Below are 57671 nucleotides of genomic sequence, written 5' to 3' on the forward strand. Positions count from 1 at the left end.
TGACCACGGTTAGCCAGTAAGGCTCCAGTTCGGGCATGGCGCGCGGCAACGAAGCCAACGCGTCAGCGAAGGGCGCCGTCTCAGGCGTCTGATTTCTTCTCTGGGAGTTGCCCGCGGCCCAAACTTGTAACAAACCACCGCCCAAAGACATGTTGCCCAACACCGTGCCGACAGATGAACGCTGCACGTGCAAAGCGGCATCCAGTTGCTCAACAGTGTCGAGCTTTTCAGGAATGCCCCAGCTGTGGTTAATGACACGCACGTTCTGTTCTTGCATTTGCTGATACGCATTTGCGTAAGCCTCGTTACTCGCGTTAACCGTCACGGTTCGATCAAGTGAGTAGGGCGCATCGTTATAGATGTGACTGAAAAGTCGGAGCGGGCTCAAGTTTGCTCCGTAAGCCACGCCGTGCATGCCATTGCCGTCGCGGTTGGCCAGCATGGTGCCCGCCACATGGGTGCCATGAGGGTCGTAAGACGCTCCCAGCATGCCTTTGTATCGATCGAACTCCAGGTTGGACAGGGTTCCGTTTGCGACCATGTCTTGCAACATGGCCAACGTTTTTGGGGGCAAATCGTTGTATTCAATACTGGCCCGATCGCCTTCGGAATAGAAGCAACCGGGCTGGGTGGCGCCAGGCATGGTTTCTCTTTCGCAGCCTTCATCTGCCAAGCGAATCGGACGATGATCTTTTTCGCCAAACTCACTGTGACGCAGGTCAGTCCCTGAATCAGCAAGGCTCAGGCGAACACCATCGCCGCTTAATCCTCGGGCATAGGCTGCATCCGCCCCGATGGCCGCTAACCCCCAATTTGATGTGAACTCATCGCTGCGCCAAGTGGCCGTGTCGTGCAGACGCCCTTGCTCGGAATACGCCAGCGCGTTCGACGCAAAGGCCCACAAACCTGCCACCAGGCTCAAGGTAAAGGGTGTCTGGGGAGGGATTTTCAAATTCGGCATCTGTAACGCTCCGTTGGGATAATGTCCTCTGAAGAGCGTGGGGAAGTTGCAACAGAATGCGTATCGGACGCAGTTGGATAGCGCGGCAGACGCCTCTGGTTCCTTTGTAAGGGAATACATTTTTTCCTACGTTTACTGCCGTGAACGAGGCTAGGGACGTAGCGGGGAGGGCTGCTGGGCGGGTCTGATCGTCGTACGTGATCGTACAACCGCCTTGAGCTATCATGTGTGCACGTTTCACCCCCGATGCCTCTGAATTCGAGAAAGATTCACCATGGAAAACCCAAACGACGTACCGCGCCTTCCTCGCAAACGCCGCAGCCTCGCGCAGGAATTGGTGACGGTACTGTCCGATCAGATTCGCGACGGTTTGCTCAAGCGTGGCGATAAGCTGCCCACCGAGTCCGCGATCATGGAAGCGCATGGCGTTAGCCGAACGGTGGTGCGCGAAGCAATATCCCGGCTGCAGGCAGCCGGGCAGGTCGAAACCCGGCACGGCATCGGCACGTTTGTGCTGGACACGCCGAGCCCGAGTGGCTTTCGCATTGACCCTGCCACCATTGTCACTTTGCGCGATGTGCTGGCGATTCTTGAGTTGCGCATCAGCCTCGAAGTGGAGTCAGCGGGCTTGGCCGCACAACGTCGCAGCCCTGAGCAACTGGCGGCGATGCGTGCCGCACTCGATGCCTTGAACGAAAGTACCGCCCGCGACGGTGATGCAGTGGCTTCGGATTTTCAGTTCCATTTGCAGATTGCGCTGTCGACGGGCAACCGTTACTTCACAGACATCATGACCCACCTGGGCACCAGCATCATTCCACGCACGCGGCTTAATTCGGCGAGCCTGGCCCATGATGACCAGCAGCGTTACATGAATCGCCTGAGCCGTGAGCACGAAGAAATCTACACCGCGATTGCCCGTCAGGATTCCGATGCGGCACGTGCAGCCATGCGATTGCACTTGACCAACAGCCGCGAGCGTTTGCGTCACGCCCACGAAGAGGCTGAAGCGCGGGGGTGAGTCTGGCGCGTTTGAGCGGTCGGCCGGTCAAATACGTGTAGGCGCTGTCGATCGTTGCGAGGCTGCGATCGGAGGTAAAGCCGTCGTAAAGGCTGACGTACGATCTGTTTTCGAATTAAATTTTCTGCTTTGTTTCGCGATTGAAGCGCTCTAGATCAGGCTATCTATGGTTTTGGATGCGCCAATTTCGCGGCTATTGATAGAAATGGGATTGACGATTGTTTTTATAGTTGTACGATGACGTACGACACAGCCAAGCGCTGCTGGCTTTTTAATAACAACAAGCTCCCAGGGTGTTCGAATAATGAATCCACAAGAACTGAAGTCCATCCTCTCTTCCGGCCTGCTGTCTTTTCCGGTGACCGATTTCAATGCTCAGGGTGACTTTCACCGTGAGGGCTACATCAAGCGTCTGGAATGGCTGGCTCCATATGGTGCTTCGGCCTTGTTCGCAGCGGGCGGCACCGGTGAGTTTTTCTCCCTGGCGGCCAGCGAATATTCGCAAGTGATCAAAACTGCCGTCGACACCTGCGCCACCAGCGTGCCGATTCTTGCCGGTGTCGGTGGCTCGACCCGTCAAGCCATCGAGTACGCTCAAGAAGCCGAGCGCCTGGGGGCCAAAGGTCTGCTGCTGCTGCCGCACTACTTGACCGAAGCCAGCCAGGACGGCGTTGCCGCCCACGTTGAGGCGGTATGCAAGTCAGTCAAAATCGGTGTGATCGTTTACAACCGTAACGTGTGCCGCCTCACCGCGCCGTTGCTGGAACGTCTGGCTGAGCGCTGCCCTAACCTGATCGGTTACAAAGATGGCCTGGGCGATATTGAGTTGATGGTTTCGATTCGCCGCCGTCTTGGCGACCGTTTCAGCTACCTGGGCGGCTTGCCGACTGCAGAAGTTTACGCAGCTGCCTACAAGGCGCTGGGCGTGCCGGTGTACTCCTCGGCCGTGTTCAACTTCATCCCGAAAACCGCGATGGACTTCTACCACGCCGTGGCCCGCGAAGATCACGCCACCGTGGGCAAAATCATCGACGACTTCTTCCTGCCGTATCTGGATATCCGCAACCGCAAAGCCGGTTACGCGGTGAGCATCGTCAAGGCTGGCGCGACTATTGCCGGTTACAGTGCCGGGCCTGTGCGTACGCCACTGACCGACTTGTTACCAGAAGAATACGAAGCACTGGCCGCCTTGATCGACAAGCAGGGTCCGCAGTAAGCAATCATCAAAGCCGCTGAGAAATCAGCGGCTTTTTGCGTAAAGGAATACGTTTGCCAGCTGCACCACCGTAAGCCACACCCGCAAGTCCGCCACACCCAAAGAGATTCACCCGCGTATAAAAATAATCAGTGGGAGTAGTTTTTACATGCAAGCGACCAAGCCTACGCATGTCCGTTATTTGATCTTGCTCATGTTGTTTCTGGTGACCACGATCAATTACGCCGACCGTGCCACCATCGCCATCGCAGGCTCCAGCCTGCAAAAAGACTTGGGCATTGACGCCGTCACCCTGGGTTATATCTTCTCCGCCTTTGGCTGGGCCTATGTGGCCGGGCAAATCCCCGGCGGCTGGTTGCTCGACCGGTTTGGCTCGAAAAAAGTCTACGCGTTGAGCATTTTCACCTGGTCACTGTTCACCGTGTTGCAAGGCTTTGTCGGCGAGTTCGGCATGTCCACTGCCGTGGTAGCGCTGTTTATGTTGCGCTTTCTGGTGGGGCTGGCCGAAGCGCCATCCTTTCCTGGTAATGCCCGCATTGTCGCCGCGTGGTTCCCGACCGCAGAGCGCGGCACCGCGTCCGCCATTTTCAACTCGGCGCAGTACTTTGCCACTGTACTGTTCGCGCCCCTGATGGGCTGGATCGTCTACTCCTTCGGTTGGGAACATGTGTTTATCGTGATGGGGATGTTCGGCATCGTCTTCTCGGGTATCTGGTTGAAAGTTATCTACAGCCCGCGTGAACACCCACGTATCAACGAGGCCGAGTTCAAGCATATTGCGGAAAACGGCGGCATGGTCGACATGGACCAGAAAGGCAAAAAAGCTGACGGTCCAAAGTGGGATTACATACGCCAACTGCTGACCAATCGCATGATGCTGGGCGTTTATCTGGGCCAGTACTGCATCAACGGCATCACCTATTTCTTCCTGACCTGGTTCCCGGTGTATCTGGTGCAAGAGCGTGGCATGACCATTCTCAAAGCCGGCTTCATTGCCTCATTGCCGGCCATCTGCGGGTTTGTCGGCGGCGTACTGGGCGGGGTGATTTCCGATTACCTGCTGCGCAAAGGCCATTCGCTGACCTTCGCCCGCAAGGCGCCAATCATCGCTGGCCTGTTGGTGTCGAGCAGCATTGTGGCGTGCAACTACGTGGACATTGAGTGGATGGTCGTAGGTTTCATGGCCTTGGCGTTCTTCGGCAAAGGGGTTGGCGCGCTGGGTTGGGCGGTGGTGTCGGACACCTCGCCCAAGCAGATTGCCGGCCTGAGTGGTGGCTTGTTCAACATGTTTGGCAATATCGCTTCGATCACCACCCCGATTGTCATTGGTTACATCATCAGCGCAACCGGATCGTTCAAGTGGGCGCTGGTCTTCGTGGGCTGCAATGCATTGGTCGCCGTGTTCAGTTACCTGGTCATCGTCGGTCCGATCAAACGCGTAGTCCTCAAAGAACCACCGGCCAGCGGTCCAACAATCGTTGAGCTTTCACCTGCCCATAGTTAAGGAACGGCGCCATGACGTTGATTGAACATTCCGACTCACCGCGCTCGATCCGCTTGCACCCGCGCGACAACGTGGCCGTGGTAGTCAATGACCAAGGCGTGCCTGCCGGCACGGTGTTCGCCGATGGTCTGGTGACACTGGATTTCGTGCCCCAAAGCCACAAAGTCACCCTTGTGGACATCCCGCAAGGCGGCGAGGTTATTCGTTACGGCCAGACCATCGGCTACGCCTTGCAAGCCATTGAGCGAGGCCGTTGGGTCAATGAAGACCAACTGCGAATGCCCACTGCTCCGCCCCTGGACAGCCTGCCCATGGCCACCGAGGTGCCTGAGGCCGCGTCGCCGCTGGAGGGTTATACCTTCGAGGGGTTTCGCAATGCGGATGGCACCGTCGGTACGCGCAACATTCTGGGCATCACCACCACCGTTCAGTGCGTGACCGGGGTGCTCGATCACGCGGTCAAGCGCATCAAGGATGAACTGCTGCCGCGCTACCCCCACGTCGATGACGTAGTGGCGCTGACTCACAGTTATGGCTGTGGTGTCGCCATCACGGCGGCCGATGCTTACATCCCGATCCGTACAGTGCGCAATCTGGCGCGCAACCCCAATTTGGGGGGGGAAGCGCTGGTGATCGGTCTGGGCTGCGAAAAACTGCAGGCCGGGCAGGTCATGCACGAAAACGATCCCTCGGTGGATTTGAGCGACCCTTGGATGTACCGCTTGCAAGATTCCAGTCATGGATTTACCGAGATGATCGAGCAGATCATGGCGCTGGCTGAAGTGCGCTTGAAAAAACTCGACCAGCGCCGCCGCGAAACTGTGCCCGCATCCGAGCTGATTTTGGGCATGCAATGTGGTGGCAGCGATGCCTTTTCAGGTATCACCGCCAATCCGGCGCTCGGTTATGCCTCAGACTTGCTGCTGCGGGCGGGGGCTACGGTGATGTTCTCCGAAGTCACCGAAGTGCGCGATGCCATCTACTTGCTGACCTCGCGGGCAGAAACCCAGACCGTCGCCCAGGAACTGGTGCGTGAAATGGACTGGTACGACCGCTACCTGGCCAAGGGCGAAGCAGACCGCAGCGCCAATACCACACCGGGCAACAAGAAAGGCGGCTTGTCGAACATCGTTGAGAAGTCGTTGGGCTCCATCGTCAAATCCGGCAGCAGCGCAATCAACGGCGTGCTCGGCCCTGGTGAGCGGGTCACCCGCAAGGGCCTGATTTTTTGCGCAACGCCGGCCAGCGATTTCGTCTGTGGCACCTTGCAACTGGCGGCCGGGATGAACCTGCATGTGTTTACCACAGGCCGCGGTACGCCCTATGGGCTGGCGATGGCGCCAGTGGTGAAGGTCTCGACCCGTACCGAACTGGCGCGACGCTGGCCCGACTTGATCGACATCGATGCCGGACGTATTGCCACGGGACGGGCCTCAATCGAAGACCTCGGCTGGGAACTGTTCCATTACTACCTGGACGTGGCCAGCGGCAAAAAACACACCTGGGCCGAACAGCACAAACTGCACAATGACATAACCCTGTTCAACCCGGCGCCGATTACCTGAGTGGACCCAGGCCCGTAGCAGCTGCCGAAGGCTGCGTTCGATTGCGCAGCGATCGTAAAACTGAAAACTCGGTACAACCGACCTACCGAGCTTCCTGGATTTGCGACGACTGCGTCGTCGAACGCAGCCTTCGGCAGCTGCTACGTGAGAGAAGCCGTTTTACTTCGCCGTAATCACCGACAGTTTGGTGATGCCCGCCCGTTCAATCGAGGCCATGGCGCGGGCCACTTCGCCGTAGTTCACGCCGTTGTCTGCCTGTAGTTGCACACGCACTTCAGGGTCTTTGGCTTTGGCCGATTTAAGGTTGAACTCCAGCACGTCCGGCTGCACTTCGTCCTTGTTGATGAACACTTTGCCCGTGTCGTCGATGCTCACCACCAACGGGTCTTTTTGCTCCACCGGGGCTACCGATTCGGTCTTGGGCAGGTTGATCGGGATCGAGTTGGTCAGCAGGGGCGCAGTGACGATAAACACCACCAGCAGCACCAACATCACGTCAACGAGTGGCGTGACGTTGATTTCGCTCATCACTTCATCGCTGTCTTGCGTCGAGAAAGCCATATCAGGAAGCCTCTTTGACGTTTTGACCGGCGCCGGTGGTCGCAGGCTTGTTCAACACCGGGTGCAACAGCACGCGGAATGCATTCTTTTGCGCAAGGCTGTAGAAGTCGTGGGCGAAGTCATCCAGGTCAGCGGCGGTCAGTTTCAGACGGCGCAGAAAGTAGTTGTAAACCAGTACGGCAGGCACGGCGACGGCAATACCGACCCCCGTGGCCACCAGTGCCGCACCAATCGGCCCGGCCACGGTTTCGAGGCTGGCGGAACCTGCGGCACTGATGCCTTTAAGCGCCGACATGATGCCCCACACCGTGCCGAACAGGCCGATAAAAGGCGAGGTGCTGCCGATACTGGCCAGGATTGCCAGGCCAGTTTCCAGCGAGCGGCGTTCGCGCACGATTTGCTGACGCAGTGAGCGTTCGAGGCGGTCTTGATGGTTGATCGAGTGGCTCAAATCGGTGGCGTGAGTGCTTTCACCTACTTGTATGGCTGCATAGCCCGCTTGGGCGACGCGGGCTGCTGCACCGGGCGACTGGTTGGCGAGCTCGGCGGCCGAGTCCAGGCTGGTGGCCCCCCAGAATTGTTTAAGAAAGCGTTTGTCCTGACGTTTCAGGCGGTTGAACTGCACGCCCTTGAGCAGGGCCAAGCCCCACGTGGCGACGGAGAAAATAATCAGCAGCCAGATGACCGCATGTTCGATGGATTCAAAAGGGGACGCGATCAGGTTCATGGTGTGGCTCTCCAACAAGGCATTGAGTCGTGTGTAGCGATGCGCCTTTTGTCAGGTAGCCCGCAGGATTCGATAGGGGTGTAATCAGTTGATCTTGAAGTCGATGGGCACGCTCACCCAGCCGTCCTGGGCCACATCACCCTGTTTGGCCGGGACAAAACTCCAGCGTTTGACAGCGGCCAGTGCGGCGTCATCCAGCGGGGTGCGACCGCTGCTTTTCTGGATCTGGATTTCGCCCGGTTTGCCACTCGCCAGCACGTGTATACGCAGCAGTACCGTGCCCTCCCAGCCGCGACGCATGGCCAGCGACGGATATTCCGGCGCCGGGTTGTGTAAGTAGCCGGCGTTGGCGGAGGCAGGGGTCACCGGTTTGGGCGCAGCGGGAGCGGGGGGCGCGGGTGCAGCAACGGGCGGCGCGGGCGGCGCTGGAGGTTGCTTGACCGGTTTGGCCACGGGTTTGGCCACCGGCTTGATGACCGGCTTGGGCTTGGGCTTGGGTTTGGGTTTGGGAGTCGGTTTGGCGGCCAGTTCATCGACGACAGGCGGCGGTGGCTCCACGACTGGCTGTACCACAGGTTCAGGCGGCGGGGGCGGTGTTTCAATTACCGGCGCTGGCGCGGAAAACTCGATGGTCATCGGTGGCACTTCCGGCGGCACGATGGGCAACACGGTGGCCGGTGACTGGCTTACCCAATAAATCACCGCGCCGTGCAGTGCTATGGCAAACAGCCCCAGCAACACGGCCTCGCGACGGCTCAAAATCCGCTTGGGTGCGCTTTGCAGGCGTAACAGCGCCAGCGGTCCGCGATAGATCTGCCCCAGATCGACCAACTCGCCGATCGGTGCCTGGCGCCACAACGCCTGCGGCACAGCGCCTGCGGTTTGGACATTACCCATTGAATGACTCCACAGTGAAGGTCGTTTAATGGGTCAGAGCAATAAGTGTGCCCGCACCTGCTGTAGCCGCTGCCGCAGGCTGCGTCCGGCGGCGAAGCCGTCGTAAATTCAGCGACTTGAAGGGCTGCGTCGCGCGCGTCGGGGCAGGTTTTGCGATTGCTACGCAATCGGACGCAGCCTGCGGCAGCTGCTACGAATCAGCAGCATTGCTGCTGCGCTGTTGCTGGGCCAACACTTGCGCCGCCTCGATTAGCAGTGGTGTCTCAGGGAATGAGATGGCAATATGCTACCCCGTTTTGAGCACCCCCTCTTTTCCAACGCTCACTGCCGCCATTCTGACAAGGACTCGTTGGATGCTCGTTGCACTCGTCGTCTTGAACGCGATCTATCTGATTTGCAGCCTGTTGTTCAACGCAGAACTGTTGAATATGGCCGGGGCCGACATCCCTCTCAAACAACTCGAAGCACTGGAACTCTTCAGCCAACTGTTGGCCTCGACCAGTATGTGCTTGCTCGTTTGGCGCCTGTGCTACCACCGTTTCAAAGACAAAGGCCGGGTGTTGTGGGTCTGGCTGGCCGCCTCGACGCTGATCGTCACGCCTGCCACCTGGTGGTTCCAGGGCGCTGCGCCGGACTGGATTGCAGAGCAATTCCCAGGCGCGTTACGGGTCAGCAGCTTGTACGCCTACGTGACTAAAAAAGGGCTGCTTTACGACTCGCTGACTATTCAGGGGTTGCCCTATAAAGCGTACAAGGATCGGGGCGAGGGCAAAGCCTTTATCGCCAACCTTGGCGTGCTGATGAGCGTGCAGGGTTCTTATGTAGAACGTATCGACAGGAATTTTCAGGGTTTTGCCGCCGCCGTTTTTCGGGGCTATACCGTGCGAAATGGTGAGGCGTTGTACGAGCGCCTGACAGAAAACGCTGTCCCTTCGGCCGAGGACATCATACGGGCCTACGCAAAACTTGAAGGCCTGCGCGCCGCTGGGATAGGTGGCAACGACCACAAGCCGATCCCCTGGCCGCGTGCAGGGCGCGATCTGGGCTACACGCCGTCCCTTGACGAATACGCCCGCTCTATCCAGCCGGGTATCCGCAGTCGCGACGCGTTGATGGCCACCCCCGAAATTCGCCATATGGCCCAAACCACATTGGGCCCGCTGTATGTGAAGGGGATGAACCTGTTCGCCACCCGCGAGCAATTTCAGGGTTACCTGCCCGCCATTGCCGACAACATGGCCGTTGATGTCGCCCACACCGACATCAAGGGGCTGGAAGGCCTAAATGTGGTCAAAAACATGTGGTTCATCCCCTTTTCTTTATTGAGCGGCTTGTTCTTCGGCGCCATCAGTCTGGTGGTCTTGATCATCTCCAGTATTGAAGCCTTGAGACCGCTGCGTCGCCGTATCCGCTTTGTGCGACCCCTGGCTATAGCCGTGATTGTCGTTGTGCCGCTGGCGCTCAGCAACGGCATCGTCGACTCCGCGGGTTACCGCGATGCCTTCAGAAGTCAGGGGCGGCAACCGGTGTTGGTGGCTTCGGTATTCGACTGGGCCATGACCTCGCAAGCCATGCTTTACAACCTTACAAAACCTCTGCTGAGAGCGGAGTGATGCGACACACAAGGGAGAGTCACCGTGCGTAAAAAGTTCATCGTATCCATGCTCGCTGTAGCGATTGCGACCAGCTCTGGCTGCGCCCAAATGGGCAATATCAACAAGCAGCAATACGGCACCGCCATCGGCGCTGTTGCGGGCGCTGTCGCCGGATCGTTTATCGGCAGTGGCAACGGCAAAATCATTGCGGTGCTGCTGACCACAACCCTCGGTAGTTTGATCGGCAACAAGATCGGCGCCATGCTCGATGAACAAGACAAGCAAGCCCTGGCACTGCGCACTCAACAAGCGTTGAACCAGTCCACTACGGCGTCTGCACAGCCAGTGAAGTGGACCTCTGCGCACTCCGGTGCGACGGCCGAAATCGTGCAGGGTAAAGAGTTCACCCAGAGCAAAACGGTTGAAGTGAAGCGCGCGCCGAAGATCGCAGCGGTGCCTTCGCTGCAATTGATCAACGAGCCGTACATGACCAAAAGCAGCTCCAACGTGCGCTCGGCTCCCAACAAGAATGCCAGCAAGGTCGGTGGCCTCAAGCCCGGCACCGAGTTCACGGCCGTGGGTTCGACGGGCGACTGGATTCTGGTAGGGCGCAAGGGCGTGACCGTGGGTTACGTGCACAAGGATCTGGTGCAACCGTCCTCGGTGGCTCTGGCCAAAAACATCAAACCGGCGGTCAACCTCGACGACATGAACGTCTCAGCCGACAAAGAAACCAAAGCGTTCGACCTGGACGCTATCCCGTCGCTGCAAACCCAGCAAGTGGTCGCAGAGACCTCGTGCCGCCCGGTGACCGTCAGCCTCAAAGCGGCCAACGGTGACAACGAGCAAGAGAACAACACGTTCTGCAAACAAGCCAACGGCACCTGGGAACTCATTTAAGGACCCCCATGAAGAACCATGCACTCGCTCTCGCAGTGGTGAGTGCTTGCGGCCTTGTGCCTCAAGCGTACTCACATGAATTAGCGTACTCCAAGTCTGAACAGATCCACGTGTTGGTAGAAGGGGACGCGACCAACTGGTGCAAGCCTGAAATCGCCATCACCATGCAACGTCCCGTTTGGGATGATCAGAAACCCTTGAACGGCCTGCTCAGCAAGCTGCCCTTTATCCTTGGGCAAGAATGCCCGAGCGCCAAGGTCAGCTGGAAAGCCGTCGATGCCAAGGGGGCGGTATACGCCACAGGCGTCGGCACGGCGACCCAGATGGGCCTCGCGACCTTGACTGCAGCCCCAGCGGTGGTTGAAGCGCCGGTTGCCGCGCCAGTTGCGGCTGAAACGCCAGCACCCGCACCCGTGGTTGCGCCAGTTGTTGCGCAAGCACCGGCCCCTGTTGCTGCGCCGGTTGCAGCACCAGCACCGGCTCAGGTCGCTGCACCGGTTGTTGTCGATGCGCCAGCACCGGTTGTTGCCGCCCCTGTTGCACAAGCGCCAGCAGCAGTAGCGCCCCCGGTTGTCGCTCAAGCCCCAGCTCCTGTTGCCGCCCCAGCACCGATCCCGGCACCTGTGGTCACACCGGTCAGCATCGAGCCTGCCGTTGTCGCGCCACAAGCGCCAAAAGCGGCAATTGCCGCTGCCCCCACGGCTGATTTCGGCCGCTCGCTGGTTGTGGGCAACAAAAACCTGATGACGATCACTGACGGCGCAGGCTGCAAGTGGCTGCTCAGTAAAACCGCCATGGATTCCAGCGACCCGAGTATCGCGTTCGCCTCGTCACCGGCCATGCCCTGCGCAGCCTCCGGGTACGCCGAAGGTGAGTTCGACAAGGTGCGTTGGTCGATCCCCAACACCTATCGCGGCGACTCCTGGAACCGTGCCTACGTCCACCCGAGCGGCCTGATGTTCAGTCAGTCGACGGCCCCTGTGGTCAAGGGCAAGGCGCTGTCGTACCTGAGCCCCAATGCCGATCAAGCCTTGTTCGAGTTAGGTGAAATCCCGGCCCGCAGCATGAAGGTCTACTTGGCGTTTGATCGCTCGCGCTACCGCGTGCTGACACCGTTCAACAGCGACCCGTATTACGTGGCGGTCACCACGAACGAAGCGTTTGCCCTGGACCCGGTTCAGTACAAACAGGCCGTGACTGAGATTTTTCAGCTGATCAAAACCCTCTCGCCGACCACCGCGCGGGTTAACAACCTGTTTATCGCCAAGAACCTGGACACGCTCTACCCAGAGGGTTACAGCTCCAGCGACGACCTGAAAATCGTGCGCACGCGCATGGGTGAAAACCGTGGTGAGTTCTATTTTGATGTACGCGAAGGCACCAATTTCAGCCAGCGCCGTGAAGAGTTGCGCGTGCGCGAAGCCCGTCGTCAGCTGGAGCAACAAGCCCGCTTGCACGCCCGCATTCTGGAGCGCTACGAGCAGCTGAAAAACGGCATGAAGGCGTTTGAAGGTCGCGAGACGGAAGCGCTGGCGCAAATGGCCGGTATCAAAGTGGCGTTCCCGGCACCGATGGTGCTGCTCAACCCGTCGAGCTCAAAATCCGCTGAGCCGATGATGATCCACGTCACCGGTAAACGTGGCGATTTCTATGACATCGACTTTCCGCGCAAAGGCCGCGTGCAGGCTGAGACCGATCTGGAAGAACAGTGGTACGTGCTCTATGCCGCCAACATGACGCCTTACGTGCCGCTGGTGGATGGCCGTGCCATTCCGACCTACCGCGTGTACTCGGCGGGCATCCCCGAGGCGTGCGCACAGGATCACTGCGCCGACCGTGTGTCCTTCGGCGTAGTGCTGGCCAAGGAGTTTCCAAATGCCGGAATCGACTTTAGCTGGACCCCTGACGTGTCCCAGCAGTTTGTGAATGCCTGGCAGCAAGCATCTGCCCAAGTTGAGGCCTCGTCCCTATGAAAGCGCTGAACAAGAAACAAACGATCATCGCCGTGGCAGCCGCCGTCGTGGTGGTCTTCGGGGTGACGGCGTCGATGATGTCGAGCGCCGGTAAAAAGAAAACACTGGGTTACTACGAAGACCTGAAAGAGCAGTTCTTCCTTACGGATGTGCTCAACGAGGGGGATGTTTCCTACTCCATCTTCTCCGGCAACCTCACCGTGGACGAGCCTGAAATCCGCCTGGTCGCGGCGCAAACCAACGGCGCGCAAGGCTTTCTCAAAGGCATGCTGTCGTTGCTGGGCGGTGCCAACGGTGCGTCCAATGAAACCGGGCTGTCAGCGTGGTCGCGTTACCTGCTCAACGCCAGCACCGGCGGTGGCAATGCGGGTGGCGTTTACCTGAAGGCTGACTCTCTGAAAATCAGCCGCTCCGGTGACAGTAAGGATGGCGAAATTCGCGTCCAGCTCAAAGGTCTGGACATGGCCAACCCGTACATCTCTCACGCGGGTTCCGAAGTGGTGCTGGTTTCGGAAGTGGCGGATGAAATTCAGCCGCGTGCCGAACTGGACGCCAATGGTCGAGTGGTCAACTCCAACTACTCGTGGGGCAGCAACATTGTGTCTCGCCTGCCTTTTGCAGGTGCGTTCCTGAGCACCGCGACGGGCGATGTCGGGGTCAAGGTTGACCTGGACTTCACCCTCAAACGCTCGGACGACGGTGAAGGCTCGATGAAGTTTGTCGTGGTGCACCGCAATGATGGCAGCGAAACCGGTCGCATCACTCGCACCGCTGAATTTGCCACCCTGCCGCCTCTCGATGACGTGCAGGAATTGCTCAAAGGTGCCTACAGCGGCTTCATCATGGGCGCCTACAGCACGTCCATGGGGCAGTCGGTGCTGGCTGATGCAGCCGCAAACTTTGCCCGCAAAGCCAAAGTGGCCAACTACTCGTTGACCTACAAAGGTTTTGATCAGCTGGAAGATGGCTTCAAGGAATACCAGAGCGCAACCAAGCGTCAGGACTTCGAAGGTTACTGTGAACAAACAGGGCTTTCTGACTACCAGAACGACTTCGGTGCCAAGGCGAAAAAGCACAACGACTCCGAGTGCGGAATCGCCCAGAAACTGGTCAGCGAAGGCAAGTTCACTGAGGACTACACCTTCAAGGAGGACAAGTCCTTGTTCGCCGGGCTGTTTGTGAGCAAAAGCTACACCCTGGAAACCAACTGATCGTCAACATCTGAAGCCCGGCCTGCCGGGCTTCAGCCCCCGCTTTCTACCTGCCCCCGGCGTCTTGTTCGCCGCCTCGCCTGCTAAATGTAAATCTTGTGTCTATGCTCCACCGCACGGTGGATTCCGGCCGTCGGTAATAACGCGTTTTCTGCAATAAGAGTCGTATGAATTCATCTCACAGGAGTGTTCTCGATGAAGTTCAGTTCTCACGTATTGGTCTTGGCGTTAAGTTTCAACAGTGTGCTGGCCTTCGCTGAAGAGGCACCCAAAGAGGCTCCGAAAGACGCGAGCGAACAAACCCGACAAGCCAACGCCGCGGTGTATAAAGAGTTACCGTTTGCGGATAAACAAGACTTCGAGGACGCCAAAAAAGGCTTTATCGAAACGCTAGTGCCGATGACCATCAAAGATGCCAAAGGCCAGACCGCGTGGGACTTGACCAGCTATGACTTCATCAAGGGCGAAGCGCCTGACACGGTGAACCCCAGCCTGTGGCGCATTGCTGAACTGAACTTGAATAACGGTCTGTTCAAAGTGACCGACAAGGTCTACCAGATTCGTGGTTTCGACCTCTCCAACATGACCATTATCGAATCGGACAATGGCCTGATCGTTATCGACCCGCTGGTCACGGCCGAAGTGGCCAAAGCCGGCCTCGACCTTTACTACAAAAACCGTCCCAAGAAACCCGTGAAGGCGGTGATCTACACCCACAGTCATGCCGACCACTATGGCGGTGTCAAAGGCATCGTCAGCGAAGACGACGTGAAGTCCGGCAAGGTCAAGATCATTGCCCCAGAAGGGTTCCTGGAAGAGGCCGTGAGCGAGAACGTGCTGGCTGGCAACGCCATGAGCCGACGCACGCTTTACCAGTACGGCGCCTTGTTGCCGCGCAGTGCGCGCGGCCAATTGGATGCGGGGCTGGGCAAGACCACGTCAATGGGCTCGTTCACACTCATTCCTCCGACCGACACCGTTTCCAAGACCGGTGAGAAGCTCACCGTCGATGGTGTCGAGATGGAATTCCAGATGGCGCCGGGCACCGAAGCCCCGTCAGAAATGCTCATCTGGTTCCCGCAGTTCAAGATGCTCAACACTGCTGAAGATGCCACCCACACCCTGCATAACCTCTACACCTTGCGCGGCGCCCAAGTGCGCAACGCGGCTAACTGGTGGAAAACCCTCAATGAGGCGATCAACACCCACGGCGACCAGGTGGAAGTGGTCATTGCCCAGCACCACTGGCCAATGTGGGGGCAGGAACGCATCGTCAGTTTCCTGGGTGATCAGCGCGACACGTTCAAGTACATCCATGATCAGTCGCTGAACATGGCGAACAAAGGGCTGACCATGAACGAAATTGCCGAGCAACTGCAATTGCCGGACAGCACGGGCAAGCAGTGGCACGACCGGGGCTATTACGGTTCGGTGAACCATAACGCCAAGGCCGTCTACCAGCGTTACCTGGGCTGGTACGACAGCAACCCGGCCAACCTGCATCCTTTGCCTCCGGTAGAAGCTGGCAAGAAGTACGTCGAGTATATGGGCGGTGCCGATGCGATTATCGCCAAGGCCAAGGAGTCGATTGCTCAAGGTGATTACCGCTGGGCGGCCGAGGTACTCAAGCATGTGGTATTTGCTGACCCGACCAACCAGACAGCACGCAACCTGCAAGCCGATGCGTTCGAGCAACTGGGCTACCAGACCGAAAACCCGACCTGGCGTAACGAGTATCTGATGGGTGCTTACGAGCTGCGTAACGGCGTGCCAGATGTGAAGGGCATCTCCACCTCAAGCGCCGACATGGTGGCGGCCATGAGTCCTGACCTGATGCTCGATTACCTGGGTGTGCGCCTTAATGGCCCCAAAGCGATCGGCAAACACCTGTTGCTGAACTGGAAGCAGCCTGAGGGCGAGAACTACGCGATAGAGCTGCGTAACGGCGTGGTGATTTACACCAAAGACAAAGTCTTCGATAAGCCGGATGCCACCCTCACCGTAGGCAAAGAAGGATTTGCGGGGCTGATGATGGGCGGGGCGACACTGGACAAGGAAATCGAAGCGGGCAAGGCGAAAGTGGATGGCGACCCGGAAAAAGTCAAAGAACTGCTGGGGTTGCTGGATACCTTCCCGACCATGTTCAACATCGTCACTCCCTGAGACTGACTGAAACCCCGGCAACCGTTGCCGGGGTTTGCTCATACACGCACTGGGGAGACGCACAATGGGCCTTCGCTCGCGCACGTGCAGCGCTACGCTGCTTGGCTTTACCGTAGGTTTGTCATCCGTCGCAGTCCATGCGGACAACGCCCGCGACTGGCAAAACCTGCCGACTGACCTGAACATGATTTTTGGTTATTACAACCGGATCGACTCCAACACACCGATAGACACCTCGCTGCCCATCGATGGGTTATCGCTCAAGGGCGACCTTTACCTTCTGCGTTATGCCCGCTCGTTTGCGGTTGATGGCCGTAACTCAGCGATTCAAATCATTCAGCCATACGCGGATGTCAGTGCTTCCTTTGACAATGCCCGGTTCTTCGACGGCACCAAGCATAACGGTGGAACCGGCGACACTCAGGTCGTGCTGGTGCATAACGTGTTCGGTGGGCCTGCGCTGAGCCAAGAACAATTTGCCAACTGGCAGCCAGAGACGTTTCTGACGGGCGCATTGTGGGTGACGACCCCCACCGGCGATTACGACAAAAATCGGGTCATCAATATTGGTGCGAATCGGTGGGTGTTTAAGCCTGAACTGGCGTTCGGCACACCCATTGGTCCCACGTGGCTAGAGCTAAACACCTACGTGTCGCTGTATGGCGACAACGACGACTATTTGGGTGATAACAAACTGGAACAGAAGGCGCTGTATGCCATTGAAGGCCACTACAGCTACACCTTCAATCGGGCGCTGTGGGCCTCGCTGGACACCACCTACAGCACGGGGGGTGAAACCAAAATCAACGGCGTCAACCAAAACAACAAACAGGAGAACACGCTCGTGGGCGCTACCTTGGGCTTTATGTTGTCGCCCCAGTTCGGCGGGTTGATTGCCTACTCCGATACGGTGGCTGAGCGCAGCGGTTCGCCTGATGTGAATACCTGGACGCTTCGAATGCAATACGTGTGGTGAAGGGCTGTTGGTTGGGCAACAGTTGCCAGGCAAACTGTTCACCAACCAACACCTGACGCGTTTAATTGATTGATAACTGATTGATTTTAAAGGGATAAATAGTCTGGCACGGTTACTGCTCCAGTCTGTTCAAACATGACTGAAGTGAGTACGCACATGAGCCAGACCCCCATCAAGTTTGCTTACTGGGTGCCCAACGTCAGCGGCGGTCTTGTGGTCAGCAAGATTGAACAGCGCACCCATTGGGACATTGACTACAACCGCAAGCTGGCGCAAATCGCCGAACACGCCGGCTTTGAATACGCCTTGTCGCAGATCCGTTTTACAGCCGGCTACGGCGCAGACAACCAGCATGAGTCAGTGACCATCAGTCATGCCTTACTGGCTGCCACAGAAAAGCTCAAAGTCATTGCCGCGATCTTGCCCGGCCCCTGGAGCCCGGTGCTGGCGGCCAAACAGTTGGCATCCATCGACCAGTTCACCAACGGGCGCATCGCGGTCAACATCGTATCGGGGTGGTTCAAAAGCGAGTTTCGCGCCATCGGTGAACCCTGGCTCGACCATGACGAGCGTTATCGTCGTTCCGAAGAATTCATCCGGGCCCTCAAAGGTATCTGGACTCAGGATAACTTCAGTTTCTACGGCGACTTCTACCGGTTTCACGACTACACCCTCAAGCCCAAACCCCTGCAACAGCCACACCCGGAAATATTCCAGGGCGGCAGCTCGCGAGCGGCGCGGGACATGGCGTCGCGCGTTTCCGACTGGTACTTCACCAATGGCAACAGCCTAGAAGGCATCAAGGCCCAGATCGACGACATTCGCGCCAAAGCGGCCCTCAATGGTCACTCTGTCAAAGTGGGCGTCAACGCGTTCGTCATTGCCCGTGAAACCGAGGCAGAGGCGCAGGCAGTGCTGGAAGAGATCATTGCCAAGGCCGACTTTGACGCCGTGAATGGCTTTAGTCGCGAAGTGAAAAGCGCCGGCGCTGCCAGCCCTGAAGGTGAAGGTAACTGGGCCAAGTCGACGTTTGAAGATCTGGTTCAGTACAACGATGGCTTCAAGACCAACCTGATTGGAACCCCCCAACAAATTGCAGAACGCATCGTGGCGCTCAAAGCGGTAGGGGTTGATCTGGTGCTCAGTGGCTTTCTGCATTGCCAGGAAGAAGTCGAATACTTTGGCCGCAGAGTGTTGCCGCTGGTGCGTGAACTGGAGGTGCAGGCTGTGGCTACGAAGGAAGAGGCCGCACAGGCATAAGGGGGACACGGCAAGGCCGTAGGTTCTGGCAGCCCATAACGTCCCCTCCTGTTTTTTACAATGAGGGGGCGTTAGAGCATCAATGGCCGCCGTTAGACTGTGCCCTCGGCGGCTCAGCGTGATCAGGCGGTCTGAACGACGGGTTTCTTGCTGGGCAGCGCGTCTAACGCGTTACGTGCCTTGAAAAGGTTTTTCGTCACCAGCCAGGCCAAACCCGCGGCGAAACCTACCCAAACGGTCAAAACAGCCGCAGGGGACATAAAGCCGAAGGCGAGGACCATGGGGATCAACGCCAACACCATGCCGCACCCGAACATAATCAGTGCCACGATGATGAAGGCGGCCAGATTTTCTTTAGTGATTCGCCCGTTAGGTTCGCGAATGGCGCACACCTTGTGCGGGCCAAACCAGCTTTTATCGCACCCAATGGCAATGTCATCACCCACGTTAATAAACGTGTCGATCAGGTTGCCTGCCTGCACATTCATGACCCGCTGGCCGCCGATTTCAATGAACTCGTAACGAGTCAGTCTTCCGTTCGTGATTCTCGCATTTCGCACGCCTATTTATTTACGCCAGATAGCAGGCCTGCGCATCTAAAATGCTGTCTGTACGCCGTTGGATGGCCAGGCCAATGCTTCCCACCGCTAATGCCAATAGACTGATGGAAATTCCCGACACCACCACGGCACTCCATCCTTGCCATTGATACAACTGTGAACCGAGTATCGAACCCAGTGCTCCGCCGATGAAATAACACGTGATGTACCCCGCGTTCAGGCGATTGCGCGCCTGCGGTTGGAGCGCATATACGGCGTTCTGGTTGCTGACATGAACGAGTTGTACAGCCAGATCCAGGATCACCACCCCAACAAGCAAGGCAATCAACGATTGCTCGGCCCATACCAGGGGTATCCATGCCAAAAGCAATGCCGCCAAGCCAATTAATGTCGCAAGGTAACCTTTGCCTCGATCAGCCAGGCGCCCACCGAGCGATGCAGCAAAAGCGCCCACTGCGCCCACCAATCCGAATAGGCCGATCGTTGCATCGGAAAATTCATAAGGCTCGTTCGCCAGCAAAAATGCCAATGGCGTCCAGAACAGGGCGAACAGGCAAAAGCTCATCATCCCCAGTAGGGCACGCAAGCGCAGCACGGGTTCTTCGACGAGCAATTGCAGTACCGACGCCAGCAGTTGCGGGTAATCCATTCCGACAGACCCCCGCCGCTGTGGTAATGCCTGCCACAGCCATATTGCGCTGATAAGCATTAAGACACTTGCCAGCAGGTAGATGCTGCGCCAGCCAGCAATGGCCGAAAGGCTGCCGGACACCGCGCGCGCAAGCAATATGCCGAGCAATAAGCCGCTCATCAGTGTGCCTACTACGCGTCCGCGATGCTCAGGCTCGGCCATGCTTGCGGCCATGGGTACCAAGACTTGTGCTGCCACTGAAAACACGCCGGTAATGGACGTGCCCAGAATTAACAATCCGACACTGGGGGCCGCCCAACTCAGTAGTAGACCCACAGCACTCAAGAGCGTCATCGCGACGACCAAGCGCCGTTGTTCAAGTAAATCACCTAGCGGTACCAGGAAAAATAATCCGGCGCCGTAGCTCAATTGCGCGGCGATAACGATTAATCCTGCATAGCCAGAGCTCAGACCAAACTCAGCCGCAATGGTATGAAGCAATGGCTGGGCATAGTAGTTGCTGGCCACGGTCAGGCCGGTCGCGGTCGCCATCAGTAGCGTCAAACCGCGACTTAATAAAGGGGGGGAGTGTAGCATAGGGATTTCCTTGAAATATTAGGCAAGGAAGTCAGTATCGATAACGGTTATTCATGACACCAATGTATTGTTCTCATCTGAACAATCTACAAAAGAGATATCGATGAATCTCAAGCAGATGCAATATGCGCTGGCCGTGGCCGAAGCGGGTAGCTTCACGTTAGCTGCCGAACGTTGCCACACGGTGCAGTCGGCGTTGAGTCACCAAGTTGCACGCTTGGAGCAGCAACTGGGTGCCAAACTATTTGAGCGAACATCGCGCAGGGTGACGTTGACACCGGCTGGCGAAGCGTTTGTGCGGAGTGCGCAACTCGCGGTGGAGGCGGCATGTCGCGTACCCCATGAGGTTGCAGCAGCCTGCGGAGAGGTGCGAGGAAACCTATCGATCGGAACCATTTCGTCGTTGACCGCCCTCCATCTAGTCGATTTTTTGGGGCAGTTTCATCAGCGATACCAGCACGTTGATATCCGATTGTGTGTCGCCCAAAGCGAGAGACTTCTAGATGATGTGCGACAGCGTCGTCTGGATATTGCTTTTGTCGGTTTCTGGCCAGGTGAACGCTTGGAAGGCGTGCAGTGGCGTTTACTGGCAGAGGAAGAGTTAGCCGTGGTTGTGCCGGCAGGTCATACGCTGGCGTCGCGAACACTGGTGTCGCTGGCTCAACTGGTCGATCAGCCTTTGGTCGATTTCCCTGCGGGCAGCAGTGCACGTCGTCAAACCGACGAAGCCTTTTCTGCGAAGGGTCTCAACCACCGCGTGCAGTTCGAGGTCGACAGCATGGATTTGATGGAGAGGTTCGTCCGAGGCGGCCTTGCCATTGGCTTGGTACCTACCAGAGTTGCGCAAGGGTTTCATGAGCTCGTCACGATTGCGGTGAGCGACGCTCCTATGCGACGAGTCTATGCAATATGGTCCACGTCCCCGACGCCTGCCGCCCAAGCATTTATCGAGAGTGCATTACCTGCATTCAATGCCCGGGAGGTATCCCCTCTAACGGTGTGATATCCGGGTGGTCGTCGTTGCGGATTTGATCCAGTTGTTCGTCCGTAAACTTTGTTCACAGTTCCGGGGCGGCTTCGCCGGCAGGTATGAAGTCTCAAAGATCGCAATTTCCTGCCGCAGTGTCCAAGTGCGGATGCAGGGTTTTGAAGACATCGATTTGCATTGCGCAGAACACCGTCCGGTCGCTGATAGTTAACTCATCTTCCGGCACGACGTTCAGTCAGCACTGCGGCGGTTGGAAGCTAGTCCCCTCATAATGTAAGTAACAAGGCAGTGCGTGCCTCTGGGCGCTCTTAGAGATATAGAGCGGTTATCAGCGCACCTGTACGTCGTGCATAGCAATTTGAGGGTCAGACAAACCTGGCTAAAAGTGTGCCTCGGCCCTGGCAGAACGTGGACTTTCCTTGATGACAGCTAACTCAAACTCAGTCATGAACGAAGTATCTTGGAAAAGGGGATGCGCGTCAGTCATTCATCAGCCAGGGGCGCAACTCCTTGAGGTTGGTTGCCACGATTTGCTGCGCCTCGGGGTTAGTTGCCTGGTTCCTTGGATCGATCTGATAGCGTTGCAATACATACTTCACAAGCGCTCTACGACTGGGCACCACCAGTTGGCCATCTGTCATACCAAAATCGGTTTCGATGATTGACTTCTGCGCCGAGTTCAGCCGCCCATCGGCTGCAAAAATGACGGAAATCTCGGTATTCCAGTCTTCATCCAATTCACGAGTGTTCTGCGATTCTTCGAGCAAGTCCGGCTGCCCCCGCAAGCGGCTGAGAACAAAATCGCGATATTGACCGTTCTTCTCGCAATACGCCCGCACGTGCCAGCGCATCCCGGTATAGACCAATGTATGAGGGGCTATCAGGCGGACCTCCACATTTGGAGTGTTCAGCGACACATACTCGGTTTCCAGGCGCAGGCCATCGCGACAGGCCTTGAGCAATGGGCGCAGGATTTCTGGTCGAATCGGGCGATCCGGAACCTCCAGCACCTTTGTGTGGGCGTAGGCCAGAGCGAGCCCATCAATATGCGGGGCCCGTTCATTGTTCTGGTACAACAGGTGTAAATAAGCGCTGGCACTGTCATCAATGAACAGCGGAGCGAACGTATTACTCGGCACATAACCTTTTATTTTTTTGTCATATGTAAGATTTTTAGGCGCATGTTCTGTGATGTAGGTATTGATGTCCTTGGATGCCTGCTGACGGCTGATGCCGAAGCTCTGCATCAAATGCCCCGTGGTTAAACGGCCTTCCCACCAGGCGACCGTCTCAATTAAACGATAGCGAAGTGCCAAGTCCCAGCGTACCTGTTCGATGGACTGTTTGCGTTTCATAACCTCTCCATGTGCGCGAATACTTTACCTGTATAAGTCTACATTCTAGACCTGTCGTTAAATACTACATATCGTGTGAGCGTCTTTAAAAGAATTGAATTCACGAAAGGAAGGGGCGAAGAATATGTCCGAAGTGGTATCGACAGGGGCAATCGTAATGATGGGGGGCATCTTGCTGGTGCTCGTGCATCAGGGATTGAGAGTGCGCGAAATCTGGCAAATGGCGATCGCTTGCCGAAAAGATGCTCGCTGGGCGCGTATTTGGGAGGCAGAGAACCGAGAATTGCGTTCGACGTTACGCGCTGAAAAAGCCAACACTCAGCAGTTGCAAAAAAAGCTGATGAGATTGCAGGAGCTGATTCCGGCTGAGTGACAAGGGAGTGCATCCGCAACGGCTTGAGCGGATGCAAAACTGCTGGCACGGGGCTTTCGGTTACGTGGTAGGCGCTTTCTTGTAGCGCAACGCGCATCGCGGGCGAATCACTGAAATATGAATCGCCCGTCAATCGACCTGACGCGTTACAGGTTGCCTAAAATGCAGAAAAACCACTATAGCCTTTGAGGGGCATTGATGAATGTGGGTTCACGTTACTATTACGAGAACCACTGTTTAAGTTTTTGTTTTGCCTCTGCCACATGCGTATCTTTAATGTGGCTCGCGGTTGCGGCTAATGCTGCGCACAAAATACCAATGTCGTCGGTGAATCCTACAATTGGAGTGATGTCCGGGATGGCGTCAATTGGCGAGATGAAATATCCGAGCGCTCCATAAATAGTTGTTTTCGCCCACATTGGTGTATCTGCATCAATCGCCGCATAATACATTTTTAGGGCGGGTTCGAGGGCAGTTTCGCCTGCTGATTTCGCATATTTAGTGACCTTTTTCCAGAAAGAGTCATCCGTGAATTTTTTTTCAAATGGGTTAGTTGACACGTATGCATCACTCCTTATTGTGATTGTGCAAAATCGATTCACCAAGATTGCAAACGCTGGTATGGAAAAAACTGCTCTACACGGCTTGCTAGAACTAAGCCTTCAACGCATCATTCGTGTGGTAGTGGCATTTCGATATCGGCTATGAACGTTAAAGCTTTAGCGTACTGGCGGGAATTGTGAGTAAGATCGTTGATATCCATATTTTTAGCTCTAACTAATGCTCAAACATTGTTGGTAGCAACCAGTGCGGTTTATGAAACTGTGTAGGGCAGGATGCGTCCAATGAGAAAGTACGGCTGTTAATTCACAGCTTTCTGAGCATTGGAATTATTGGGTAATGCATATCGATTAGATCAAGTCATCGATAGTTGCAGTGGACTTAATGCAAGTAGCGGGACTGTTTTATAGCGATAAAAGTGGTAGCAATAATCAATATATTTTGGCGTCAAAAAATCGACGCGTGTTCAGGTTTTGAACCGTACGGCGGTTATTTCGACAAGCTATTGACAGTTTCTTCTTGGTCTCACATGATTTGTGGGAGTTTAGTGGCCTACAGCCATCAATCCTATTTCCATATAGTCAGATTTTCTCTAGTGTTTCGGCCTGTTCAATTGGCCTGATGGCCGTATTAGAGCGATATGCGTTCACCCCCCCTAAGGCTTAACAACAATCTAACATAGCCACTGCCAGCGGATTTTTACGACAGTATCCGCTGATACTTCAGGACAAACTAATGCTTGATAGACGAATTCTGGTCACCGGCGGTGCGGGTTTTATTGGTTCTCACCTCGTTGAAGCATTGCTAGCCAAAGGCTACAAAGTTGGTGTGCTGGATAATTTGTCGACCGGTAAGCTAGACAACCTGCCGATGGGTAACGCCAATTTAAAGTTGATTGTTGGAGATGTTGCAGACAGCGCGGTTGTCGAAGAGGCCATGCGCGATTGCAGCGCGGTCGTGCACTTGGCGGCGGTGGCCTCGGTGCAAGCATCAGTGGACGACCCGGTCGCCACCCATCAAAGCAATTTTGTGGGCACGCTCAACGTCTGCGAACACATGTCGAAAGCCGGGATCAAGCGTGTGGTTTTTGCTTCCAGCGCCGCGATTTACGGCAACAATGGTGAAGGCTCCGCAATCGACGAGGACACGCCTAAATCACCATTGACGCCCTATGCCAGCGACAAGTTGTCAAGCGAGTACTATCTGGATTTCTACCGTCGTGAGCATGGTCTTGAGCCGGTAATCCTGCGTTTTTTCAACATCTTCGGCCCGCGTCAAGATCCCTCTTCCCCGTACTCTGGCGTGATCAGCATCTTCACAGAGCGTGCGAGTTCGCAAAAGCCTGTGGTGATTTTCGGCGACGGCGAACAAACCCGTGACTTTGTTTACGTCAAAGACGTAGTAAGTATCCTGGTTCAGGCTGTAGAAGCGAGCGACCCTAAACCCGGCGCCGTGAATGTCGGGCTCAGTCGCTCTACCAGCCTCAATGACTTGATCGCTGAATTGGGAAACGTGATGGGCACGTCTATGGCAGTGACCAATCATCCGGCACGTCAGGGCGACATCCGCCATTCACGCGCCAACAATACTCGCTTGCTTGACCGCTTCACGCTTGCGGCTCCGACCTCGATTGGCGAAGGTTTAGCACAGCTTTTACGCAGTTTGTAACCCCGCTAATTTCACACTTCCAGTGTGCGGGTAGTCCCGCTTCGGTTCCTATCAAGAGTGAGTTATGGAATTTTTTTTTCGCAGGACGCGTATGCGCTCGGCCGCTAAACGGCTGTTAGCTGCATTGGCGCTGATTGTCAGCGTTCCGGCCGTACAGGCTGGATCATTACCACAACCTGCCAGCGTGGCTTTTTGGTACGCAGACCAACCTCCGATTCCCGAGTTGGCTCAATTCGACTGGTCAGTGGTCGAGCCGGGGCACATGACCCGTGACGACGTCAAAACCCTGCGCAAGTTAGGGAGCCAGCCATTCGCTTACTTGTCCGTAGGCGAATTCAGCGGCACCAAAGCAGACATTGAGCAGGCTGGCTTGAATAAGGCAGTCAGCCCCGTGCGTAATGACTCATGGGACAGCCAAGTCATGGACCTTTCGGCGCCCGCCTGGCGCGACCATTTATTCGCCGCGGCCAAGGATCTTGAGGCTCAGGGCTATAGCGGCCTGTTCCTCGATACCCTCGACAGCTTTCAGTTGCTGCCCGAGGCGTCGCGTGAGTCACAGCGTGTCGCCCTCGCGAGTTTCCTGCGTGAACTGCACCAGCGCGAACCCAAGCTGAAACTGTTTTTCAATCGAGGTTTTGAAGTGCTGCCCGATCTCGACGGGGTAGCGGCAGCGGTCGCGGTTGAGTCCATTCACGCCGGTTGGGACGCGTCCACCAAGCGCTACCGTCCAGTCTCTGAATCCGATCGTCAATGGCTCGAGACATATCTGCAACCCTTGCGTGCCAAAGGCATTCCTTTGGTAGCCATTGACTACCTGCCACCAGAACGTCGTGAAGAAGCGCGCAAGCTGGCCAAGCGTCTGCGTGAGGAAGGCTTCATCCCTTACATAGGCACGCCTGACCTGAACTCGATGGGCGTCAGCAGCATTGAAGTTCAGCCTCGCCGCATTGCACTGGTTTACGATCCGCGCGAAGGCGATCTAGCGGATAACGCCGGCCACAGTTTGCTCGGGGGGTTGCTGGAGTACCTGGGGTATCGCGTCGATTACCTGCCCACTACCAGCAACATGCCCAACTACCAGTTCAGTGGTTTGTATGCAGGTGTCGTGACCTGGATGACCAGCGGCCCGCCACAGGCCAGCTCGGCGTTCAACCGCTGGATTGGGCAGCGACTCGACGAACACGTTCCGGTGGTGTTCTTCGGCGGGTTGCCCATTGAAGACAAAGCTCTGCTCAAGCGTCTGGGTCTAATACGAGATGTGCCTCCAGGCACTCAAACATTGACCATTACCCATCAGGATAAGACGCTGATCGGTGCGTTTGAAGCACCGGTGATTCCCAAGTCGCGCGACCTGACTGCCGTTTCAGTGCTGCCAAATGGGCCAACACCAGTATTAACGCTGGCCAACGCTGGGGGACAGGTTTACACCCCCGTGGTGGTGGGCGAGTGGGGTGGACTTGCGCTTGCCCCTTATATCCTTGAAGTGAACAACGAGCGCAGTCGCTGGATTCTTGATCCATTTGCGTTTCTTCAGGCCAGTTTGCGTCTGCCGGTGCAGCCGCGTCCGGACACCACCACAGAAAATGGCCGTCGAATCGCAACGGTTCATATTGATGGCGACGGTTTTCCGTCTCGTGCTGAGGTGCGAGGCACCCCCTACGCTGGCCGGCATACGCTTGAAGACTTCATTAAGCCCAACCCGTTCCTCACCTCGGTATCGATCGTCGAAGGGGAAATTTCGCCGCGCGGCATGTACCCGTATCTGGCCCGTGAGCTGGAGCCAATCGCCCGTGAAATTTTCGCTAACCCGAAAGTCGAAGTCGCTACCCACACCTTTAGCCATCCGTTTTTCATGCAGCCGGACAAGGCCAAGAAACGCGAGAATTTTAAACCCGAATACGGCTTGAACATGGCGATACCGGGTTACGACAAAATTGATTTCCGTCGGGAGGTATTCGGCTCCCGAGACTACATCAATGAAAACCTGACTACCACGGAAAAACCGGTGAAGATGATCTTTTGGCCGGGTGACGCCTTGCCATCTGCGGCGACGTTGAAGCTGGCATACGATGCCGGGCTGAAAAACGTCAATGGCGCCGAGACCATGATGACCAAGGCTAATCCCTCGTTGACCGGTCTGAACCCGCTGCTGCGACCTACCGAAGGTGGCTTGCAATACTACGCGCCGATCATAAACGAGAACTTGTACACCAATTTGTGGAAAGGCCCGTACTACGGGTTCCATGAAGTGATCGACACCTTTGAACTGACGGACAGCCCACGTCGTCTGCGCGGGCTGAACCTCTATTACCACTTTTATTCGAGCACAAAGCAGGCGTCGATCAAGGCGATGCACGACATCTACGGCTTTATGCGCGAGCAGCATCCTATGTCCATGTGGATGAGCGATTACATCGATCGTCTGCACGGCTTGTACCAGGCCAGTATGGCGCGTACTGCCGACGGCGCGTGGCAAATACGCGGGATGGACGCACTTCGTACCGTTCGTATTGACCCGCAAATGGGCTGGCCGGATCTATCGCGTTCACAAGGCATTGCCGGTGTGCGCGATCTGCCCCAAGGCCGTTATGTGCACTTGAGTAGCGACCGCGCGCTGCTGGTTCTGCGACCCGATCGGGACGACAGACCGGCGCTTGAGGAAGCAAATTTGCCGTTACTGGAATGGAGCTATCTGGATGATCAGCGTGTGAACTTTTCCTTTGCGGGTCAGTTCGATCTGACCTTCTCAGTACGCTCGGCAAATTCTTGCAGGGTGGAAGTGGATGGACAGCGTTTTGCAGGCAAGGCATCCGCAGGCTTGTGGACTTTTCAATTACCCATGAAGCAGGTGAGAAATGGTCAGCTCGTCTGTAATTAAAAATAGCCGCCTGCTCAACCCTTGGGCGTTGGCAGTGGTGGCGGTGGCGGTAGGCGGCCTGCTTTGGGCGACGTTCCAGCGCGAAGAAGTGTTCCATCCCGATGGCCGTGAGCCGGATGCAGTCTCGGCCAACTATGCAGAGTTGCTATTGGCAGCCCACCCGGATGACGATCATTTGCGTATACAGCTGGTCGACCTGCTGATTCGTTTGGGTGAATACACCAAGGCACGCCAATATTTGGAGGCCTGGCCGAAACCGCAGCCGGAAACCCAGGCTTACTACAGGCTTGAACTGGCCTCATTGGTCGCGGAAAAAAGCAACGATCTGATTGCTCAGCAAGCGTTGGTGGATCGTTTGAACAGCGTCGACTATCGCAAGCTGCCTGTCCCCCTGTTGCAAAAGCTGGCGAAACTAGCGCTAGTTTTACAAGCTCCGGCGTTTGCCGCCGGTGTTTACGAAGAGATTGCAGGCCGCGATCCCAAGTTGCATAACGATTCACTCGAAGCGGCCGCACAGTGGTACATGGCGAGCGAGCAACCGGGACGTGCTGCGCAGATCTATTTGCAGCTCAGACGTGACAGTCAAGATGCAGCCGAGCGGCGCAAATACGCGCAAATGGCGTTCAATGGCCTGTTGTCTGCAGGTCGAGAGGACGATGCCGCCCAAGTGCTGTCAGATGAGTTGACTCTGCTCAATAACCCGCAAACAGATGCGGCTTGGTTGGAGCAGGGTGTCGATGTCGCGGTGGCGAGCAAGCATTTCGCTCTGGCGCAGCGCGTACTCAATCAATGGCGAGTGCTGCAGCCTGACAATCCACATGTCGCGTTGAAAGATTTCCACATGCGCCTGGCCATTGGCGATCTCGCTGGAGCCTGGGAAACCGGTCAGCAGCTAGTGGTTGATCACCCCAACGATCAGGCGCTGCTCGAGCAAATGGCTCATCTCGGTGAGTGGCAAGGCAATAACCAGGTGGCACTGGATTACTGGATTCAACTGCTGGGGCTGAAAGAAGAGCCGGCGATTCGCGAACACGCTTGGCGTCTGGCGAGTCAGCAGTTCGACTTTGAACGATCGATTCCGTTGCTGGGTGACATCATGCACCAGCGAATGCTCACCGATGTCGAGCTTGATGCGCTGATTTACGGTCATGAATCGCGCGGCACGCCCGTCGAGGCCCAAGCCTGGCTGCGTGCCTACCTGCACAAATACCCGATGCATCGTCTGGCATGGTCACGCCTGTTGCAGAGCCTTGAAAATACCGGGCAGTTCGCGGCCAAGGCAGAGGTTTATCAGAATCTTTCGAAACGTTTCAAACTGACCTCCACTGAGCAGGTCGATTGGGCTAACACCTATCTGAAACTCTTTGATAACGAAGCGGCATGGGGTGTTGTGCAAGCGGCCGACGAACACATTGTTGACTCAGATTACTGGCGCGCTAGGGCCTCTCTGGCGTGGGACTTGGAACGCGATGAAGACTTGCGCGTGTCCCTGGAAAAAATGCTCGCCCTCGACGGCAAGTTGACCAGTGGCGACGAGAACCAACTCATCACGCTTTATCGCGTCAGCGATCCTCAACGAGCTTTGGCTTTGATGGTTGCCAGTTGGAAGCATGGCAAAGATCCGCAACGTCTGGTCGAAGCGTTGCAGCAAGCGCAGGAGTTGCAGGACTGGCCACAAGTAGTTGCGTTGCTTAAGGATGCCGAACAGTACCCGAACGCCTATGAACAGTCGCAAGTTCTGGCCATACGCGGCGAGTTGGCCGCCCACGAAGGGCAGGGCGAAGAGGCCGAGCGCCTATATTTACTGGGCTTGGAGCGTTTCCCGGACGACAACCTGTTCCGCGAGCGTCTGGTCTGGCTTTACATCGATCAGGCCAATATCGGCAAACTCAAACCATTGCTCACACAATGGCGTGCGCAGGCGCGTGAAGACCGTCTTTTGTGGCTGCCGTTCGCCAGTGCCAGCCAGATGCTTGGCCTCGAAAGCGAAGGGTTGGCCTGGTACCGGATGTACCTCAAGAGCAGTCCGAACGACTGGCTTGTGCAGGCTGCCTATGCCGATGCACTCGAAAGCGCCGGGTATCTGGACGCCGCTCAGCGTCTGCGCTTGAAATTGTTGCGCAGCCCTGAGGGTGAAAACATTCAGCCGTCGTCCCAGCGTTACGCGACCTGGTTACGTCTGATGGCGAGCAGCTACTCACCCGGCAAAGCGCTGCGAGAAGTGTCGAAGTGGCAGGACGGTTCGCCGGCCATGCTTAATCTGTGGTTTGGGCGTTTGCTGGCGAGTCTCGATGCAACAAATCAGCAATCGCAGAAAGACCAGTGGCTGGAGTGGGCGCGCGGTCAGGGCCTGAAGATCGAGCGCTACGAGCAGATCCAAGAGGCCTTGCGCAGTCGCAACAATCAGCAGATCGAAACCTTGTTGGCCAGTAGTGATCTGAATCCGGCGCAGCGTGCGCAGGCGCTCAGCCGTCTGGGACGTCTGGGTGAGGCGCTTGACCTCAGCTTGTCCGAGCTCGGCGATAATCAGCCATTGGCGGTGCGCGAGCAATTGCGGCTTCAAGCGGTGGAAATCCATGAAGCGACACCACAAGGCGCTCAGTTGTCTTGGCATGAACAAGATTACGGCGGTCTCGATTTTAGCGGGCCAGGCATTCAGATCGCCCATAACTTGGGTGACAGGTGGTATGCCAATCTGGACGTGGAGCAAGGAAATTACAGTGGTGACACCATTGAGTCCTCGCGCATTGGCGAAGAGCGTAATGCTGCGCTGACCCTGCAACGCTCGGTGGAAAACGGCAGCTATAAACTATTCGCCGATACCAGTCAGCGCAAAGACGATGACCGCAATGGTTTAGGCATTTCCCGCAGCTGGCAATTGACCCCAAGTCATGTCATCGAGCTCGGTTTTGATTGGCACCGCAAGAGTGAGGAAAGCGGTCTGATGCGCGCGTTCGGCCAGCACGACGCGGTGTGGGTTGGCGGACGCCATGGCCTGACCCCTCGCGATCAGCTCAGTTGGGAAGTGGCGCAAAAGTCATTTTCAACCCGGGCTGGCGATAATCTCGGCACTGGTCAGGCGTTCAAACTTGAACTTAACCATACGCTGGAATTCGCCGGGCCTAACTGGACCGTGCGCAGTGGTGTCGATTACCAGCACAACAATGTGAAGAACCGCACGCTGGATTATCTGGCCTTTGACAATGGCGGCGCGGTGACCAACGTCAAGGGTTCGGATGATCCCGTCAATGTACTCGCCAGCGACCTGCTGCAAAGCCGTTACGGCCAGTTGTACGTCGGCAGCTCTTGGCGCCGGGGAATTCCGGGCGCGCTGGTACGCACCAAGCCACAGTACACCTGGCTAGTAGATGTGACTGCGGGCTGGCAATGGTTTGATCAAACATTTAACTACGGCATCAACACCGGGATCGGCTTCGAAGTTCTGGGTGATGACGAACTGGCCCTGACCTTCGGCTACCAATCCGCACCACAAGGCGGGGACGGTAAAGCTGGCGGCACACTGGGTGTGAGCTACGGCGTGCGTTTTGGACGCTGATCATGGAACGTCAACGGGAGAAATACAGATGCAAGTAATTCGTAATTTGGGCTTGGCCATGGCCGTCCTGTTCGTCGCCGGCTGCGCCAGCTTCACTAATGATGCCAGCCCGAAACTGTCGCGCGATGCGCAGTGGGGCATTGTGCCAATGGTCAACTATTCGCAGACGCCGCAGGCGGGGGAGCGCAGCGAGCAGATTTTGCTCAGTGTGCTCAGCGAACACGGCCTACGCCCTCAGGTTTATCCGGCCAGCACTCAAGGCGAGCAAGCGTTGATGGATGATAACGAGCGTCTGGCAGTGGCACTCGATTGGGCGCGACAGCAAAAACTAGATTATGTGGTCGCCGGTAGCGTTGAAGAGTGGCAATACAAGAACGGTCTAGACGGTGAGCCAGCTGTAGGCATCAGCTTGCGTGTGCTCGAAGCCCGCACCGGTCAAGTGCTCTGGAGCAAAAGCGGCGCGCGCGCCGGTTGGTCCCGTGAAAGCCTCGCGGGAACTGCGCAAACGGTGCTTAACAAACTTGTTGGCGCCCTTCGATTCGAGTGAATGCAATGAAATCTCCACACATGGATTACAGCCTGGCGCCACGCGCCAGCGGCCCGGTGTCTTGGCTGGAAACGATATTGGTGACGGGTTTGGCCATCGGCCTCGGGTTGTGGCTGACGCCTGAAGATCCGTTGCAGATTCACGCCGGTTTTCCTTGGCCGATTCTGGCGCCGTTGTTGGTTGGTGTGCGTTACGGCTTTGTACGTGGCCTGGTCAGCGCGGCTTTGCTGGTGTTGACCCTTTTAGTCCTGCGCTACCGGGGGCTTGAAAGTTACGCAGAGTTCGAACCGTCGTTTATCGTCGGCGTTCTGGTCTGCGGCATGCTGGTGGGCGAGGTTCGCGACTTGTGGATGCGCCGTCTGGAGCGGCTGCAAATGGCCAACGAATATCGTCAGTATCGTCTGGACGAGTTCACTCGCGCACACCAGATCCTGCGGGTTTCCCACGATTTGCTGGAACAACGCGTGGCCGGTAGTGACCAGAGCCTGCGTAGTTCCTTACTGGGCTTGCGCGAAAACCTGCGCTTGCTGCCGGACGCGGGCGATGCACTGAGCGCGCTGGCAGAACCGATCGTGACAATACTTGGGCAGTACGGTGCCTTGCGTGTGGCCGGGCTGTACCGTGTTGACGAGCTTGAAGAGAATGTCTTGCCTGAGCCCTTGGCAATGATCGGCGTGATGGGGCCGCTGGGTACCGAAGATGGTCTGGTCAAATTGTGCCTTGAACGCGGCGAACTGGTTAGCGTGCATCAGGAACTGATCGACTCTGGTAATTATTCGCAGTTCTCATCATTGCAGGCATGCATTCCGTTGATTGACGCAGAAGGCCGCCTGCTGGCGATTCTGGCGGTTAGGCAGATGCCCTTTTTCGCCTTTCAGGAACGTACGCTGAGTCTGTTGGCGCTGCTGGCCGGACACATTGCCGACTTGATGCGCCGTGATCCGCACGTGCTGCAACTGCCTGACGCTGATGCCCAGCAATTCACCTTGCAACTCAAAAGATCACTGGCGGATGTTGAGCAACACAAACTGCCAGCCGGGCTGTTTGCATTTGAGTTAACCCGCCAAAACGATGAATTGACGCGTCTGTTTCAGCGTAGCCAGCGGGGGCTGGACTTACATTTGCCGGTGCGCAACAACCGTGATAATCACCTGATACTGGTGCTGATGCCGTTGACCAGCCCGCAAGGAACCGAAGGTTATCTGGCGCGCATCAGCTTGTTGTTGCATGAACACTTTGGGATTGAGAGTGACATGCAAAGTCTCGGGGTGCGGGTCTTACCTTTTAATCTGGAGCCCGGCTGTGATCGCAACGGGCTGCGTAACTTCCTGTTCAACGAGTGTGGCCTGAATGATCAGCAAGTGGCTGTTTAGCGGTGCCTTGTTATTAGAGGCGGGCAGTTGGGCCAGTTTGTGGCTTGCGGTGCCTGAGTTACAACAATTGCTGGTGTTCACCCTCAGCCATGGACTGGCGTGCGTTTTGCTGTGCGCCGCGGTGTGGCTGCTATTGCCGGAACGCTACCGTTTACCGTTACCCTGGAGCCCGTTGTTTATTTTCAGCCTGGCGTTCTTTGTGCCGGTCATCGGTACTATCGGGGTGGTCGCGGCTATATTCCCCGCACTGTACCTGCCGCGTAAACGTGATAAGCAAGCCTGGCAAGCTGTTGGGATCCCGAGCCTGCCGTTTCGCGCGCAGTTGCAGCAGCACTCGCCCATTTTTTCCGATGGCGGTTTGCAGGATGTACTACGTCACGCGCCGGACCCTGATCAGCGCCTGGCGGCATTACAGGCGACCCGGCGTATGCCTGGCAAGGATGCGGTGCCGATCCTTAAACTGGCGCTGGGTGATCCGAGCGATGACGTGCGACTTCTGGCGTACTCAATGCTCGACAAGCAGGAAAGCGACATCAATTTGCGCATTCAAAATGCACTTGGGGAGCTATCTGGCGTGACTGCCAAGAGCGCTGGTGCAGTGCATGCCACGCTGGCGCGCTGGTATTGGGAGCTGGCGTACCTCGGGCTCGCGCAAGGTAGCGTGCTCGAGCACGTGCTTAATCAGGCCAGTGAACATGCCGAAAAAGGGTTACAAGCGGGTGAGGGCGGTGAACTGTATTTGATGGCCGGGCGCATTGCATTGGAACGAGGAGATGTCCTACGCGCCGAAGTGCTTTTGCATCAGGCTCAGGACAACGGCATGGGCGCCGCTCAGGTGCTCCCATTTCATGCGGAGTTGGCGTTCGAAGCCGGTCGCTACCATGAAATCCCCCAATTGCTCGCCAAACTTCCCGAGAAAACCCGTCAGCGTCCCCGTTTTGCTGAGCTGGTGAGGAGCTGGACATGAACCACAAGGAAGAGGCCTCGACGGCCGACATCTGTCTGCTGCTCGAAGGTACGTGGCCTTACGTGCGCGGAGGGGTATCGAGCTGGATTCATCAGATGATTCTCGGCTTGCCGGATTTAACTTTTTCGGTCATGTTCATCGGCGGGCAACGTTCGGCGTATTCAGAGCGTCGCTACGAAGTGCCGTCGAATGTCTTGCATATTGAAGAGGTGTTCCTCGAAGACGCCACTCGTCCGGCACAAATGTCGGGTTCACCCCGCAAGGCCGATCAACAGCAGCTGGAAGACTTGTATCGTTTTCTGCATCACCCGGATGCGCCCCCCCCGAAATTGGGCGAGCGCATGCTCGACTGCATTGCGCAAGGTCAAATGACCCTTGACGACGTGCTGCGCAGTCGAGCCAGTTGGGAGGTCTTGAGCGAAGGTTATCGGCAGCATTGCGCCGATCCGTCCTTCATCAATTATTTCTGGACCCTGCGCTCGATGCAGTCACCGCTGCTGATGCTCGCCGAGGCATCACGCAACATGCCCAGGGCGCGAGTGCTGCATTCGATTTCCACCGGTTACGCCGGATTATTGGGCTGCATTCTCAAGCAGCGGTGGAAATGCACCTATCTGCTGAGCGAGCACGGGATTTACACCAAGGAGCGCAAGATCGACTTGGCCCAGGCCAGCTGGATCGCCGACAGCTCCGGCCAAGCGCTGAACAGCAGCCTGGATGCCGGCTCGGGTTACATTCGGACATTGTGGGTGCGCTTCTTCGAACGCATTGGTCAACTGACGTACAACAGCGCCGATAAGATCATCGCGTTGTACGAAGGCAACCGTCAGCGGCAGATCAAAGACGGCGCTAACCCTGCCCGCACGCAAGTCATCCCCAACGGCATCGACCTGCCTCAATGGGCCGCGGCACTGCAAGCCCGAGCGCCAGGTATCGCACCGGTGGTTGGCCTGATTGGGCGAGTGGTGCCGATCAAAGACGTCAAAACTTTCCTGCGGGCAATGCGCGGTGTGATCAGCGCCATGCCGCAGGCGGAAGGCTGGATTGTGGGTCCCGAAGAAGAAGCCCCGGAATATGTAAGCGAATGTCGCAGCCTGATGGCCAGTCTGGGTTTGGAGGGTAAGGTACATTTCCTTGGCTTTCAGCGCATTCAGGACATTCTGCCCCAGTTGGGGTTGATGGTGCTGACCTCGATCAGTGAGGCGCAACCGCTGGTGATTCTCGAAGCCTGGGCCGCAGGCACGCCCGTGGTCTCCAGTGACGTAGGTTCATGCCGAGAATTGATCGAAGGTGCCAGCGCTGAAGATCGCGACCTCGGGCTTGCGGGTAACGTGGTGGCTATTGCTGATCCACAAGCCACGTCCGCCGCCATTCTCGAACTTCTACGCAGCCCCCAACGCTGGGAGGCCGCGCAAGCCAGCGGCTTACTGCGAGTCACTCGTTATTACACCGAAGCTTTGATGCTGCAGCGTTATCGCGACTTGTATAAAGCTGCCATGGAGAACAGTTAAATGGCCGGTATTGGCTTCGAACTGCGCAAAATCCTTTCGCGCGACTCCTACACGGCGACCTTGCACGCCTACGTGTATGCCGGCTTGATCAGCTCCGGGCCGTGGGTGCTATCGATCATCAGCGTTATGTTGGTGGGCGTTATCAGTCTGGGTTTGCTGTTGCCCAACGCTCTGGTTGGGCAATTTTTGGTAACGGTGACGTACCTGATGGCCACCTCGCTGATCCTTACAGGTGGGTTGCAGTTGTTCTTCACCCGATTCGTGTCCGATCGGCTGTATGAGCAAAAATTCGACCAGATTCTGCCCAACCTGTTGGGCATTCTTTTGCTGGTGACGATTGCTGCCGGGGTACTGGGCATAATTGTACTGGGCCTGCTCTTCGACCAGCCGTTGATCTATAGAGTGTTGGTACTGTCGAATTTCGTGGTGTTGTGCAACTTGTGGCTGGTGATCATCTTCCTCTCGGGGATGAAAGCCTATAACCGTATTTTGTTGGTGATGTTGGTGGGCTATACGCTGATGGTGGCGAGCGCTTACATACTTAGCGTCCTGCAAATGCCGGGCCTGCTGCTAGCGTTGTTGATCGGGCATAGCACGCTGCTGTTCCTGTTTCTCTACGACATTTTGCGCGAATACCGGGCGGACAAACTGATCGCCTTCGATTTCCTTAAGCGCCGCCAGGTATTTCTCAGCCTGCTTGCCACCGGTTTTTTCTACAACTTTGGCATCTGGATCGACAAATTCTTGTTCTGGTTCAACCCCGGTACCTCCCACGCCATCGTTGGCCCATTGCGCGCCTCGATCCTTTACGACCTGCCGATCTTCCTCGCCTACCTGGCGATCATCCCCGGCATGGCGGTGTTTCTAGTGCGCATTGAAACCGACTTCGCCGAATGGTACGACCGTTTATTTCGGGCTATTCGCGACGGTGAAACCTTGCAGCATATTGGTCAGCTGAAAACCGAGATGACCTTGTCGATTCGCCAGGGGCTGCTGGAAATTTGCAAAGTGCAGGGGCTTACGGTGGTGCTGCTGTTTCTGTTCGCCCCGCGCTTGCTTGAGTGGTTGGGCATCTCCAGTTACTACCTGCCGCTGTTCTACATCGATCTGATCGGCGTAAGTATTCAGGTGGTATTTATGGCGCTACTCAACGTGTTCTTCTACCTCGACAAACGAACGGTAGTGTTGGAGCTATGCGTATTGTTTGCGGTGTTGAACGGTGCTCTGACGCTACTAAGCATGTATCTGGGCCCAAGCTTCTTCGGTTACGGCTTCACCCTATCACTCCTGATTTGCGTCTTGCTTGCATTGCATAGACTGACCACGACGCTGCAGGATTTGGAATACGACACGTTTATGCTTTCTTCGCGGTGATGTGTAGGCCTGCGCCCGGTGCAAGCACCGGGTGGAACGGTGCAAGAGGAGTCAAGCCGTGCCAATTGTCGTTGGTCGCAGCGCTTAGGGGGGGCTCCGGGTGGAGTTAAAGCCTAGGTGTGTCCAAATCATACTTCGCTTTAGGTCGCAGTTTTGCGAGGACGCAATTAACAATTTTTTCGGGATCGGCGAATCTTTTTTTGCACTCTTCGATCAACGCTTGAAGCTTCGCGTCAGGAACATAGGGGCGTTTCACTTTGAGAGACTTGAAATTGCTGGGCTCTGTTGAATGTCTGGAAGGGATGGATCGCGCCCAGGCGGCCGATGATCTCTGATTTGAAGAGTACAGAGCTTTCCTGGATCGCCCAGTTCATGCCGGCTTCGCGTTGCCAGACTTCGATGGGTTGTTTCTGAGTGAGTTGATTGCATAGGCCATGCCACGGTGCAGCGCCAGCATAGGCCTTAGTTACGACGAGATGAGCCATGATTGAGATTCCTTTGGGTGCAGGCCGGCATAAAGCGCCGCGCCCAGCGCAGCACCGTCCGGATGATATGGATATAAAAGGTGTGGTACTGCTAGATCAGGCCGGCAGGTTAAAGCGGTTACCGCAGAGCAAGCAGAGGTTGTGGGCTAGCACGTGGCGATCAAGTGACTCACCCAGTTGGGCTCCGCCAGATGTCCTCGGCATAAGCTGGCGTGACCGCGTCCTTCTTCAGTTCAAACCATTCCGTCGCGACACTCTGGAATGTATGCTCGGTTTCAGCTTGCTTTGCTTGCAGCACGGTATCTCGTTGTTCTTTAGGATCGATGCCTTGGGCAAGTATTTCCCTCGCTGCCACGGAGCCCTTTCGTGCCTACGCTAGCGATATTTATGGGAAGGTCCCGAGGCCCATGTTGATCCGCTTTGTCATCACTGGGTGTCGATAGTTGAAGTTCCATAGCTTGAATCATTTACTTCTCGGTCGCATTTACAGTCTGCCACCGTCGAACAGGACATAGTCCTTTTCAGCAGGCTTGGCAGATTTGATTTTGAGCTCAGAGAGGCGAACTGCTTGTGCGCACATTGGCATCCCAGATGGGCATTCCAAAAGTTAGTATTGTTGGGCTTGGAATGCCATTTGGAATGCCATAAAGCGTGGATGCTCTTCGACGTCCGTGGACGTTGATGGCCCTGAAACCCCCGTATTCACTGGATTTCAGGCACAAAAAAAGACGTCCGTGGACGTCTTTTTCTGATCATTTGGTGGAGCCGGGGGGATTTGAACCCCCGTCCGCCAGTACTCCGCTGTCGGTACTACATGCTTAGCCGTTTCTATTAAGTTAACCCTCAGCGACCCGAAGGGCAGGGTGCTTTGGGCGAGTTGTGTAAGTTTTAGCCGCTTCGTCCACAACGTACTGCACGGCGATCCTGTTCTATATGACAATCACTTCAGGTTTACAGGCATCCCCTAGTGATTGCTGGACCCGAAGGTACCAGGAGGATGGCTAAGGCAGCTTACGCTGCGAGAGCTTGACCCTCGTAGGTTTCGTCATTGGCAACTATAGAAAGTTGCAACAGTGGATTTACGAGTTCTGTTACCAACTCGGCATGCACCTAGAGTTTCGCAACCGGCGTCGAATCCTAAACGGCCCCAGTGCTTGCTGTATGCAACCAGCAAGCTGCGGAGTCTACGCCAATCCCGCACACAAGGGCAACCTCAACAACGACTTACTGGTTTCCGCCTGTGGTGAGTTTTTGAATTTTCGCGATCTCTGCGGTGGTCACGTCAACACAGGCCTGGTTGTCTCCCTTCGCCTGTGCATCCTGCGCCGTTTCGTAGGCCTTTTTGAGGTTGTCGGTGGTGTTTTCACTGGTTGTCGGGATGCTCGACAAATAATCTTTAATTCTTTGCAGGTTGTCAGAACATAACTTGCCAGTGTTACTGGTTGTTTCGGCCGCAAACACCGGAGAAGCCAACATCGCAGCGCAAACGAAAAGACCAGCCAATGCGGAACGTTTCATAGGGGAAAACTCCTTGTGCTCATGATAGGCCCGGTTTCTCCAGGCTCGGTTATATGCCCCAAATACGGGGCCTTAAGCCAATTGACTATAGCTGGGATCAGGAGTTCTGCTCTCAGAGGGCCATCATTGAGGATTATTTTTTGCGCCCTAAAACAGGGCGAGTACTGAGGCCATATAGAAAGCAACCTTCGGCAGTGACACGTGGGTGGGTGCGCCTCAAAATCAGCCGTTTCGTACGAAAAGTCCCTTTCCATCTGGTGAAACTTCCGAGAAACTCCCGCTCGCTTGTGCCAGTTCATTTCGGGGCATAGTCTCGGCCCATCGCTGCTCATCAGCGGTCGGGTTTAGTCGCCCGGATTGTCATCTGGCGCATCAGCGCCACCCTTCGTGAGGCGCTTTTTTCGGCCCCGCGTTATGGTGGCCGTGCGCAGGGCGCCTTCGGGCGCGCCGGTTTCCAGATGCACCGGTCGACTAACCTGCGCACGGCTGCCACCCATTCGTTTAGTCGCGATGTGTGATAGCTCCTTTGAGGCATCTGGAGTTACATCATGAAAAAAATCACCCCCGATCCACCCGCCTTTACCCCACTCGCTGCTGCTCAGTGTGATGCACAGTCGTTGGACCGTGCCGCTGCTGATCGCGCCCTTGATTACTACTTGCTCGACTTTAAGCCTCCACGGCAGGAGGTCATGGTCACGTACACCATCCCCGACAGTGTCAATTTAGAAGCGGCTTTGGCCCAAGCGTCAGACTTGTTGCGCTGCGCGGGTGCTTCGGCCAGTGAGGCGGGGAAGGGTTTGAGCGGGTTGCAGCGCGATTTGGTGTTGTCGGTGACGCATTTGGTGGAGCTGGCCAAGGCGTATGTCGATAAATCGCTGGACGGTTTGGCGACGCACTAAGCAGCACGCGCCTGCTTGGCGACAGGCGCGTTAAATTGCTCGTTGGAGTAGCCCCTTAGCTGGTCACCCGATCCACCAGATAGACCAGCCCGTGGTAATCAATGCCACCGTGTTGGGTCAGGCCGATCTCGCAGGTACGGCTGGTGGAGATGCCTTCGCTGCAATGCTGCACCGCGTCTTTCAAGGTGCGCAGTGAGTGTGCATTCAGCTCCGGTGTGGTGAACCCTTTGTCCCCGGCAAAGCCGCAGCAATGAATCTCTTCGGGTATGACCACTTGTGTGCTGCACAGCCGTGCAATGTCGATCAACGCCTGACTTTCGCCCAGATGCTGCGTACTGCACGTGACGTGCACGGCAATGGGCGCGGTTTGAGGGGTGAACCTCAACTTATCCACAAGGTGGGTGCGGATGAAGCGAACCGGGTCGTACAAATCGAGGCGCGATTCGCCCAGGTCTTGCACTAAACGCAAGGTGCAGGGGCTGGTGTCGCAGTAGATAGGATCAAGCCCGCCACGGCTGGCGTGCAGCAGTGCGCCGATCAGTTCCTGGCGTTTGTGTTCGGCCTGTTCGTTATACCCTTTGGAGGCAAACGGCTGGCCACAGCACAAGCTGTCCATGTTGTCGGGGAAGATCACTTGGTAGCCGGCTTTTTCAAGCAAGCCACGGGTTTTGTCCAGCAGCGACATTTGTTCTTTGTCGCCAGCCGCCGGGCCCATCACCCGTGATACGCAGGCCGCCAGATAAACCACCCGTGGGCGCGCATCTTCAATGGGCGGGGTAAAGCGAACCGCCCGCTCAGGTTGAGGCATGGCGTTGGTCCACAGTGGCACCCGGCCTTTACTGGCCTTGGTCAATGCTGACGAAATTTTTGCCAGACGCGGTGCACCCAGCAGCATGCGGGCACCGTTGGCCACATGAAGCGTGAAGCGGGCGCCTTGCAGCGTTGTGGCAAAGTGATTACCCAGCCAGTCGGCCGTTTTGAGGTGTGTGGCGGTGCGGGCCCGCAGCTTTTTCACCAGCTCGCCGGTATTGATGCCCACGGGGCAGCGTTGGGCGCAAAGCCCGGTGGCAGCACAGGTATCAATGCCTTGGTAGGCGTAGGCTTCTTCAAGCTCGCGGGTATCAACCCCGGCGCGCTGTTTGGCCTGAATATCGCGCCAGATGACAATGCGTTGGCGTGGGCTGAGGGTCAGCCCTTTGGACGGGCACACCGGCTCGCAAAACCCGCATTCAATGCACTTATCCACAATCTCGTCCGCGGCAGGCATCGGTTTGAGGTGTTTGAGGTGGATGTGCGGGTCTTCGCTGAGCACCACGTCGGGGTTGAGAATGCCTTGGGGGTCGAGCAGGCGTTTGAGTGCCCACATTAATTGGTAGGCGTCGCTGCCCCATTCCAGCTCGACAAAGGGGGCCATGTTGCGCCCAGTGCCGTGTTCGGCCTTGAGTGAACCGCCAAATTCGACAGCCACCAGTTGCGCCACATCGTCCATGAACGCCTGGTAACGGGCCACTTCTTCGGGGTTGTTAAAGCCTTGGGTGAAGACAAAGTGCAAGTTGCCTTCCAGGGCATGGCCGAACAGGATCGCTTCATCGTAGTGGTGCTTTTCGAACAGCTCGATCAGGCGATTGACGCCGATGGCCAGTTGTTCCACCGGGAAGGTGACGTCTTCGATGATGACGGTCGTACCGGTCTTGCGCACCGCGCCGACGGCCGGAAAGGTGTCTTTGCGGATGGCCCACAGTTTGGCGTTTTCTTTCGGGTCTTCGGTGAAGTCGACTTGCTTCTCAACCGGGAAGCTGGCCAGCGAGGCCATGATGTGTGCCAGTTGTTCGTGCAATAAGGTCTGCGTGGCAGCGCGGGATTCGATCAGCAAAGCGCAGGCATTCGCCGACAATTGCTGTACGAAAGCCGGCATGCCGGGTTTGTCTTGCACCGATCGCAGGCTGCGGCGGTCCAGCAGCTCGACGGCAGAAACGGGTTGGCTTTTGAGCACGGTGACGGCGTTGCAGCAGGTTTCGACGTCGGGAAAGACAATCAGCGCCGAGGCTTTGTTCGGGTGATCGATCACGGTGTCGTAAGTCACCGAGCTGATAAAGCCTAACGTACCTTCAGAGCCCACCAGCAAATGGCTGAGAATATCCAGCGGCTCGTCAAAGTCCACAAGGGCGTTGAGCGACAGGCCGGTGGTGTTTTTCAGACGGTATTTGTGGCGAATTTTTGCAGCCAACTCAGGATTGGCGCGGGTCTCGCGGCCCAGCGTCGCCAACTGATCGAGCAAAGCCGCGTGGCTTTGGCGAAAGGCCGCGACGTTGGCAGCGTCTTCTGTGTCGACACGGGTGCCGTCGGCCAATACCACGCGCATGCCGGCCAGGGTGTGGTAGGTGTTTTGTGCCGTGCCGCAGCACATGCCGCTGGCGTTATTGGCGACGATGCCACCGATTTTACAGGCGTTGATCGAGGCCGGGTCAGGGCCGATCTTGCGGCCGAAGGGCGCCAGCCATGCATTGGCCTGAGCGCCAATAACGCCCGGTTGCAGGCGGATTTGCGTGCCTTGGCCACGTATTTCTTTGCCGTTCCAGTTGTCGCCCAGCACGATCAGTACGGAATCACTGATGGCCTGGCCAGAAAGGCTGGTGCCGGCGGCGCGAAAAGTGACAGCCACTTGATCGCGACGGGCCAGACGAAGCAACTCGACCACTTCGTCTTCTGACTCAACGCGGATCACCAGCTTGGGAATCAGCCGGTAAAAACTGGCGTCGGTGCCGAAGGCCAGCGTAGAAAGTGCATCGGTGAAGCGACGGTCTTGCGGGATCAGCCGTTCGGCGTCACGCACAAAGGCGCTGGGCAGGCTCATGCATCCTCCAGAATCAGGACCACCAAGTCTTTCGGGCCGTGAGCGCCGTAGGCCAATACTTGCTCGATGTCAGCGGTTTTCGACGGGCCGGACACCAGCAGCGCATTGGTCGGCATGCCTGCAGTCCAATTCATTTCTCGTTGCACTTGATAGAAGTTGTCACGGATCTCACTGGCCTTGAGCAAAGCGAAATGCACCGGCGGAACCAGGCTCATCAATCGCGGCTCTTCAGGCGTCGGCCACATGATCAGGCTGCCCGTGGCGGCAATGGCGCCCAGGGTGGTGGTCAGGCTGGCAGGGGTGTCGTTGAACAGTTCGGGTTTCCACTCCTCAACCGGCCGGTCGTAGGCTTTGAGTAAGGGTAAAGCAGGGTTTTGCGCCCAATGAGCCGTGACTTTTTGCCCGTGCGGTGTCGTTGGCGCTATCAGCAGGCTGGGCAGTTGGCGGTCAGTGACCAATTGCGCCAGCAGCGCGGGCCAGTCCTGTTCGGTGCTGAGGTGAATTTCCGTGTGCACCGCTTCCATCAACTTGCGCAGTTGCGGGATGCGCTGCTCGGCGGTGTAGGTCCACGGCTCGGTCACCAGCACTTCATCAAAGTTGTCAGGCACGGGCGTGGTGCCTGTCAGGCTTTTGCGCAGTTTGTTGAGGATGTTTTGTTTAGCGCTCATCGCGAGTCTCCCGATTTTTTCGCCAAATGTTCACGGGCCATGTCGTGCAGCGAACGGGCAGCGGGCTTGGGTGCGCTGTGGTTTTGTGTCCACGGGCCCACCTTGCTCGGCGTGAGTGCGCGCAGGCGAGTGGCGGCTTTGAGGAATGTGCGATAAAGCGCGGGTGAGCTGTTGAGCTTGGCCCACATGTTCCAGATCAGGCGCTCTTTGCGTGAGTACTTGCTGCCTTGGCCGCGCATGATGCGAGGTACGGTGTCGGGCGCTTTGACGTTTTCTTCGCGCAGACGGCGCAGCAGTGCCGGGATCGGGATTTTTACCGGGCACACTTCGCCGCACGCGCCGCACAGGGATGAGGCGCTTGGGTGATCCGGCACTTTGTTCAGGCCCACCATATGCGGCGTGATGATGGCGCCAATCGGACCGGGGTAGACCTCACCGTAGGCATGGCCGCCGATGCGGGTGTACACCGGGCAGTGGTTCATGCAGGCGCCGCAACGAATGCAGTTGAGGGTCTGGCGCAATTCGCTGTCGGCAAACGCTTGGCTACGGCCGTTATCGAGCAGAACCAAATGTACTTCTTCAGGGCCGTCCAGCTCGCCGGGCTTACGCGGGCCGGAGATCATGTTGACGTAGGTGGTGATCGGCTGGCCGAGGGCCGAGCGGGTCAGCAGCGAAACCAGCGGTACGACGTCACGCAGATTTTCGACGACTTTTTCGATCCCGGTCACGGCGATATGCACAGGCGGCACGGTGGTCGACATGCGGCCATTGCCTTCGTTTTCGACCAGTAGCAGCGTGCCGGTTTCAGCGACGGCGAAGTTGACTCCGGACACGCCGATGTCTGCTTCGAAGAATTTTTGACGCAGTACGCGACGGCCAATCTGGATCAGTTGGTCGACGTCTTTGGTGTATTCCACGCCGAGTTTTTCGTGAAACAGGTTGGCCACTTGCCCGGCATTCTTGTGAATGGCGGGCATGATGATGTGTGACGGTTTCTCGTTGTCGAGCTGAACGATGTACTCGCCCATGTCGGATTCCAGGCATTCAATGCCTTGGGCGCCGAGCACGTGGTTCATCTCCATCTCTTCGCTGACCATCGACTTGCCTTTGATCACCTGTTTGGCGGCGCGGCGGCGAGCGATGGACATAACTATTTCATTGGCTTCTTCAACGGTTTCTGCCCAGTGCACCTGCACACCATTGCGGGTCAGGTTGGCTTCCAGTCGCTCCAGCAGGTCAGGCAGTTTGGACAGGGCTCGGGCGCGGATGGCGTTGCCCAGTGCGCGTAAATGTTCGCGCTCATGGGCGTCGCTGAAGGCCACTGCGCGCTTGGTCATCAGAGAATCCATAGCGCTGCGAAAGTTGTTTCGCAGTTGCGTGTCGGCTAGCGCTTCATGGGCGCGCTCGCGGAAGTCTTCTTCCACTGCAACGGTAGGAATCAGTGTGCTGGTGCTCATTGTTCACCTCCGGTGCGCTGCCACAGGAAACTGGCCAGATGTTGGCCGCGCAGGGCTTGTTTCTGTTTTTCCAGCGAGCCGTTGATGTTCATCAGGCAACCGCAGTCAGCGGTCAGCACTTGATGCGCGCCGGTTTCAATCAGGGAGCGGGTCTTGTCAGCGACCATCGCGCCGGAAATGTCCGGCATGCGCACGCTGAATGTGCCACCAAAACCGCAGCATTCACTCTCGTGGCTGTGGTCGATCCGCTCGACATTGCTCAGTTGCGCGAGCATTTCGCGGCCGTGCAGGTGGGTGTTCATTTCGCGACGTGCAGAGCAGGAGGTGTGCAGGGCGACCTTGACCGGAGCACCGTGGTCTTTAAATTGCACTTTGCACACAAATAGCAGGAATTCGGTGAGTTCAAAGGTGCGTTCGGCCAGTGCGTGGACCTTTTTCAAGGTCTCGGGCTCGTCCTTGAACAGGTCTTCGTAATGCTCACGCAACATACCGGCGCAAGAACCGGACGGTACAACTACCGGGTAGTCTTCGGCAAACAGGGCCAGTTGCGAGCGGGCGACTTCCCGAGCCTGATCGGTGTAACCCGAGGTGTAGGCCGGTTGGCCGCAGCAGCTTTGGCCTTGGGGGTAATCGACTTCAATGCCTTCACGTTCAATCAGGTGAATCGCGTCCATCCCGGCCTCGGGAAAGAACAGGTCTACGACACAGGTGCCGAACAGGTAAACCTTGCGCGGTTTATGCGCGGGGTATTGGCGTGGCACAGGCAAGGGCGGGGCGACGCGGGTCGCATTCGGCACGGCGTTGTAAAAAAGCTCGCTCATCAGGCGTCTCCGGGTGGTCCCGGTTATATGTCCACTTAGGTGGACCGGGTCGTGAATTACAGGTGCCGGGGAGAGCCCCGGCACCCTTAACGTGCAGTAACCATAGTCCTTATCAGTGCACCAGCATGCCGGTAAACCAATAGGCTTGGGCCAAGGTGATCAGGCCGACGATGGTGGCGAAGAACAGGCTGTGTTTGAGGGTGAAGCGGAACAGGTCGGATTCTTTGCCCACCAGGCCAGTGGCCGCACAGGCCACGGCGATGGATTGCGGAGAAATCATCTTGCCGGTCACGCCGCCGCTGGTGTTGGCGGCCACCATCAGGGTGTCGCTAACGCCGATCTGGTGCGCGGTGGTGGCTTGCAACGAACTGAACAGGGCGTTGGATGAAGTGTCCGAGCCGGTCAGAAATACGCCCAGCCAGCCGAGGAACGGCGAGAAGAACGGGAACGCCGCGCCAGTACCCGCCAACACCAGTGCCATGGTCGAGGACATGCCGGAGTAGTTGGTGACGAAAGCAAAGGCCAGCACCATGCCGATGGACAGGATCGGCCAGCGCAGTTCGTAGAAAGTCTCTTTCAAAGTGGTCAGACCGGTTTTGAAGTCGATTTTCAGGATCATCATCGAGATCAGCGCCGAAAAGAAAATCGCGGTGCCGGTGGCCGAAATCGGATCAAGCTTGAACACGGCCGCAATGGCGGTGGGTGCGTTGACGATCGGCGCAGTCTTGATCACCAGTTGGTCCAGGTGCGGGATGGCAAAGTTGAATACCCAGCCGTACATCGAGCCACCGGGTGAGAACAGCGCCTTGAACGGTTTTAGGGTCCAGATGGTGACCAGTACGGTCAAGATCAGGAACGGTGACCAGGCTTTGAGGATCTGCATCAGGCTGTAAGGCGATGCCATCAGGTTGCTCGGTTTGCCGAAGCCTCCTGCGCTGGCGGTCACGATAACGTCAGAGCTGACGCCAGCAATCTGGGCGCCTGCGGTGCGTTTTGGCTGCCAGACTTTCAGGAACAGGGTCAGGCAGATCAGGCTGGCGAGGGCCGAGGTGATGTCTGGCAGTTCAGGCCCAATGTAGTTCGAGGTGAAGTATTGAGTGACGGCAAAGCTCAAGCCCGCCACCAGCGCTGCGGGCCAGGTTTCACGCACGCCGCGCAGGCCGTCCATCATGAAGACCAGCCAGAACGGCACGAACAATGACAACAGCGGCAGTTGGCGCCCGGCCATTGCACCGATTTTGAATGCGTCGATGCCGGTCACTTGGCCTGCCACGATGATCGGGATGCCCAGGGCACCAAAGGCAACCGGGGCGGTGTTGGCGATCAGGCAAAGGCCCGCGGCGTACAACGGGTTGAAACCCAGACCCACGAGCAGTGCGGCAGTGATGGCCACAGGCGCGCCGAAACCGGCTGCACCTTCAAGGAATGCACCGAAGCAGAAGCCAATCAGCAGCACTTGCAGGCGTTGGTCGTCAGTGATCGACAGTACCGAGCTGCGAATAATTTCAAACTGGCCACTTTTCACGGTCAATTTGTAGAGGAACACCGCGGCCACAATGATCCATGCAATGGGCCAGAGGCCGTAGGCAAATCCATAGCCCGCTGCCGCGATGGCCATGTCGACAGGCATCTGGAAGGCAAAGATGGCCACCAAAATCGACAGGGCAAGGGTAATGCTGCCGGCCACATGTCCTTTCAGACGGAACACGGCCAGAGCCAGGAAGAAGAACACAATCGGAATGACGGCCGCGAGTGCGGACCAGCCAAGACTGCCGAGCGGACTATAGAGCTGTTGCCAGGTTTGCATATGGGGTGGCCCCTAATTGTTATTGGTCGATGCCATTAGTGCTATTGGATAATTGGTAATACCAATTTACAATCACTGTTCGCTAGGTTAGAAGCCTCGTGTGGTGTGTGTCAATTTGCCGCTGCTAAATCTTTCGTCTGGTTGTTCGTTGTTGGAGCATCTGATGCGGTGTTGGGCGGTGTTTCTGATGCGTGTATACGACGCGGCAATAGGCGAGAATAGCGCCCCCTCGGCGCATGGTCGGGTTGATGGAGAGCAGTTATGGGGTTTGATCAAGTCCGTCAGCGCCGCTTGTCGGACGATATTGTCGAGCAGCTTGAGGGAATGATCCTTGAGGGCACGTTGAAGTCTGGCGAGCGTTTGCCAGCAGAGCGTGCGTTGGCGGAACAATTCGGTGTGTCACGGCCGTCATTGCGTGAGGCCATTCAAAAGCTGGCGGCCAAAGGCCTGCTGGTCAGTCGCCAGGGCGGGGGCAATTATGTAGCGACTTCGCTGGGTTCGACGTTCAGTGACCCGTTGCTGCAACTGCTCGAAAGCAACCCTGAAGCGCAACGTGATCTGCTTGAATTCCGTCATACGCTGGAGGCGTCCTGCGCGTATTACGCAGCGTTGCGCGCCACGGAGATGGATCGCGAGCGTTTGCGCCTGGCGTTCGAGCGCTTGCAGGATTGTTATGCACGGGTAGATGAGGTGAGCCGGGCCGAGGAGGGCGAGGCAGATGCCAGCTTTCACTTGGCCATTGCCGAGGCCAGTCATAACGCCGTATTGCTGCACACGATTCGCGGGCTATTTGATTTGCTCAAGCGCAACGTGGTGACCAATATCGGCGGCATGTACAAACAACGCAGCGAAACGCGCGACATGCTGATCAGTCAGCATCGCGAGTTGTATCTGGCCATTATCGAAGGGCGTGCAGAAGACGCGCGCGAAGTGGCGAGTCGACATTTAATGTATGTGCAGGAAGTATTGGAAGAGGTGCGTCAGGAGGTGCAACGCATGGCGCGGGCGGAGCGGCGTAATGGGTTGTGAGTTCTTTTGTAGCCGCTGCCGCAGGCTGCGTTCGGCGGCGAAGTCGTCGTATTGCCGTTTAATGCGACCTCACTGACAGGTCGCGTTTCTAGCATTTACGATCGCTTCGCGACCGAACGCAGCCTCGCAGGCTCGTCAGCTGCTACGAGGTGCGAGGGGCGCTCGGAAACTAGTCTTCCTTGCCCTTGTTGCGCACCGCGCGTTGTAGCTCGCGATCGGAATCACGTTCGCGCTCGGTATGGCGCTTGTCGTATTCCTTCTTGCCTTTACCCAGGGCAATTTCGCACTTGATCAAGTGCTTGCTCCAGTAAATAGAAAGGCAAACGCAGGCGTAACCCTTTTGTTGCACCGCTGCAAACAGCTTCTCAAGCTCGCGCTTGTTAAGCAGCAGTTTGCGACTGCGCGTAGGGTCGGCGATAACGTGGGTGCTGGCGGTCGTCAGGGGGGCAATATGGCTGCCGAGCAACCATGCTTCGCCGTCCTTGAGTAGCACGTAGCTGTCGACCAGCTGTGCCTTGCCTGCACGCAGACTTTTTACTTCCCAGCCGGCCAGGACCAGACCAGCCTCGAACCGATGTTCGATGAAGTAATCGTGTCGCGCTTTTTTATTCTGCGCGATGGTCCCTGTGGGGTGTTTCTTCTGTTTAGCCATAGGGCCGGCATTATAGGCAGTTGCGAGCGTGTCGGCTACGGTCATGCAACGAGTTTACGTGTGCGGGACAGCGCGCTTGAGCCGGTAGGGTGATTCCCGGACAATGCGCCCTCTTTTTTTAGTGGTTGGGCGTAGTAACGATGTCGACAGACAAGGTTTCTGTCCACGGCAGTTGGGCAAGCCGTTGGGTCTTTATTCTCGCTGCGACCGGTTCCGCCGTGGGTTTGGGCAGTATCTGGAAATTCCCTTACATGGTTGGCGTCTATGGTGGCGGCGCTTTCGTGTTGGTGTTTTTGGCCTGCATCGCGCTGATTGGTGTGCCGGTCATGCTGGCCGAAACCCTGATGGGTCGGCGGGCGCGGCTAAGCCCAGCGAATGCCTTGAAAGTGCTGGCGGTCGAAGCCGGGCACTCGGCGCGTTGGTCGTGGGGCGCATTTGCCGGGATGATCACGGCATTGCTGATTTTGTCTTTCTATAGCGTGGTTGGCGGCTGGTCGCTCGATTACATCATCAATATGGGCAAGGGCGATTTTCAGGGCGCTACGGCAGATCAGGTCGGTGCTTACTTCGGGGGTGTGATCGCTGACCCGTGGCGTCTGACGTTCTGGCACACGGCTTTTATGCTGCTCTCGGCCTATGTGATTGCCAAAGGGGTGGTGGCGGGGCTTGAGCGCAGTCTGCGGATCATGATGCCTATTCTGTTTGTGCTGCTGCTGGTGTTGCTGGGTTACAGCATGACCACGGGGCATTTTATGGAAGGCGTGCATTTCATGTTCGACTTCAACCCTGATCGGGTGCTCGATGGCTTACTGGCAGCGATGGGGCATGCGTTCTTTTCTCTGAGCGTGGGCGTTGGATCGATCATGATCTATGGTGCGTATATGCCCAAGAACGCCTCAATCTCCGGGACTGTGGTCGGAGTGGCGTTGATCGATACGTTTGTCTCATTGCTCGCCGGGTTGGCATTGTTTCCAATAGTATTTGCTTCGGGATTGAACCCCAGTGAAGGGCCGGGTCTGATGTTTGTGACCTTGCCGTTTGCCTTTGGCAATGTGGCGTTCGGGCAGCTGATGGGCGTGGTGTTCTTTGTGTTGGTGGCCGTAGCGGCCTGGAGCTCGGCGATTTCATTGCTGGAGCCGATGGTGGCTTATCTGGTTGAGCGAACCAAGATCCGACGCCTGTGGGTGACGTTCTGGTTGGCGTTCAGTTGCTGGTTTGTGGGGCTGGGCACCGTGTTTTCCTTCAATATCTGGAAGCAAGCCAAGTTCTTTGTGAGTGAAGACTCAGGTTTTCACCTGTATCAGTGGGGCGCTGCGAGCGGTCTCGACTTCTTTGGTGTCGTTGATTTCTTCACCTCGCGTATCATGTTGCCTTTGGGCGGACTGTGCTTTGTGGTCTTTGCAGGCTGGATCATGGGGCGTGGTGCGGTACGCGACGAGTTGTCGATGCGTAGCCCGGTGCTGTTCGCCTTGACACTTTTTTTGATGCGCTATGTGGCGCCACTCGGCATTCTGATTGTGTTTGCCGCCCAGCTGTGGAAATAACGCTGACATGACTACCCATATCCAACGCTCTGCTTTGCTGCCTTATCCGGCGCAAGCGCTTTATGACCTGGTTAACGATGTTGAGCATTACCCGGACTTTCTGCCGTGGTGTTCCTCCGTCGAGCTGATCGAAAAGTCCGATGTGCTGATGCGTGCCAGTCTGGGCGTGGCCAAGGCTGGGCTGAGCCAGCACTTTGTGACGCGCAACACCCTGGTGCCGGGGCAGTCGATTGAAATGAACCTGGAAGAGGGGCCTTTCAAACAATTGCATGGTCTTTGGGTGTTCAAACCTTTGGGTGAGAAGGCCTGCAAGATCAGCCTGGACATGACCTTCGATTACGCCGGGCCGCTGGTCAAGGCGACCTTGGGGCCTTTGTTCAATCAGGCAGCCAATACGTTAGTGGATGCTTTTTGCCAGCGCGCCAAGCAGCTTTATGGTTGAGTCGTTGATTGACGTCGAAGTGGTGTATGCGGCGATTGATCGGCAGCGCTTGCTGGCATTTTCGGTTGCGCAGGGCACAAGCGTGCGCGCTGCGCTGCTGGCTTCGGGCATTGGAAAGGAGTTCCCTGAGCTTGATCTGACAAGCTGCCCTGTGGGGATCTTTGGCAAGCAGGTGGCAGACCCGCAATACCGAGTGTTGCAGGCGGGGGAGCGCATCGAGATTTACCGGCCGCTGTTGGCAGACCCTAAAGAGATACGTCGTCAGCGCGCTGCTAAAGCGGCCGAGGCCAAGCGTCAGAGTCAGGTGTAACAGCGTTATCGCAGACAACAAAAAGCCCGGCATGCCGGGCTTTTTTGTACCGGACGATTATTGGTCGTCGGTATCCAGAGGCTCTGGAGTCGGAACGGGGACCGTTTCGACGCCGTCGACGTCCTTCTGGATTTGATCGAGCAGTGAACCCGGCTTGGCGGGTACGTCGCTCTTCTCTTCAGCTGGAGCGTCAGGCGCTGCCGGCTCAACCACGTTAGTGGCGCCGTCCTTGCCGAGAATGGCTTCATCGCGGCTTACGCCTGGCTTGAAGTCGCCAGACAAGCTAACGAGCTGGTCATTTTCGTTGAAGAACACACTGATGCGTTCTTGTTGGCGCTGGCCGCCGCCGGGCTGCAGGCTATACAAATAGTCCCAGCGGTCAGGGTGGAATGTATCGGTCAGCAGGGCGTTGCCCATAATAAACCGCACTTGCCGACGGGTCATTCCCGGGCGTAACTGGTTTATCATGTCCTGCGTGACGACATTGCCCTGTTGGATGTCGATTTTGTAAACCCCGGGGAATGAACAACCGGCGAGTGCGAGCAGTCCCACAAAGGTGAAACTGGTTAGCAAGAGCTTGGTGTTTTGCATCGGTGGGCGACTTCCACTATCTTGGCTGGGACAACGTAAACGCCGATCATACCCGTATTAATAGAAGCTGCGAAGCGGCTTCCGCGAGAAAGCTAACCATGGTTGAAAATAGCGAACTCCGTAAAGCCGGACTGAAGGTGACTCTGCCACGAGTCAAAATCCTGCAAATGCTTGACTCTGCCGAGCAGCGTCACATGAGCGCCGAGGATGTTTACAAGGCACTTATGACCGCGGGTGAGGATGTGGGGCTGGCCACGGTTTACCGTGTACTGACTCAGTTTGAGTCCGCAGGGCTGGTGATCCGCCACAATTTTGATGGTGGTCATGCAGTCTTCGAATTGGCCGATGCCGACGGTGGCCACCATGATCACATGGTCAATGTGGACAGCGGTGAAGTGATCGAATTTTTCGACGAAGACATCGAAAAACTGCAGCACGCCATCGCTGCAAAACACGGTGTTGAGCTGGTGGATCACAATCTTGTTTTGTACGTGCGCAAGCAAACAAAATAAGTCTGTAGCGCGAATTTCTGGTTCGCGAAACCAACAAAGGCGACCCAAGGGTCGCCTTTGTGCTGTCTGAATGACGGCTTTTTCTACCGTTCGTCGCTAAGCTGCAAGAATTTTCGCAGTAACCACCATTTTCTTTGCGTGCGCCAACGATTCTTTGGTCAGGTCGATGCCGCCAAGCATGCGTGCAACTTCTTCTATGCGCTCTTTCTTGCTCAGTTTCGATACGGCAGTGCGAGTGGTGTCGCTCTCGCGAACCTTGTGCACAAATAGATGCTGATGGCATTGCGCAGCCACTTGCGGCAAATGGGTGACTGTCAGTACCTGGCCGCGCTCGCCTAGACGGCGTAACAGTTGGCCGACGATTTCGGCAGTAGGACCGCCAATGCCGACGTCGACCTCGTCAAATACCAGGGTAGGCACCCGTGAGGTTTGCGCGGTGATGACCTGGATGGCCAGGCTGATGCGTGACAGCTCGCCACCTGACGCTACTTTCGCCAGCGCTTTAAGGGGTTGGCCTGGGTTGGCGCTTACCAGTAGCTCTACGTGCTCCAGCCCGTGTGGCATCGGGTCGACGCTGGCCTGTGGGCGCAGTTCGATCAAAAAGCGCCCGCCGGGCATGCCCAAGCGCTGTATTTCTTCTTCTACGGCACTGCTCAGGCGCGATGCTGCCTGAGCACGCAGGCTGCTGAGTTCGCGTGCACATTCCTGATAGTGGCGTGTATAGGCTGCCAGCTCGTGGGTCAGGCGTTCGATGGATTCGTCGTTGGCATTGAGGCTTTCGAGCTCATCCAGCAGTCTTTGCTGCAGCGCAGGAACGTCACTTGGCTGTACACGATGTTTGCGCGCGAGTGTATAGATGGTGTCCAGACGTTCTTCCAGGTACTGCAAGCGGCCCGGGTCAGCATCAAAGTGATCAAGAAACCGGTTAAGTTCGCCTACGGCTTCTTCGACCTGGATTTGTGCACTGGCCAGCAGGTCGGTTGCTTCGCTCAGAGATCCGGAGCTGTTGTTGATGCTTGAAAGTCGGTTCAGGCTGACCGTCAATGCATTGAGGACGTTGCCGGAGTCGTTTTCGCTGCACTGTTCAACCACTTGGCGGCAGATCGTGAGCAAGGTTTCGGCATTGGTCAGGTTTTTGTGTTCCTGCTCCAGCTCATCCAGTTCGTTTTCGCCCAGCGACAGCGTTTCGAGCTCTTCAAGCTGGTAGCTCAGTAACTGATGACGTGCGCGTTGTTCATCGCCGGAGTTGGAGAGGTGTTCGAGTTCTTGCCGCGCCTGGCGCCACCTTTGTGCAGCCAGTTGAACCTGGCGGGACAGGTCGGTGGCACCCGCGTATTCGTCCAGAAGGCGACGGTGGGTGTCCGGTTTTAGCAGCGACTGGTGCTCATGCTGGCTGTGGATATCAATCAGCAACTCGCCCAAGGCTTTGAGGTCGCCTTGTGGGCAGGGCGTGCCATTGATGTAGCTGCGTGAGCGCCCTTCAGTCGTGATAACACGACGCAAAATGCACGGGCCATCCGTTTCGAGGTCGCGCTCGGCGAGCCAGGCACGTGCTTCGGGAATGTCTTGCAGGTCGAAGGTGGCAAGAATGTCGGCTTTGTCGGCGCCTGGACGAACTACGCCGCTATCGGCTCGGTCTCCCAAGGTGAGGCCCAGCGCATCAAGCATGATCGATTTTCCTGCACCGGTCTCGCCAGTGATTACACTCATCCCGCGATCCAGTTCAAGATCGAGATGTTCAACGATGGCGTAGTTATGAACGGACAGGTGCACCAGCATAGGAGCTGCTCCAAAACGTAATGTCTGGTTATTTATACAGTGTTTTGTTTCGTGCTGACAATGGCTGTCGTTAGTACGATTTGCTTTGTTTTTCTGAATTTTTAGCGCGTTTTGATTTTTTTGCGGGATTTAGGGCAGGACAAAGAGGCACTGTTAGTGCGTTGTGGCTCTTGAACCTGAAAATTGCGACCCCATATACCTTGGCAGAAGCGCGAGTCGAGCTCGCGGACAAAGTTTGAAAGGAGAAATCTATGGCAGACGAACAGACTATGGATACGCAAAACCAAGAAGCAAATCAGGCCGCCGATGCCGCTGGCGAAGATCTGGTCGCTCGCGTGCAGTCGCTTGAAGAGCAACTGGCCGCAGCTCATGATCAGGCTTTGCGTGTTGCTGCTGATCTGCAGAACGTTCGCCGCCGCGCTGAACAGGACGTCGAGAAAGCACACAAATTCGCATTGGAAAAGTTTGCTGGCGACCTCTTGCCGGTAATTGACAGTCTTGAGCGTGGTCTTGAGCTGTCCAGCCCGGATGACGAGAACATTCGCCCAATGCGCGAAGGGATTGAGCTGACACTGAAAATGTTCCAGGACACCCTGAAGCGTTATCAGCTGGAAGCGATTGATCCGCACGGCGAACCCTTTAATGCCGAGCATCATCAAGCTATGGCCATGCAGGAAAGCGCTGACCTGGAGCCGAACAGTGTGCTCAAGGTGTTTCAAAAGGGCTATCAGCTCAATGGTCGCTTGCTGCGCCCGGCTATGGTCGTAGTCAGCAAGGCGCCAGCGCCGGTTTCGCCATCGATTGACGAGCAGGCTTGAAATCGGCCGCAAGGCCCCCATTTAGAAGTCAAGCGTTAAGCAGTGCCGCAGTTGGTCATTACTGCTGCGGCAAAAAAATTCAAATTTAGGGAGAGTAAACATGGGCAAAATTATCGGTATTGACCTCGGGACCACTAACTCGTGTGTTTCGGTTCTGGAAAACGGTAAAGCAAAAGTTATCGAAAACGCAGAAGGCGCGCGTACTACGCCGTCGATCGTTGCGTATGCCAATGATGGCGAAATTCTGGTTGGCCAATCGGCCAAGCGTCAGGCAGTGACCAATCCGCATAACACCCTGTACGCGGTGAAGCGTTTGATCGGTCGTCGTTTTGACGAAGAAGTTGTACAGAAAGACATTCAGATGGTGCCTTACAAAATCGTCAAGGCTGACAATGGCGACGCATGGGTTGAAGTGAACGGCCAGAAAATGGCTCCGCCACAAATCTCGGCTGAAATTCTGAAGAAAATGAAGAAAACCGCCGAAGATTACCTCGGCGAGGCAGTGACTGAAGCGGTTATTACCGTTCCGGCCTACTTCAACGACAGCCAGCGTCAGGCGACTAAAGACGCCGGCCGTATCGCGGGTCTGGACGTAAAACGCATCATCAACGAACCAACCGCTGCTGCTCTGGCTTACGGTATGGACAAGGCGAAAGGCGACCACACTGTCATCGTTTATGACTTGGGTGGCGGTACTTTCGACGTGTCGGTCATTGAAATTGCCGAAGTGGATGGCGAGCATCAGTTTGAAGTGCTGGCAACCAACGGTGACACGTTCCTGGGTGGTGAAGACTTCGATATCCGTCTGATCGACTACCTGGTTGACGAGTTCAAGAAAGAAAGCGGCATGAACCTTAAAGGTGATCCGCTGGCCATGCAGCGTCTGAAAGAAGCTGCTGAAAAAGCCAAAATCGAACTGTCTTCGAGCCAGTCGACTGACGTGAATCTGCCTTACATCACTGCAGATGCCACTGGTCCTAAGCACTTGAACGTGAAAATTTCGCGCGCCAAGCTGGAATCGCTGGTTGAAGACCTGGTTCAGCGCACCATCGAACCTTGCCGTATCGCGTTGAAAGACGCCGGTATCGATGTGTCGAAAATCAACGACGTGATTCTGGTCGGTGGTCAGACTCGTATGCCACTGGTTCAAAAACTGGTGACTGAGTTCTTCGGTAAAGAAGCACGTAAAGACGTGAACCCGGACGAAGCTGTTGCAATGGGTGCTGCTATCCAGGGCGCGGTATTGGCCGGTGATGTTAAAGACGTTCTGCTGCTGGACGTGAGCCCGCTGACTCTGGGTATCGAAACCATGGGCGGTGTCATGACTGCTCTGATCGAGAAAAACACCACGATTCCTACCAAGAAATCGCAAGTGTTCTCGACCGCTGACGACAACCAGGGCGCTGTGACCATTCACGTGCTGCAAGGTGAACGTAAGCAAGCGGCTCAGAACAAGTCGTTGGGCAAGTTCGACCTGGCTGACATTCCACCAGCTCCACGTGGCGTGCCTCAGATCGAAGTAACCTTTGACATCGACGCCAACGGTATCTTGAACGTGAGCGCGAAAGACAAGGCGACCGGCAAATCTCAGTCGATCGTGATCAAGGCCAACTCCGGTCTGTCCGAGGAAGAAATTGCTCAGATGGTTCGCGACGCCGAGATCAACGCTGAGGAAGACCGCAAGTTCGAAGAACTGGCAGCTGCCCGTAACCAGGGTGACGCACTGGTTCACTCGACTCGCAAAATGGTCGCCGATGCTGGTGACAAGGTGACTGAGGAAGAGAAAGCTGCAATCGAAGCTGCAGTGGTTGCTCTTGAAGCTGCTGTAAAAGGCGACGACAAAGCGGCTATCGAAGCCAAGGTTGAAGAGCTGTCCAAAGTGTCTGCTCCAGTTGCTCAGAAGATGTACGCCGAGCAAGCAAACCCTGCAGACGCAGCGGCCAAGCCAGCTGATTCGGCTGAAAAAGCTGACGACGTTGTCGATGCTGAGTTTGAAGAAGTAAAAGACAACAAGTA

At 56.5% G+C, this 57671-nt stretch carries 46 protein-coding genes, 1 other RNA gene and 2 pseudogenes (2 of these 49 cut by a window edge); 29 read left to right on the forward strand and 20 right to left on the reverse strand.

Annotated elements, in window-relative coordinates:
* A protein-coding gene (locus FJD38_RS19280) for a S8 family serine peptidase (RefSeq protein ID WP_158637866.1) crosses the window boundary here: on the reverse strand, positions 1 to 961 show its start. The gene continues 2213 nt to the left of window position 1, outside the view; the window shows 961 of its 3174 coding nt (coding positions 1–961); it begins with the start codon at positions 959 to 961; its stop codon lies off the left edge, out of view.
* Positions 962 to 1235: 274 nt separating this feature from the next.
* On the opposite strand from FJD38_RS19280, the gene FJD38_RS19285 reads away from it, so the two are divergent.
* From FJD38_RS19285 to garD, 4 genes are all read left to right on the forward strand, one after another.
* Complete coding sequence (locus FJD38_RS19285; RefSeq protein WP_122783758.1) at positions 1236 to 1982, forward strand: FadR/GntR family transcriptional regulator; 747 nt, start codon at positions 1236 to 1238, stop codon at positions 1980 to 1982.
* Between the two features lie 304 nt (positions 1983 to 2286).
* Complete coding sequence (kdgD, locus tag FJD38_RS19290; RefSeq protein ID WP_122783757.1) at positions 2287 to 3198, forward strand: 5-dehydro-4-deoxyglucarate dehydratase; 912 nt, start codon at positions 2287 to 2289, stop codon at positions 3196 to 3198.
* A gap of 148 nt (positions 3199 to 3346) precedes the next feature.
* A complete protein-coding gene (locus FJD38_RS19295) occupies positions 3347 to 4702 on the forward strand; it encodes an MFS transporter (RefSeq protein WP_122783756.1) in 1356 nt (451 codons plus the stop codon).
* Positions 4703 to 4713: 11 nt separating this feature from the next.
* Positions 4714 to 6267 (forward strand): galactarate dehydratase, encoded by a 1554-nt coding sequence (gene garD / locus FJD38_RS19300; protein WP_122783755.1) that lies wholly within the window; start codon positions 4714 to 4716, stop codon positions 6265 to 6267.
* 159 nt (positions 6268 to 6426) lie between these two features.
* Here garD and FJD38_RS19305 read toward each other — a convergent pair whose 3' ends face one another.
* The 3 genes from FJD38_RS19305 to FJD38_RS19315 all read right to left on the reverse strand — a co-directional run bounded on the left by FJD38_RS19305 (position 6427) and on the right by FJD38_RS19315 (position 8452).
* Positions 6427 to 6828 (reverse strand): ExbD/TolR family protein, encoded by a 402-nt coding sequence (locus FJD38_RS19305; protein ID WP_146386950.1) that lies wholly within the window; start codon positions 6826 to 6828, stop codon positions 6427 to 6429.
* Between the two features lies 1 nt (position 6829).
* Positions 6830 to 7555 (reverse strand): MotA/TolQ/ExbB proton channel family protein, encoded by a 726-nt coding sequence (locus tag FJD38_RS19310; protein ID WP_122783753.1) that lies wholly within the window; start codon positions 7553 to 7555, stop codon positions 6830 to 6832.
* A gap of 84 nt (positions 7556 to 7639) precedes the next feature.
* Positions 7640 to 8452, reverse strand: a complete 813-nt coding sequence (locus tag FJD38_RS19315; protein WP_146386952.1) for an energy transducer TonB — start codon at positions 8450 to 8452, stop codon at positions 7640 to 7642.
* 353 nt (positions 8453 to 8805) lie between these two features.
* Between FJD38_RS19315 and FJD38_RS24600 the strand changes: the two genes are divergently transcribed.
* From FJD38_RS24600 to sfnG, 7 genes are all read left to right on the forward strand, one after another.
* The gene (locus tag FJD38_RS24600; protein ID WP_167654289.1) at positions 8806 to 10065 is read left to right on the forward strand and encodes a hypothetical protein; all 1260 of its coding nucleotides are present in this window, start codon (positions 8806 to 8808) and stop codon (positions 10063 to 10065) included.
* A gap of 24 nt (positions 10066 to 10089) precedes the next feature.
* On the forward strand, positions 10090 to 10947 hold the full coding sequence (locus FJD38_RS19325; protein WP_122783751.1) for an SH3 domain-containing protein: 858 nt from the start codon (positions 10090 to 10092) through the stop codon (positions 10945 to 10947).
* 8 nt (positions 10948 to 10955) lie between these two features.
* Positions 10956 to 12920, forward strand: coding sequence for a hypothetical protein (locus FJD38_RS19330; protein ID WP_146386953.1), 1965 nt, complete (start codon positions 10956 to 10958; stop codon positions 12918 to 12920).
* A complete protein-coding gene (locus tag FJD38_RS19335; RefSeq protein WP_122783749.1) occupies positions 12917 to 14131 on the forward strand; it encodes a hypothetical protein in 1215 nt (404 codons plus the stop codon). The genes FJD38_RS19330 and FJD38_RS19335 overlap by 4 nt, the downstream gene beginning before the upstream one ends.
* A 195-nt stretch (positions 14132 to 14326) precedes the next feature.
* Positions 14327 to 16294, forward strand: a complete 1968-nt coding sequence (locus FJD38_RS19340; RefSeq protein ID WP_146386955.1) for an alkyl/aryl-sulfatase — start codon at positions 14327 to 14329, stop codon at positions 16292 to 16294.
* 64 nt (positions 16295 to 16358) lie between these two features.
* Positions 16359 to 17270: a transporter gene (locus tag FJD38_RS19345; RefSeq protein ID WP_122783747.1), complete on the forward strand. Its 912-nt coding sequence runs from the start codon at positions 16359 to 16361 to the stop codon at positions 17268 to 17270.
* Between the two features lie 156 nt (positions 17271 to 17426).
* Entirely contained in the window at positions 17427 to 18530 is a 1104-nt protein-coding gene (gene sfnG, locus FJD38_RS19350; protein ID WP_146386957.1) for a dimethylsulfone monooxygenase SfnG, read from the forward strand.
* Positions 18531 to 18652: 122 nt separating this feature from the next.
* On the opposite strand, the gene FJD38_RS19355 is transcribed toward sfnG, so the two are convergent.
* Positions 18653 to 19018, reverse strand: a complete 366-nt coding sequence (locus tag FJD38_RS19355; protein WP_146386959.1) for a hypothetical protein — start codon at positions 19016 to 19018, stop codon at positions 18653 to 18655.
* 82 nt (positions 19019 to 19100) lie between these two features.
* Positions 19101 to 20318, reverse strand: a complete 1218-nt coding sequence (locus FJD38_RS19360; RefSeq protein WP_146386961.1) for an MFS transporter — start codon at positions 20316 to 20318, stop codon at positions 19101 to 19103.
* Positions 20319 to 20421: 103 nt separating this feature from the next.
* On the opposite strand from FJD38_RS19360, the gene FJD38_RS19365 reads away from it, so the two are divergent.
* Positions 20422 to 21321 carry a LysR family transcriptional regulator gene (locus tag FJD38_RS19365; RefSeq protein ID WP_146386963.1) on the forward strand — a complete coding sequence of 300 codons (900 nt, stop codon included), beginning with the start codon at positions 20422 to 20424 and terminating at the stop codon, positions 21319 to 21321.
* Between the two features lie 464 nt (positions 21322 to 21785).
* Here FJD38_RS19365 and FJD38_RS19370 read toward each other — a convergent pair whose 3' ends face one another.
* Positions 21786 to 22661, reverse strand: coding sequence for a BrxR family helix-turn-helix transcriptional regulator (locus tag FJD38_RS19370; protein WP_146386965.1), 876 nt, complete (start codon positions 22659 to 22661; stop codon positions 21786 to 21788).
* Between the two features lie 124 nt (positions 22662 to 22785).
* On the opposite strand from FJD38_RS19370, the gene FJD38_RS19375 reads away from it, so the two are divergent.
* Positions 22786 to 23034 (forward strand): hypothetical protein, encoded by a 249-nt coding sequence (locus FJD38_RS19375; RefSeq protein WP_146386967.1) that lies wholly within the window; start codon positions 22786 to 22788, stop codon positions 23032 to 23034.
* A 221-nt stretch (positions 23035 to 23255) separates the two neighbouring features.
* Here the strand turns inward: FJD38_RS19375 and FJD38_RS19380 are convergent, their stop codons facing one another.
* On the reverse strand, positions 23256 to 23594 hold the full coding sequence (locus FJD38_RS19380) for a YkvA family protein (protein ID WP_146386969.1): 339 nt from the start codon (positions 23592 to 23594) through the stop codon (positions 23256 to 23258).
* A gap of 736 nt (positions 23595 to 24330) precedes the next feature.
* Between FJD38_RS19380 and FJD38_RS19385 the strand changes: the two genes are divergently transcribed.
* The 8 genes from FJD38_RS19385 (at position 24331) to pelG (ending at position 37469) form a co-directional block, all read left to right on the forward strand.
* Positions 24331 to 25263, forward strand: a complete 933-nt coding sequence (locus FJD38_RS19385) for an NAD-dependent epimerase/dehydratase family protein (RefSeq protein ID WP_146386971.1) — start codon at positions 24331 to 24333, stop codon at positions 25261 to 25263.
* A gap of 64 nt (positions 25264 to 25327) precedes the next feature.
* Positions 25328 to 28141, forward strand: a complete 2814-nt coding sequence (locus FJD38_RS19390; protein WP_146386973.1) for a bifunctional glycoside hydrolase/polysaccharide deacetylase family protein — start codon at positions 25328 to 25330, stop codon at positions 28139 to 28141.
* Positions 28119 to 31697 carry a tetratricopeptide repeat protein gene (locus FJD38_RS19395; protein ID WP_146386976.1) on the forward strand — a complete coding sequence of 1193 codons (3579 nt, stop codon included), beginning with the start codon at positions 28119 to 28121 and terminating at the stop codon, positions 31695 to 31697. Before FJD38_RS19390 ends, FJD38_RS19395 begins: the two co-directional genes overlap by 23 nt.
* 28 nt (positions 31698 to 31725) lie before the next feature.
* A complete protein-coding gene (locus FJD38_RS19400) occupies positions 31726 to 32244 on the forward strand; it encodes a penicillin-binding protein activator LpoB (protein WP_146386977.1) in 519 nt (172 codons plus the stop codon).
* Between the two features lie 5 nt (positions 32245 to 32249).
* Positions 32250 to 33617 carry a PelD GGDEF domain-containing protein gene (locus FJD38_RS19405; RefSeq protein ID WP_244302769.1) on the forward strand — a complete coding sequence of 456 codons (1368 nt, stop codon included), beginning with the start codon at positions 32250 to 32252 and terminating at the stop codon, positions 33615 to 33617.
* A complete protein-coding gene (locus FJD38_RS19410) occupies positions 33595 to 34584 on the forward strand; it encodes a HEAT repeat domain-containing protein (protein WP_146386979.1) in 990 nt (329 codons plus the stop codon). Before FJD38_RS19405 ends, FJD38_RS19410 begins: the two co-directional genes overlap by 23 nt.
* A complete protein-coding gene (gene pelF, locus FJD38_RS19415) occupies positions 34581 to 36095 on the forward strand; it encodes a GT4 family glycosyltransferase PelF (RefSeq protein ID WP_146386981.1) in 1515 nt (504 codons plus the stop codon). Before FJD38_RS19410 ends, pelF begins: the two co-directional genes overlap by 4 nt.
* Positions 36096 to 37469, forward strand: a complete 1374-nt coding sequence (gene pelG / locus FJD38_RS19420) for an exopolysaccharide Pel transporter PelG (protein WP_146386983.1) — start codon at positions 36096 to 36098, stop codon at positions 37467 to 37469.
* A 296-nt stretch (positions 37470 to 37765) separates the two neighbouring features.
* On the opposite strand, the pseudogene FJD38_RS19425 reads toward pelG, so the two are convergent.
* From FJD38_RS19425 to FJD38_RS19440, 4 genes and pseudogenes are all read right to left on the reverse strand, one after another.
* Positions 37766 to 37954, reverse strand: a pseudogene (locus FJD38_RS19425) (DUF932 domain-containing protein); the annotation flags it as partial.
* Between the two features lie 175 nt (positions 37955 to 38129).
* Positions 38130 to 38438 (reverse strand): annotated as a pseudogene (locus FJD38_RS24835) (integrase arm-type DNA-binding domain-containing protein); the annotation flags it as partial.
* Between the two features lie 273 nt (positions 38439 to 38711).
* Positions 38712 to 39103: a transfer-messenger RNA gene (gene ssrA, locus FJD38_RS19435) on the reverse strand.
* A 75-nt stretch (positions 39104 to 39178) separates the two neighbouring features.
* Positions 39179 to 39472 (reverse strand): hypothetical protein, encoded by a 294-nt coding sequence (locus FJD38_RS19440; RefSeq protein ID WP_122783731.1) that lies wholly within the window; start codon positions 39470 to 39472, stop codon positions 39179 to 39181.
* A gap of 548 nt (positions 39473 to 40020) precedes the next feature.
* Here FJD38_RS19440 and FJD38_RS19445 point away from each other — a divergent pair.
* Complete coding sequence (locus tag FJD38_RS19445; RefSeq protein ID WP_146386985.1) at positions 40021 to 40371, forward strand: DUF6124 family protein; 351 nt, start codon at positions 40021 to 40023, stop codon at positions 40369 to 40371.
* Positions 40372 to 40426: 55 nt separating this feature from the next.
* On the opposite strand, the gene FJD38_RS19450 is transcribed toward FJD38_RS19445, so the two are convergent.
* The 5 genes from FJD38_RS19450 to FJD38_RS19470 all read right to left on the reverse strand — a co-directional run bounded on the left by FJD38_RS19450 (position 40427) and on the right by FJD38_RS19470 (position 47978).
* On the reverse strand, positions 40427 to 43225 hold the full coding sequence (locus tag FJD38_RS19450; RefSeq protein ID WP_146386987.1) for an FAD-binding and (Fe-S)-binding domain-containing protein: 2799 nt from the start codon (positions 43223 to 43225) through the stop codon (positions 40427 to 40429).
* Positions 43222 to 43893 (reverse strand): LutC/YkgG family protein, encoded by a 672-nt coding sequence (locus FJD38_RS19455; protein WP_146386989.1) that lies wholly within the window; start codon positions 43891 to 43893, stop codon positions 43222 to 43224. The genes FJD38_RS19450 and FJD38_RS19455 overlap by 4 nt, the downstream gene beginning before the upstream one ends.
* Positions 43890 to 45350, reverse strand: coding sequence for a LutB/LldF family L-lactate oxidation iron-sulfur protein (locus FJD38_RS19460; RefSeq protein WP_146386991.1), 1461 nt, complete (start codon positions 45348 to 45350; stop codon positions 43890 to 43892). The genes FJD38_RS19455 and FJD38_RS19460 overlap by 4 nt, the downstream gene beginning before the upstream one ends.
* Positions 45347 to 46171, reverse strand: a complete 825-nt coding sequence (locus FJD38_RS19465) for a (Fe-S)-binding protein (protein ID WP_146386993.1) — start codon at positions 46169 to 46171, stop codon at positions 45347 to 45349. The genes FJD38_RS19460 and FJD38_RS19465 overlap by 4 nt, the downstream gene beginning before the upstream one ends.
* Before the next feature lie 112 nt (positions 46172 to 46283).
* Positions 46284 to 47978: a lactate permease LctP family transporter gene (locus tag FJD38_RS19470; RefSeq protein WP_146386995.1), complete on the reverse strand. Its 1695-nt coding sequence runs from the start codon at positions 47976 to 47978 to the stop codon at positions 46284 to 46286.
* Between the two features lie 261 nt (positions 47979 to 48239).
* Here FJD38_RS19470 and FJD38_RS19475 point away from each other — a divergent pair, with 261 nt between their 5' ends.
* A complete protein-coding gene (locus FJD38_RS19475; RefSeq protein WP_122783724.1) occupies positions 48240 to 49007 on the forward strand; it encodes a GntR family transcriptional regulator in 768 nt (255 codons plus the stop codon).
* Between the two features lie 169 nt (positions 49008 to 49176).
* Here the strand turns inward: FJD38_RS19475 and smpB are convergent, their stop codons facing one another.
* On the reverse strand, positions 49177 to 49659 hold the full coding sequence (gene smpB, locus FJD38_RS19480) for an SsrA-binding protein SmpB (RefSeq protein WP_048365986.1): 483 nt from the start codon (positions 49657 to 49659) through the stop codon (positions 49177 to 49179).
* A 140-nt stretch (positions 49660 to 49799) separates the two neighbouring features.
* Between smpB and FJD38_RS19485 the strand changes: the two genes are divergently transcribed.
* Genes FJD38_RS19485 through FJD38_RS19495 form a run of 3 tightly spaced genes read left to right on the forward strand, consistent with a single transcriptional unit; the run spans position 49800 to position 51955 of the window.
* A complete protein-coding gene (locus tag FJD38_RS19485; RefSeq protein ID WP_146386998.1) occupies positions 49800 to 51203 on the forward strand; it encodes a sodium-dependent transporter in 1404 nt (467 codons plus the stop codon).
* A gap of 7 nt (positions 51204 to 51210) precedes the next feature.
* Entirely contained in the window at positions 51211 to 51645 is a 435-nt protein-coding gene (locus FJD38_RS19490) for a type II toxin-antitoxin system RatA family toxin (RefSeq protein ID WP_122783722.1), read from the forward strand.
* Positions 51638 to 51955, forward strand: coding sequence for an RnfH family protein (locus FJD38_RS19495; protein ID WP_146387000.1), 318 nt, complete (start codon positions 51638 to 51640; stop codon positions 51953 to 51955). The genes FJD38_RS19490 and FJD38_RS19495 overlap by 8 nt, the downstream gene beginning before the upstream one ends.
* A gap of 57 nt (positions 51956 to 52012) precedes the next feature.
* On the opposite strand, the gene FJD38_RS19500 is transcribed toward FJD38_RS19495, so the two are convergent.
* Positions 52013 to 52546: an outer membrane protein assembly factor BamE gene (locus FJD38_RS19500; RefSeq protein ID WP_146387002.1), complete on the reverse strand. Its 534-nt coding sequence runs from the start codon at positions 52544 to 52546 to the stop codon at positions 52013 to 52015.
* Between the two features lie 98 nt (positions 52547 to 52644).
* Between FJD38_RS19500 and fur the strand changes: the two genes are divergently transcribed.
* A complete protein-coding gene (gene fur, locus FJD38_RS19505) occupies positions 52645 to 53058 on the forward strand; it encodes a ferric iron uptake transcriptional regulator (RefSeq protein WP_122783720.1) in 414 nt (137 codons plus the stop codon).
* 96 nt (positions 53059 to 53154) lie between these two features.
* On the opposite strand, the gene recN is transcribed toward fur, so the two are convergent.
* Entirely contained in the window at positions 53155 to 54837 is a 1683-nt protein-coding gene (gene recN, locus FJD38_RS19510) for a DNA repair protein RecN (RefSeq protein WP_122783719.1), read from the reverse strand.
* A gap of 251 nt (positions 54838 to 55088) precedes the next feature.
* Between recN and grpE the strand changes: the two genes are divergently transcribed.
* Positions 55089 to 55655: a nucleotide exchange factor GrpE gene (grpE, locus tag FJD38_RS19515; protein WP_122783718.1), complete on the forward strand. Its 567-nt coding sequence runs from the start codon at positions 55089 to 55091 to the stop codon at positions 55653 to 55655.
* A gap of 100 nt (positions 55656 to 55755) precedes the next feature.
* On the forward strand, positions 55756 to 57671 hold the 5' portion of the coding sequence (dnaK, locus tag FJD38_RS19520) for a molecular chaperone DnaK (RefSeq protein ID WP_122783717.1). Its footprint extends 1 nt past the window's final position; the window shows 1916 of its 1917 coding nt (coding positions 1–1916); the start codon lies at positions 55756 to 55758; the stop codon is cut by the window's right edge — 2 of its three bases fall inside, at positions 57670 to 57671.

The sequence above is a fragment of the Pseudomonas saxonica genome (assembly GCF_007858365.1).
GTDB classification, from domain to species: domain Bacteria; phylum Pseudomonadota; class Gammaproteobacteria; order Pseudomonadales; family Pseudomonadaceae; genus Aquipseudomonas; species Aquipseudomonas saxonica.

Bases quoted from the DNA above. Each gene is read 5' to 3' on its own strand.
- FJD38_RS19285 (WP_122783758.1), top strand. From the start codon at position 1,236: ATGGAAAACCCAAACGACGTACCGCGCCTTCCTCGCAAACGCCGCAGC.
- kdgD (WP_122783757.1), top strand. From the start codon at position 2,287: ATGAATCCACAAGAACTGAAGTCCATCCTCTCTTCCGGCCTGCTGTCT.
- FJD38_RS19295 (WP_122783756.1), top strand. From the start codon at position 3,347: ATGCAAGCGACCAAGCCTACGCATGTCCGTTATTTGATCTTGCTCATG.
- garD (WP_122783755.1), top strand. From the start codon at position 4,714: ATGACGTTGATTGAACATTCCGACTCACCGCGCTCGATCCGCTTGCAC.
- FJD38_RS19305 (WP_146386950.1), bottom strand. From the start codon at position 6,828: ATGGCTTTCTCGACGCAAGACAGCGATGAAGTGATGAGCGAAATCAAC.
- FJD38_RS19310 (WP_122783753.1), bottom strand. From the start codon at position 7,555: ATGAACCTGATCGCGTCCCCTTTTGAATCCATCGAACATGCGGTCATC.
- FJD38_RS19315 (WP_146386952.1), bottom strand. From the start codon at position 8,452: ATGGGTAATGTCCAAACCGCAGGCGCTGTGCCGCAGGCGTTGTGGCGC.
- FJD38_RS24600 (WP_167654289.1), top strand. From the start codon at position 8,806: ATGCTCGTTGCACTCGTCGTCTTGAACGCGATCTATCTGATTTGCAGC.
- FJD38_RS19330 (WP_146386953.1), top strand. From the start codon at position 10,956: ATGAAGAACCATGCACTCGCTCTCGCAGTGGTGAGTGCTTGCGGCCTT.
- FJD38_RS19335 (WP_122783749.1), top strand. From the start codon at position 12,917: ATGAAAGCGCTGAACAAGAAACAAACGATCATCGCCGTGGCAGCCGCC.
- FJD38_RS19340 (WP_146386955.1), top strand. From the start codon at position 14,327: ATGAAGTTCAGTTCTCACGTATTGGTCTTGGCGTTAAGTTTCAACAGT.
- FJD38_RS19345 (WP_122783747.1), top strand. From the start codon at position 16,359: ATGGGCCTTCGCTCGCGCACGTGCAGCGCTACGCTGCTTGGCTTTACC.
- sfnG (WP_146386957.1), top strand. From the start codon at position 17,427: ATGAGCCAGACCCCCATCAAGTTTGCTTACTGGGTGCCCAACGTCAGC.
- FJD38_RS19355 (WP_146386959.1), bottom strand. From the start codon at position 19,018: ATGAATGTGCAGGCAGGCAACCTGATCGACACGTTTATTAACGTGGGT.
- FJD38_RS19360 (WP_146386961.1), bottom strand. From the start codon at position 20,318: ATGCTACACTCCCCCCCTTTATTAAGTCGCGGTTTGACGCTACTGATG.
- FJD38_RS19365 (WP_146386963.1), top strand. From the start codon at position 20,422: ATGAATCTCAAGCAGATGCAATATGCGCTGGCCGTGGCCGAAGCGGGT.
- FJD38_RS19370 (WP_146386965.1), bottom strand. From the start codon at position 22,661: ATGAAACGCAAACAGTCCATCGAACAGGTACGCTGGGACTTGGCACTT.
- FJD38_RS19375 (WP_146386967.1), top strand. From the start codon at position 22,786: ATGTCCGAAGTGGTATCGACAGGGGCAATCGTAATGATGGGGGGCATC.
- FJD38_RS19385 (WP_146386971.1), top strand. From the start codon at position 24,331: ATGCTTGATAGACGAATTCTGGTCACCGGCGGTGCGGGTTTTATTGGT.
- FJD38_RS19390 (WP_146386973.1), top strand. From the start codon at position 25,328: ATGGAATTTTTTTTTCGCAGGACGCGTATGCGCTCGGCCGCTAAACGG.
- FJD38_RS19395 (WP_146386976.1), top strand. From the start codon at position 28,119: ATGGTCAGCTCGTCTGTAATTAAAAATAGCCGCCTGCTCAACCCTTGG.
- FJD38_RS19400 (WP_146386977.1), top strand. From the start codon at position 31,726: ATGCAAGTAATTCGTAATTTGGGCTTGGCCATGGCCGTCCTGTTCGTC.
- FJD38_RS19405 (WP_244302769.1), top strand. From the start codon at position 32,250: ATGAAATCTCCACACATGGATTACAGCCTGGCGCCACGCGCCAGCGGC.
- FJD38_RS19410 (WP_146386979.1), top strand. From the start codon at position 33,595: ATGATCAGCAAGTGGCTGTTTAGCGGTGCCTTGTTATTAGAGGCGGGC.
- pelF (WP_146386981.1), top strand. From the start codon at position 34,581: ATGAACCACAAGGAAGAGGCCTCGACGGCCGACATCTGTCTGCTGCTC.
- pelG (WP_146386983.1), top strand. From the start codon at position 36,096: ATGGCCGGTATTGGCTTCGAACTGCGCAAAATCCTTTCGCGCGACTCC.
- FJD38_RS19440 (WP_122783731.1), bottom strand. From the start codon at position 39,472: ATGAAACGTTCCGCATTGGCTGGTCTTTTCGTTTGCGCTGCGATGTTG.
- FJD38_RS19445 (WP_146386985.1), top strand. From the start codon at position 40,021: ATGAAAAAAATCACCCCCGATCCACCCGCCTTTACCCCACTCGCTGCT.
- FJD38_RS19450 (WP_146386987.1), bottom strand. From the start codon at position 43,225: ATGAGCCTGCCCAGCGCCTTTGTGCGTGACGCCGAACGGCTGATCCCG.
- FJD38_RS19455 (WP_146386989.1), bottom strand. From the start codon at position 43,893: ATGAGCGCTAAACAAAACATCCTCAACAAACTGCGCAAAAGCCTGACA.
- FJD38_RS19460 (WP_146386991.1), bottom strand. From the start codon at position 45,350: ATGAGCACCAGCACACTGATTCCTACCGTTGCAGTGGAAGAAGACTTC.
- FJD38_RS19465 (WP_146386993.1), bottom strand. From the start codon at position 46,171: ATGAGCGAGCTTTTTTACAACGCCGTGCCGAATGCGACCCGCGTCGCC.
- FJD38_RS19470 (WP_146386995.1), bottom strand. From the start codon at position 47,978: ATGCAAACCTGGCAACAGCTCTATAGTCCGCTCGGCAGTCTTGGCTGG.
- FJD38_RS19475 (WP_122783724.1), top strand. From the start codon at position 48,240: ATGGGGTTTGATCAAGTCCGTCAGCGCCGCTTGTCGGACGATATTGTC.
- smpB (WP_048365986.1), bottom strand. From the start codon at position 49,659: ATGGCTAAACAGAAGAAACACCCCACAGGGACCATCGCGCAGAATAAA.
- FJD38_RS19485 (WP_146386998.1), top strand. From the start codon at position 49,800: ATGTCGACAGACAAGGTTTCTGTCCACGGCAGTTGGGCAAGCCGTTGG.
- FJD38_RS19490 (WP_122783722.1), top strand. From the start codon at position 51,211: ATGACTACCCATATCCAACGCTCTGCTTTGCTGCCTTATCCGGCGCAA.
- FJD38_RS19495 (WP_146387000.1), top strand. From the start codon at position 51,638: ATGGTTGAGTCGTTGATTGACGTCGAAGTGGTGTATGCGGCGATTGAT.
- FJD38_RS19500 (WP_146387002.1), bottom strand. From the start codon at position 52,546: ATGCAAAACACCAAGCTCTTGCTAACCAGTTTCACCTTTGTGGGACTG.
- fur (WP_122783720.1), top strand. From the start codon at position 52,645: ATGGTTGAAAATAGCGAACTCCGTAAAGCCGGACTGAAGGTGACTCTG.
- recN (WP_122783719.1), bottom strand. From the start codon at position 54,837: ATGCTGGTGCACCTGTCCGTTCATAACTACGCCATCGTTGAACATCTC.
- grpE (WP_122783718.1), top strand. From the start codon at position 55,089: ATGGCAGACGAACAGACTATGGATACGCAAAACCAAGAAGCAAATCAG.